36 protein-coding genes, 1 pseudogene and 1 riboswitch (1 of these 38 running past the window's edge) are annotated in these 48,331 nt (G+C 71.8%); of the genes and pseudogenes, 26 read left to right on the top strand and 11 right to left on the bottom strand.

Annotation, left to right across the window (positions count from 1 at the left end; all coding sequences use genetic code 11):
• Positions 1 to 235: pseudogene (locus NP777_RS36740) on the bottom strand (S1 family peptidase); the annotation flags it as partial.
• 19 nt (positions 236 to 254) lie between these two features.
• Here NP777_RS36740 and NP777_RS36735 point away from each other — a divergent pair.
• The 3 genes from NP777_RS36735 (at position 255) to NP777_RS36725 (ending at position 5,323) form a co-directional block, all read left to right on the top strand.
• Positions 255 to 2,300 carry an IucA/IucC family protein gene (locus tag NP777_RS36735; protein ID WP_256654519.1) on the top strand — a complete coding sequence of 682 codons (2,046 nt, stop codon included), beginning with the start codon at positions 255 to 257 and terminating at the stop codon, positions 2,298 to 2,300.
• Between the two features lie 78 nt (positions 2,301 to 2,378).
• Positions 2,379 to 3,077: a GNAT family N-acetyltransferase gene (locus NP777_RS36730; protein WP_256654518.1), complete on the top strand. Its 699-nt coding sequence runs from the start codon at positions 2,379 to 2,381 to the stop codon at positions 3,075 to 3,077.
• A gap of 245 nt (positions 3,078 to 3,322) precedes the next feature.
• Positions 3,323 to 5,323 carry an ATP-dependent DNA helicase gene (locus NP777_RS36725; protein WP_256654517.1) on the top strand — a complete coding sequence of 667 codons (2,001 nt, stop codon included), beginning with the start codon at positions 3,323 to 3,325 and terminating at the stop codon, positions 5,321 to 5,323.
• 129 nt (positions 5,324 to 5,452) lie between these two features.
• Here NP777_RS36725 and lexA read toward each other — a convergent pair whose 3' ends face one another.
• Complete coding sequence (gene lexA, locus NP777_RS36720; protein WP_256654516.1) at positions 5,453 to 6,256, bottom strand: transcriptional repressor LexA; 804 nt, start codon at positions 6,254 to 6,256, stop codon at positions 5,453 to 5,455.
• 452 nt (positions 6,257 to 6,708) lie between these two features.
• On the opposite strand from lexA, the gene nrdR reads away from it, so the two are divergent.
• The 3 genes from nrdR to NP777_RS36705 all read left to right on the top strand — a co-directional run bounded on the left by nrdR (position 6,709) and on the right by NP777_RS36705 (position 10,993).
• Entirely contained in the window at positions 6,709 to 7,230 is a 522-nt protein-coding gene (nrdR, locus tag NP777_RS36715; protein WP_020867993.1) for a transcriptional regulator NrdR, read from the top strand.
• A gap of 117 nt (positions 7,231 to 7,347) precedes the next feature.
• Complete coding sequence (locus tag NP777_RS36710; RefSeq protein ID WP_256654515.1) at positions 7,348 to 10,215, top strand: vitamin B12-dependent ribonucleotide reductase; 2,868 nt, start codon at positions 7,348 to 7,350, stop codon at positions 10,213 to 10,215.
• A 172-nt stretch (positions 10,216 to 10,387) separates the two neighbouring features.
• Positions 10,388 to 10,993: a YdbC family protein gene (locus NP777_RS36705; protein WP_044569357.1), complete on the top strand. Its 606-nt coding sequence runs from the start codon at positions 10,388 to 10,390 to the stop codon at positions 10,991 to 10,993.
• 35 nt (positions 10,994 to 11,028) lie between these two features.
• Here NP777_RS36705 and NP777_RS36700 read toward each other — a convergent pair whose 3' ends face one another.
• On the bottom strand, positions 11,029 to 11,655 hold the full coding sequence (locus NP777_RS36700) for a TetR/AcrR family transcriptional regulator (RefSeq protein WP_256654514.1): 627 nt from the start codon (positions 11,653 to 11,655) through the stop codon (positions 11,029 to 11,031).
• Between the two features lie 114 nt (positions 11,656 to 11,769).
• Between NP777_RS36700 and abc-f the strand changes: the two genes are divergently transcribed.
• From abc-f to NP777_RS36675, 5 genes are all read left to right on the top strand, one after another.
• Positions 11,770 to 13,416, top strand: coding sequence for a ribosomal protection-like ABC-F family protein (gene abc-f / locus NP777_RS36695; protein ID WP_256654513.1), 1,647 nt, complete (start codon positions 11,770 to 11,772; stop codon positions 13,414 to 13,416).
• A gap of 9 nt (positions 13,417 to 13,425) precedes the next feature.
• The gene (locus NP777_RS36690) at positions 13,426 to 14,085 is read left to right on the top strand and encodes a histidine phosphatase family protein (RefSeq protein ID WP_256654512.1); all 660 of its coding nucleotides are present in this window, start codon (positions 13,426 to 13,428) and stop codon (positions 14,083 to 14,085) included.
• An 11-nt stretch (positions 14,086 to 14,096) separates the two neighbouring features.
• Positions 14,097 to 14,990 (top strand): ADP-ribosylglycohydrolase family protein, encoded by an 894-nt coding sequence (locus NP777_RS36685; protein WP_256654511.1) that lies wholly within the window; start codon positions 14,097 to 14,099, stop codon positions 14,988 to 14,990.
• A 191-nt stretch (positions 14,991 to 15,181) separates the two neighbouring features.
• Positions 15,182 to 15,883, top strand: coding sequence for a ribonuclease HII (locus NP777_RS36680; RefSeq protein ID WP_256654510.1), 702 nt, complete (start codon positions 15,182 to 15,184; stop codon positions 15,881 to 15,883).
• A 68-nt stretch (positions 15,884 to 15,951) separates the two neighbouring features.
• Positions 15,952 to 16,611 (top strand): hypothetical protein, encoded by a 660-nt coding sequence (locus tag NP777_RS36675; protein ID WP_256654509.1) that lies wholly within the window; start codon positions 15,952 to 15,954, stop codon positions 16,609 to 16,611.
• Between the two features lie 100 nt (positions 16,612 to 16,711).
• On the opposite strand, the gene NP777_RS36670 is transcribed toward NP777_RS36675, so the two are convergent.
• On the bottom strand, positions 16,712 to 17,335 hold the full coding sequence (locus NP777_RS36670) for a hypothetical protein (RefSeq protein ID WP_256654508.1): 624 nt from the start codon (positions 17,333 to 17,335) through the stop codon (positions 16,712 to 16,714).
• Between the two features lie 229 nt (positions 17,336 to 17,564).
• A complete protein-coding gene (locus NP777_RS36665) occupies positions 17,565 to 19,730 on the bottom strand; it encodes a RecQ family ATP-dependent DNA helicase (RefSeq protein WP_256654507.1) in 2,166 nt (721 codons plus the stop codon).
• Between the two features lie 110 nt (positions 19,731 to 19,840).
• Between NP777_RS36665 and NP777_RS36660 the strand changes: the two genes are divergently transcribed.
• The 6 genes from NP777_RS36660 to NP777_RS36635 all read left to right on the top strand — a co-directional run bounded on the left by NP777_RS36660 (position 19,841) and on the right by NP777_RS36635 (position 29,313).
• Entirely contained in the window at positions 19,841 to 21,406 is a 1,566-nt protein-coding gene (locus NP777_RS36660; protein ID WP_256654506.1) for a DUF4192 domain-containing protein, read from the top strand.
• A 422-nt stretch (positions 21,407 to 21,828) separates the two neighbouring features.
• Positions 21,829 to 22,590, top strand: coding sequence for an NUDIX hydrolase (locus NP777_RS36655; RefSeq protein WP_256654505.1), 762 nt, complete (start codon positions 21,829 to 21,831; stop codon positions 22,588 to 22,590).
• Between the two features lie 130 nt (positions 22,591 to 22,720).
• Complete coding sequence (locus tag NP777_RS36650; protein WP_256654504.1) at positions 22,721 to 24,940, top strand: ATP-binding cassette domain-containing protein; 2,220 nt, start codon at positions 22,721 to 22,723, stop codon at positions 24,938 to 24,940.
• A 362-nt stretch (positions 24,941 to 25,302) separates the two neighbouring features.
• Positions 25,303 to 26,256 (top strand): FadR/GntR family transcriptional regulator, encoded by a 954-nt coding sequence (locus tag NP777_RS36645; protein ID WP_308405320.1) that lies wholly within the window; start codon positions 25,303 to 25,305, stop codon positions 26,254 to 26,256.
• Between the two features lie 469 nt (positions 26,257 to 26,725).
• On the top strand, positions 26,726 to 28,291 hold the full coding sequence (locus NP777_RS36640) for an RNA polymerase sigma factor (protein ID WP_256654502.1): 1,566 nt from the start codon (positions 26,726 to 26,728) through the stop codon (positions 28,289 to 28,291).
• A 191-nt stretch (positions 28,292 to 28,482) separates the two neighbouring features.
• Positions 28,483 to 29,313: a S1 family peptidase gene (locus tag NP777_RS36635; RefSeq protein ID WP_256654501.1), complete on the top strand. Its 831-nt coding sequence runs from the start codon at positions 28,483 to 28,485 to the stop codon at positions 29,311 to 29,313.
• A gap of 105 nt (positions 29,314 to 29,418) precedes the next feature.
• Here the strand turns inward: NP777_RS36635 and NP777_RS36630 are convergent, their stop codons facing one another.
• Positions 29,419 to 29,649 (bottom strand): DUF7455 domain-containing protein, encoded by a 231-nt coding sequence (locus NP777_RS36630; protein ID WP_037964812.1) that lies wholly within the window; start codon positions 29,647 to 29,649, stop codon positions 29,419 to 29,421.
• Between the two features lie 441 nt (positions 29,650 to 30,090).
• Here NP777_RS36630 and NP777_RS36625 point away from each other — a divergent pair, with 441 nt between their 5' ends.
• From NP777_RS36625 to NP777_RS36615, 3 genes are all read left to right on the top strand, one after another.
• Positions 30,091 to 32,214 carry a DNA gyrase/topoisomerase IV subunit B gene (locus tag NP777_RS36625; RefSeq protein WP_256654500.1) on the top strand — a complete coding sequence of 708 codons (2,124 nt, stop codon included), beginning with the start codon at positions 30,091 to 30,093 and terminating at the stop codon, positions 32,212 to 32,214.
• Positions 32,215 to 32,474: 260 nt separating this feature from the next.
• Complete coding sequence (locus NP777_RS36620; RefSeq protein ID WP_391858642.1) at positions 32,475 to 32,927, top strand: DUF485 domain-containing protein; 453 nt, start codon at positions 32,475 to 32,477, stop codon at positions 32,925 to 32,927.
• Positions 32,924 to 34,531: a solute symporter family protein gene (locus NP777_RS36615; RefSeq protein WP_256654499.1), complete on the top strand. Its 1,608-nt coding sequence runs from the start codon at positions 32,924 to 32,926 to the stop codon at positions 34,529 to 34,531. Before NP777_RS36620 ends, NP777_RS36615 begins: the two co-directional genes overlap by 4 nt.
• A 65-nt stretch (positions 34,532 to 34,596) precedes the next feature.
• Here NP777_RS36615 and NP777_RS36610 read toward each other — a convergent pair whose 3' ends face one another.
• The 3 genes from NP777_RS36610 to NP777_RS36600 all read right to left on the bottom strand — a co-directional run bounded on the left by NP777_RS36610 (position 34,597) and on the right by NP777_RS36600 (position 38,165).
• Complete coding sequence (locus tag NP777_RS36610) at positions 34,597 to 35,307, bottom strand: DUF7342 family protein (protein ID WP_256654498.1); 711 nt, start codon at positions 35,305 to 35,307, stop codon at positions 34,597 to 34,599.
• Entirely contained in the window at positions 35,304 to 36,974 is a 1,671-nt protein-coding gene (locus NP777_RS36605) for an ATP-binding protein (protein ID WP_256654497.1), read from the bottom strand. Before NP777_RS36605 ends, NP777_RS36610 begins: the two co-directional genes overlap by 4 nt.
• Positions 36,975 to 37,136: 162 nt before the next feature.
• On the bottom strand, positions 37,137 to 38,165 hold the full coding sequence (locus NP777_RS36600) for a sucrase ferredoxin (RefSeq protein WP_256654496.1): 1,029 nt from the start codon (positions 38,163 to 38,165) through the stop codon (positions 37,137 to 37,139).
• 300 nt (positions 38,166 to 38,465) lie between these two features.
• Here NP777_RS36600 and NP777_RS36595 point away from each other — a divergent pair, with 300 nt between their 5' ends.
• Complete coding sequence (locus tag NP777_RS36595) at positions 38,466 to 38,792, top strand: tetratricopeptide repeat protein (RefSeq protein ID WP_256654495.1); 327 nt, start codon at positions 38,466 to 38,468, stop codon at positions 38,790 to 38,792.
• 490 nt (positions 38,793 to 39,282) lie between these two features.
• On the opposite strand, the gene NP777_RS36590 is transcribed toward NP777_RS36595, so the two are convergent.
• Entirely contained in the window at positions 39,283 to 41,736 is a 2,454-nt protein-coding gene (locus NP777_RS36590; RefSeq protein WP_256654494.1) for a DNA gyrase/topoisomerase IV subunit A, read from the bottom strand.
• Between the two features lie 314 nt (positions 41,737 to 42,050).
• On the opposite strand from NP777_RS36590, the gene NP777_RS36585 reads away from it, so the two are divergent.
• The 4 genes from NP777_RS36585 (at position 42,051) to NP777_RS36570 (ending at position 47,111) form a co-directional block, all read left to right on the top strand.
• Positions 42,051 to 43,424, top strand: a complete 1,374-nt coding sequence (locus NP777_RS36585; RefSeq protein ID WP_256654493.1) for a M16 family metallopeptidase — start codon at positions 42,051 to 42,053, stop codon at positions 43,422 to 43,424.
• A gap of 20 nt (positions 43,425 to 43,444) precedes the next feature.
• Entirely contained in the window at positions 43,445 to 44,827 is a 1,383-nt protein-coding gene (locus NP777_RS36580; protein ID WP_256654520.1) for a M16 family metallopeptidase, read from the top strand.
• A gap of 285 nt (positions 44,828 to 45,112) precedes the next feature.
• Positions 45,113 to 45,277: riboswitch (cyclic di-AMP (ydaO/yuaA leader) on the top strand.
• A gap of 14 nt (positions 45,278 to 45,291) precedes the next feature.
• A complete protein-coding gene (locus tag NP777_RS36575) occupies positions 45,292 to 46,086 on the top strand; it encodes a M23 family metallopeptidase (RefSeq protein WP_256654492.1) in 795 nt (264 codons plus the stop codon).
• Positions 46,087 to 46,355: 269 nt separating this feature from the next.
• Positions 46,356 to 47,111 carry a GntR family transcriptional regulator gene (locus tag NP777_RS36570; RefSeq protein WP_256654491.1) on the top strand — a complete coding sequence of 252 codons (756 nt, stop codon included), beginning with the start codon at positions 46,356 to 46,358 and terminating at the stop codon, positions 47,109 to 47,111.
• A gap of 155 nt (positions 47,112 to 47,266) precedes the next feature.
• On the opposite strand, the gene NP777_RS36565 is transcribed toward NP777_RS36570, so the two are convergent.
• Complete coding sequence (locus NP777_RS36565; protein WP_030842668.1) at positions 47,267 to 47,548, bottom strand: HPr family phosphocarrier protein; 282 nt, start codon at positions 47,546 to 47,548, stop codon at positions 47,267 to 47,269.
• Between the two features lie 189 nt (positions 47,549 to 47,737).
• Between NP777_RS36565 and NP777_RS36560 the strand changes: the two genes are divergently transcribed.
• A protein-coding gene (locus NP777_RS36560) for a bifunctional acetate--CoA ligase family protein/GNAT family N-acetyltransferase (protein ID WP_256654490.1) crosses the window boundary here: on the top strand, positions 47,738 to 48,331 show its start. It continues 2,415 nt past the right edge of the window; the window shows 594 of its 3,009 coding nt (coding positions 1–594); the start codon lies at positions 47,738 to 47,740; its stop codon lies off the right edge, out of view.

Below are 48,331 nucleotides of genomic sequence, written 5' to 3'. Positions count from 1 at the left end.
TCCCACACCCGCCCCACACCGCGCCTCCCCCGGCCGAGGCAACAAGACCGCCCGCCCCACCCACGGCGGTCTCGACGGTCGGATCACCGTCCACCCCCACGACGGCCGCCGACGACCCGACGGCGCCCCCAGCACCGCCCTCGCCCCCAACAGCGGCGAAACCGTCCCCGGCACCGATGCCACTGCCCCCGGCGGCATGGCCCGCCACGGCGCCACCCGCCACGGCGCCGCTCATCAGTGCGGCGGGAGCGGGGATGGGAGTACCCCAGCCACCTGCTCCGGAGCCGCCACCGGCCCCAGAGCCCTCGGCGGACGAGCCGCCCGCGCCGCAACCGCCCGCCCAGGAGCCACCCCTCGCCACGACGGCCGTGCCCCGGCAGTACCGCGACTGCCATGAAGCATCGCCGGACAACCGCCCCCGCGAGGTGGGCGCCCGCGAGGCCGGCGCCCGGGAGGCCGGCGCCCGCGAGGCCGGCGCCCGCGAGGTCTGCGCGGATCCGCTCGACGACCCCGACCCGCAGATCGCGGCCGACGCCGCTGCCGTCGAGAACCTGTTGCGCTGCTGGGTGCGCGAGAGCGGCCTCGTGCGCCCCGACGGGGACACCCTGCGCATCCCCCTCGCCGCCAGCGGAACCGTCCTCCTCGTCCCGGTGCGCTATTGGTCGCCCACCGGCTGGCACCGCTTCGGTCCGCCGCTGCTGGAGCACGGCCCCCATGACGCGCCCGCTGTCGGCGCCGTCACCCTCGCGGCCCTGCTCACCCGCGAGGCGACGTACAGCGTGCGGGGGGACGATCCCGACGCGGACGCCACCGAACTCGTCGGCCGTGTCGCGGACTCCGTACGCCGCACCGCCCTCTTTCTCACCCTCCGCCGGGCCACACCCGCCGATCCGAGTACGAGCACCCCCTTCCTCAGCGCCGAGCAGTCCCTTCTCTTCGGTCACCCCCTGCATCCCACGCCGAAGAGCCGTGAGGGCCTCTCCGACTCCGAATCCATCCTCTGCTCACCGGAAGCGCGTGGCTCCTTCCCCCTTCACTGGATCGCGGTCGGCCGGTCCGCACTGGCCTGCGAGTCGGCTTGGACGGAGCGCGGCCGGACCGTGCCCGCCGAGCGGCTCGCCCTCTCTCTGGCGGGCAGTGGCCTCCAACTGCCCACCGGTACCGTGCCCTTGCCCCTGCATCCCTGGCAGGCTCGTGAGATCCGGCACCGTCCGGAGGTCGCCGCGCTCTTCGACGCCGGTCTGCTGCACGATCTCGGGCCGTCCGGTGGGTCCTGGCACCCCACCTCCTCGGTCCGCACCGTCTACCGGCCCGGCGCTCCGGCCATGCTGAAACTCTCCCTCGGTCTGCGGATCACCAACTCCCGTCGTGAAAACCTCCGTAAGGAACTCCGCCGCGGTGTCGAGGTGCACCGGCTGCTCCGCAGCGGACTGGCCGAGCAGTGGCGGGCGGCCTTCCCCGGATTCCCGGGCTTCGACATCGTCCGGGACCCGGCCTGGCTCGCCGTCGACGGACCGGATGGCGAGCCCCTGATCGGCCTCGACGTCGTCATCCGGCACAACCCGTTCGGCCCCGGCGACGACGCCGTCTGCGTCGCCGGGCTCCTCGCGCCGCGCCCCTGGCCCGGACAGCCGGTGATGCGCTCCCGGCTCGCCCACCTCGTCGCCCGGCTCGCCGCTCGAACCGGCCGTTCCAACGCGGCCGTCGGCACGGAGTGGTTCCTGCGCTATCTCCACACGGTCGTACGCCCCCTGCTGTGGCTGGACGGAGAGGCCGGCATCGCGCTCGAGGCGCACCAGCAGAACACCCTGGTGCTGCTGGACCCCGACGGCTGGCCGGTCGGCGGCCGTTACCGGGACAACCAGGGCTACTACTTCCGCGCGTCCCGGCACGCCGAACTCCAGCGTCGGCTGCCCGGTATCGGCGGCCGCAGTGACACCTTCGTCTCCGACGAGGTCACCGACGAGCGGTTCGCCTACTACCTGGGTGTCAACAACGTCCTCGGACTGATCGGCGCCTTCGGATCCCAGCGACTCGTCGACGAGCGTGTCCTGCTGGCCGCGTTCCGCCGCTTCCTCGCCGAGGCCGCGTCCGGCCCCGGCAGAACCGGCTCACCGCTTCCCGCCCGGCTCCTGGAGACACCCACCCTGCGCTGCAAGGCCAATCTGCTCACACGGCTCCGCGGCCTGGACGAGCTCATGGGACCGGTGGACACCCAGTCCGTCTATGTGACCATCCCCAACCCCCTTTCCAGGTCTGTCTCGCCTTCCGGCTCCACCGCTGTCACTCCCATGGCTTGACCCCGCGACCCGCGATCACGCCCCTCACCCCTCACGTCCCTCCCGACGTGCCCAGACCCCTGAGAGGAGAGCGTCGCCGTGCCGCACACCGACTCCAGTACGAGCTCCAGCACCGACGACACCATCGACATGCGGCTGCGCCAGGAAGAGGACATCGCACGATGCATCAACCTGGACTCCACCGGACCGGCAGTCGACGACCGGCCGGATCTGCTCGACCACATCGTCGATTGGGGGCCCACCGACACCCCGTTGGGCACCTTCCAGCTCGTCCCCGTCCGCATCGGGCGCGATCTGCGGCTCATCGCCCAATGGATGAACGACCCGTCCGTGGCCGCCTTCTGGGAGCTCGACGGCCCGGAGGAGGCCACCGCGAGCCACCTCGGGGACCAGCTCGACGGCGATGGGCGCAGTGTGCCCTGTCTGGGCGTCCTGGACGGCGTCCCGATGAGCTATTGGGAGGTGTACCGCACCGATCTGGACCCGCTCGCCCGGTACTACCCGGCCCGGCCGCACGACACGGGTATCCACCTGCTCATCGGCCGGGTCAGCGATCGCGGCCGTGGCCTGGGGACGACCCTGCTCCGCGCGGCCGCCGATCTCGTCCTCGAGCACCGTCCGTCCTGCACCCGGGTCGTGGCCGAACCGGATCTCCGCAACACCCCCTCCGTGGCCGCCTTCCTCGGCGCCGGCTTCCGCTTCTCCGCGGAAGTCGAACTTCCCGGCAAACGCGCCGCGCTGATGCTGCGCGACCGTGCCCTGCGACACGTCCTGTGAGCCTCCGCAACCATCCGTACCCCCGGTGATCCAGCTGCCTCGATGCGAGATTCCACTGTTGATACACCGCTCGCCCGGTCCCGGTTCCCGCCCGGCGCGGATCCGTCCGTGCCGGTCCCGCCCGGCGCGGATCCGCCCGTGCCACGAAGCGAAGATCCGCCCGGACCCCGTCCCGGCCGAAACCGTCCGTCACCGACCACACCGACAGGAGTGATGTCGGTGCCGCCCCTTAGGCTGGCAGCCCTATGACTGAATCGTCCTCGCCTCCACTCGAAGATCTGCTGCACGCCGCCGTAACCGCCGTCGGCGGCACCGAGCGCCCTGGCCAGACAGCCATGGCCCAAGCGGTGGCGGAGGCGATCGACGACAGCTCCCACCTGCTGGTCCAGGCCGGCACCGGCACCGGAAAGTCCCTGGGCTATCTGGTGCCCGCCCTCGCCCACGGCGAGCGCGTCGTCGTCGCCACGGCGACCCTCGCCCTGCAGCGGCAGCTCGTCGAGCGCGACCTTCCCCGCACCGTGGAGGCGCTGCACCCGCTGCTGCGCCGCCGTCCCGAGTTCGCCATGCTCAAGGGCCGCTCCAACTATCTGTGCCTGCACCGGCTCCACGAGGGCGTTCCGCAGGAGGACGCGGACGAGGCCGGGCTCTTCGACCCGTTCGAGGCCGCCACGCCCACCAGCAAGCTCGGCAAGGACCTGCTGCGGTTGCGCGACTGGTCGGACGACACCGAGACGGGCGACCGGGACGATCTGACCCCCGGTGTCTCGGACCGCGCCTGGTCCCAGGTGTCGGTCACCTCCCGGGAGTGCCTCGGCGCGTCCAAATGCGCCTATGGTGCGGAGTGCTTCGCGGAGGCCGCCCGTGAGCGGGCCAAGCTCGCCGATGTCGTCGTCACCAATCACGCGCTGCTCGCCATCGACGCGATCGAGGGCGCCCCCGTGTTGCCCAGCCATGAGGTGCTGATCGTCGACGAGGCCCATGAGCTGGTCTCCCGGGTCACCGGCGTCGCCAGCGGCGAGCTCACCCCGGGCCAGGTCAACCGCGCCGTGCGGCGTGCCGCGAAGCTGGTCAACGAACAGGCGGCGGACGCTCTCCAGACCGCGTCCGAGGGCTTCGAGCGGCTGATGGAGCTCGCCCTGCCCGGCCGCCTCGAGAAGATCCCCGAGGACCTCGGGTATGTGCTGATGGCGCTCCGCGACGCGGCCCGCACGGTGATCTCGGCGCTCGGCGCCACACGGGACGCCTCGGTCAAGGACGAGGACGCGGTCCGCAAGCAGGCGCTGGGCGCCGTGGAGAACATCCACCAGGTGGCCGAGCGGATCGTCGAAGCCTCCGAGTACGACGTGGTCTGGTACGAGCGGCACGACCGCTTCGGCGCCTCGCTGCGGGTCGCCCCGCTCTCGGTGTCGGGGCTGCTGCGCGAGAAGCTGTTCGAGGACCGTTCCGTCGTCCTCACCTCCGCCACGCTCAAGCTGGGCGGGGACTTCAACGGGGTGGCGGCCTCACTCGGTCTCGCCCCCGAGAGCCCGCAGGACCCGGAGGACGGCGAGGAGGCCGCGCCGCGCTGGCAGGGCCTCGACGTCGGCTCGCCCTTCGACTACTCCAAGCAGGGGATCCTCTACGTCGCCAAGCATCTCGCACAGCCCGGCCGCGAGGGCAGCCGCGCCGATATGCTCGATGAGCTCGCCGAGCTGATCGAGGCCGCGGGTGGGCGCACGCTCGGGCTGTTCTCGTCCATGCGCGCCGCCCAGGCGGCCGCGGAGGACCTGCGCGGGCGTCTGGACATGCCCATCCTCCTTCAGGGCGAGGAGACGCTGGGCGAGCTGATCCGCTCCTTCTCCGCCGACGCCAGTACCTGCCTGTTCGGCACGCTGTCCCTCTGGCAGGGCGTCGATGTGCCGGGTCCCAGTTGTCAGTTGGTGGTGATGGACCGGGTGCCTTTCCCTCGTCCGGACGACCCTCTGATGAGTGCCCGCCAGAAGGCGGTGGAGGAGGCCGGTGGCAATGGCTTCATGGCCGTCGCCGCGACACATGCCGCGCTGCTGATGGCGCAGGGCGCGGGCCGGCTGGTGCGGGCTTCGGGTGACCGGGGCATCGTCGCCGTCCTGGATCCGCGGGTCGAGCGGGCCCGCTATGGCTCGTTCCTCCGCAAGTCCATGCCGGAATTCTGGTACACCACCGACCGCAACCAGGTGCGCCGCTCGCTGGCCGCCATCGACGCGGCGGCCAAGGCGCAGGAGGGCTAGCGGGGGCGCGGTCGTCTCATAGGACAGGGCCTCGACGGTCGGCCAGACACAGCAGGGCCCCGGAACCGGCGCAGTGGTCCCGGGGCCCGGTCGTAGGGCACGCTAAGGGCGCACCTCGATCCGGCGCGCTCAGACGCGCCGCAGCACCGCGACCACCTTGCCCAGAATGGTGGCCTCGTCACCGGGGATCGGCTGGTAGGCGGCGTTGTGCGGGAGCAGCCACACATGGCCGTCCTCACGCTTGAAACGCTTCACCGTGGCCTCACCGTCGAGCATGGCGGCGACAATGTCGCCGTTCTCCGCGACGGGCTGGCGGCGCACCGTCACCCAGTCGCCGTCGCAGATGGCGGCCTCGATCATGGAGTCGCCGACCACCTTCAGCACGAAGAGCTCACCGTCGCCGACCAGCTGCCGGGGGAGCGGGAAGACATCCTCGACCGATTCCTCGGCGAGGATGGGGCCACCGGCCGCGATCCGGCCGACCAGCGGCACATAGGAGGCGGCGGGCTTGCCGGTGGTGTCCGGGGGCTGAGTGCTGGACTGGTCGGAGCCGCGGACCTCGTAGGCCCGGGGCCGATGGGGGTCGCGCCGCAGAAAGCCCTTCCGCTCCAGAGCCATCAGCTGATGGGCGACGGACGAGGTGCTGGAGAGGCCCACCGCCTGACCGATCTCCCGCATGGACGGCGGGTAGCCGCGTCGCTGCACAGAGTCGCGAATGACCTCGATGACGCGCCGCTGCCGGTCGGTCAGCCCTGAGCTGTCCGCCCGGATGCCTGGAGGTCGCCCTGGTAGCGAGCGCGCGGGCTTCTGCCCCTCCGGGGTCGTGGCGTCATCGTTCATCGGGTGGGTCTGGTTCATCGCGTGTGTCTGTTCGAGTCGGCTCTGGGAGCGCTCCTGGGCGGTAACGGTTGCGCTCTCTGCGGTGGTGGTCACGACGGCCCCTCTCGAGATGTTCTCCCTAGTTGGACAACGGTAGTTGCTTTCGAAAGGTTGCGCCAAACACACGTTCGAGTGAAATTTCGCAGATGGACTGACGTGATCACAGGGTTGGGTGTATGGGCCGTTTGGTCCGGTCGCCGTGGGGCGGCCCCAGTCTTGCATCCCGACCCCTGTGAATCCGGGACGCACGGGGTTCGCGTAGTCTCGTGCCTGCTCCCGGCCCGTGACACGCCATCCGGCTCGGTTGAGTGCCGGACACCAGATCTAGTGGTTTGATGGATGCAAGCCACCCACAGGTTGTGGTCCCTGGTGGATCCGCCGACAGAGTTTTGGCCTATGCTTGTGGCCGCCCCGGAGGGTCTTACGGCCCCGGACGGGGCTCATCAGGCATGTTCAGGCATGTTCAGTCATGCGCCGTTTTTGAGGGTGAGGGAGGGATCGGAGTCATGCACTGCCCCTTCTGCAGGCACCCCGACAGCCGCGTCGTCGACAGCCGTACCACGGATGACGGCTGCTCGATCCGCAGGCGCCGCCAGTGCCCCGACTGCTCGCGTCGCTTCACGACCGTGGAGACCGCGTCACTCATGGTGATCAAGCGGAGCGGGGTCACCGAGCCCTTCAGTCGCGACAAGGTCATCTCGGGGGTTCGCAAGGCATGCCAGGGCCGTCCGGTCACCGAGGACGCCCTCGCCAAGCTCGGTCAGCAGGTGGAGGAGGCGGTCCGGGCCACCGGCAGCGCCGAGCTGTCCACCCACGACGTGGGGCTCGCCATACTCGGCCCGCTGCAGAAGCTCGACCTCGTCGCCTACCTCCGTTTCGCCTCCGTCTACCGCGCCTTCGACTCCCTCGAGGACTTCGAGGCCGCCGTGGCGGAGCTGCGTGACCAGCAACGGCCTCCCGCGCACGACCGCGGGCCCGGCGCCGAAGGGGCCGCGGAGGCCCCCGCGCCGGCCATCGCCGCCGACTGACCGGCGGCCCACATACCCACCCGGGGCGCTCGCCGCGTCCGGGTGAAAGAACAGACACACCGTGCCCGGGGAAGAAATGGGCACATCAGGGCGTTTTCGCCCGTACAGGGAGGCGGAATGACAGAGACGACGAGCGGCCCGGCACGAGGCTCCCGCTCCAAGGGCAGCAAGGCGAACAAGGGTCTGCGTATCGAGCGCATTCACACCACCCCTGGCGTGCATCCGTACGACGAGGTGGTCTGGGAGCGCCGTGACGTCGTCATGACCAACTGGCGCGACGGTTCGGTCAATTTCGAGCAGCGCGGCGTGGAGTTCCCCGATTCCTGGTCGGTGAACGCGGTCAACATCGTCACAAGCAAGTACTTCCGTGGCGCGGTGGGCTCCCCGGACCGCGAGGCGAGCCTGAAGCAGCTCATCGACCGCGTGGTGCGCACCTACCGCAAGGCCGGTGAGGACAATGGCTACTTCGCCTCGCCCGCGGACGCCGAGATCTTCGACCACGAGCTCACCTACGCGCTGCTCCACCAGGTGTTCAGCTTCAACTCGCCTGTCTGGTTCAACGTCGGCACCAAGCAGCCGCAGCAGGTCAGCGCCTGCTTCATCCTCTCCGTGGACGACTCCATGGAGTCGATCCTGGACTGGTACAAGGAAGAGGGGATGATCTTCAAGGGCGGCTCCGGCGCCGGTCTGAACCTCTCCCGCATCCGTTCCTCCAAGGAGCTCCTCTCCTCGGGCGGCAACGCCTCCGGCCCCGTCTCCTTCATGCGTGGTGCCGACGCCTCCGCCGGAACGATCAAGTCGGGCGGCGCCACCCGCCGGGCCGCCAAGATGGTCGTGCTCGACGTCGATCACCCGGACGTCGAGGCGTTCATCGAGACCAAGGTCAAGGAGGAGGAGAAGATCCGCGCCCTGCGCGACGCGGGCTTCGACATGGACCTGGGCGGCGACGACATCACGTCCGTCCAGTACCAGAACGCCAACAACTCCGTCCGTGTGAACGACACGTTCATGAAGGCGGTGGAGTCCGGCTCCTCGTTCGGGCTGCGCAGCCGGCTGACCGGTGAGCCCATCGAGGAGGTCGACGCCAAGTCCCTCTTCCGTAAGATGGCCGAGGCCGCCTGGGCCTGCGCCGACCCGGGCATCCAGTACGACGACACGATCAACCACTGGCACACCTCGCCGGAGTCGGGCCGGATCACCGCCTCCAACCCGTGCAGCGAGTACATGCACCTGGACAACTCCTCGTGCAACCTCGCCTCGCTCAACCTGATGAAGTTCCTCCAGGACGACGACGCGGGCAACCAGCGCTTCGACGCCGAGCGCTTCGCCAAGGTCGTCGAGCTGGTCATCACCGCGATGGACATCTCCATCTGCTTCGCGGACTTCCCGACCGAGAAGATCGGCGAGACCACCCGCGCCTTCCGCCAGCTGGGCATCGGCTACGCCAACCTGGGCGCGCTGCTGATGGCCACCGGCCACGCCTACGACAGCGACGGCGGCCGGGCCCTGGCCGGGGCCATCACCTCCCTGATGACCGGCACCTCGTACAAGCGCTCCGCGGAGATCGCCGCCGTGGTCGGCCCGTACGACGGCTACGCCCGGAACGCGGACGCCCACAAGCGCGTCATGAAGCAGCACTCGGACGCCAACGCCGTCGCCAAGCGCATGGACGACCTGGACACCCCGGTCTGGGCCGCGGCCACCGAGGCCTGGCAGGACGTGCTGCGCCTCGGCGAGAAGAGCGGCTTCCGCAATGCCCAGGCGTCGGTGCTCGCGCCGACCGGCACCATCGGCCTGATGATGGACTGCGACACCACGGGCGTCGAGCCGGACCTGGCCCTGGTCAAGTTCAAGAAGCTGGTCGGCGGCGGCTCCATGCAGATCGTGAACAACACGGTCCCCAAGGCGCTCAAGCGGCTCGGCTACCAGGAGGAGCAGGTCGAGGCGATCGTCGCCCACATCGCCGAGCACGGCAATGTGATCGACGCGCCGGGGCTGAAGCCCGAGCACTATGAGGTCTTCGACTGCGCGATGGGCGAGCGCTCCATCTCGCCGATGGGTCATGTGCGGATGATGGCGGCCGCCCAGCCGTTCCTGTCCGGCGCGATCTCCAAGACGGTCAACATGCCGGAGTCGGCCACCGTCGAGGAGATCGAGGAGATCTACTTCGAGGGCTGGAAGCTCGGCATCAAGGCGCTCGCGATCTACCGCGACAACTGCAAGGTCGGCCAGCCGCTCTCCGCCAAGAAGAAGGAGGAGAAGGAGCAGGCCGAGCCCGAGGTCGAGAAGGTCGTCGAGTACCGCCCGGTCCGCAGGCGCCTCCCCAAGGGCCGTCCCGGCATCACCACCTCCTTCACGGTGGGCGGCGCCGAGGGCTACATGACCGCCAACTCCTACCCGGACGACGGTCTCGGTGAGGTCTTCCTGAAGATGTCCAAGCAGGGTTCGACCCTGGCGGGCATGATGGACGCCTTCTCGATCGCCGTGTCGGTCGGTCTGCAGTACGGCGTGCCGCTGGAGACCTACGTCTCGAAGTTCACCAACATGCGCTTCGAGCCGGCCGGTATGACGGACGACCCGGACGTGCGGATGGCGCAGTCGATCGTCGACTACATCTTCCGCAGGCTGGCGCTGGATTTCCTGCCCTTCGAGACCCGATCGGCGCTCGGCATCCACTCCGCCGAGGAGCGCCAGCGCCACCTGGAGACCGGGTCCTACGAGGCCGCCGACGACGAGGTGGACGTCGAGGCCTTGGCCCAGTCGGCCCCGCGCCATGTGGCTGCCCCGAAGAGCGACGGGTCGTCGTCGCAGTCGCGGAACAGGTCCGAGTCGGCGAAGGAGGCCCACAACTCCACCGAACTGGTCGAGATCCAGCTGGGGTTGAACGCGGACGCGCCGCTCTGCTTCTCCTGCGGCACCAAGATGCGCCGTGCGGGCAGCTGCTACCTGTGCGAGGGCTGCGGTTCGACGAGCGGCTGCAGCTGATCGTGAGCCCTTACGGATGGCATCCGGGGGGATGACATCCCAGGCGGGGCGCGGGCCTTCGGGTCCGCGCCCCGCCGTCGTTGTTCCCCCGGCGGCGTACGGCGCGATGGCGAACCGGGGGCGGACTCTCCGGTATGTGATGGGGGCCACCGTACGGCCGTAGGATGGCGCGGTGCTGGTCAAGTGGATTCGCTGCACCGTGGTGGACCGCCCGGGTTTCGAGCGGGGGCAGCGGAAGTGGGCGGGGTTGCCCGGCGAACCGGGATTCCGGGGGCAGGGCGGTGGCTGGAGCCGGGGGCGGCCGAATGTGGCGCACGTCTTCTCGTTCTGGGAGAGCCGGGCGTTCTACGACTCCTTCATGGCGCGCTCGCACGATCGGCTGGCGGCCTCGCAGTCGGGCACGTACCGGGATATGCAAGTCCGGCTGTTCGAGCACCGATTCGATGTGAAGGTCGGCTTCGAGCCACGGTTCTCCGACGCGGACGTGGTGCGTGTCGCGCACTGCCGGGTGCGTCCCGACCGGGTGGATCACTTCACGCTGGTGCAGGAGAAGGTGTGGAATCCGGCCATGGCCGGGTCGCCCGGGATGCTGCGCGGGGTGTTCGGGGAGGCGCCGGGGAACGAGTTCCTGGTGTTGTCGATGTGGGACTCGGCGGCCGAGCACGGGAAGTACCGCGTGGAGCGGGTCGAGCGGCTCGGCCTGCGAGCGCAGACGGAGGCGGATGTGGCCGCGATCGCCGGCGATGTCGTACGGGTCGAGTCCGCCTGGACGGTGTGAGGCGGAGGCTTCTGCGGGGCAAACGGTGGCCCTGATCAGCGGCGGGTGGGGAGATACGCTCCGGCCCGGACCGCGGCGGCGACGGCGGCCGCCGTCTGGTCGGCGAGCGGGGTGTCGATGGGCTCGCGGGTGATGAGCGCCCGGAAGAACAAGGGCGCGGAGACGGCGCGTACGACCGCCGCGGCGTCGGTGCCGGAGGGGGCCTCACCTCGGTCGACGGCCCGCCGCACCACGGATTCGCAGCGCGCGAAGCGCTCGGTGTAGAAGTCGCGCAGGGCCTGCGCCGCGCGCTCGGACTGGAACGCGGCCGCGATGAAGGCGGTCGGCGCGGCGGCGGCCGACGCGCTGCCGAAGGTCTCGGTCACCTCGCGGGCGAGGGCGCGCAGATCACTCTCCAGGGTTCCGGTGTCAGGCGGCGTCCAGGCGTCCTCTCCCGCCAGGTCCAGCGCGTCCGCCACGAGCCCCTCGACGCTGCCCCAGCGCCGGTAGACGGTCGTCTTGTGGATGCCGGAGCGCTCGGCGACGTACTCCACGGTCAGACCGGGATAGCCGTGCTCGGCGAGGCCGGTGAGCACGGCGTCGCGCACCGCCGAGCGGGTGCGCGCGGTGCGCCCGCCGGGGCGGACGGTGCCCGGGGTCGGGGCGGCGCTCTCTGTGGACAAGTGCAACTCCAGTTGTGTTAGCGGGTTCGCTGTGTCATGCTGAGGGTAACGCAACTTCAGTTGTGTTTGGAATGTGCGGTCCGGATGGCCGCTCACGTGCTCGGAGGTGCGCCCTTGCCCACTCAGATCTCGCTGCGAGGCGTCACGCTGTCCCGGGGCGACCGGCTGCTGCTCGACGACGTGTCCTTCGCGGTGCGGCCCGGGGAGCGGATCGGCGTCGTGGGGGAGAACGGGGCCGGTAAGTCCACCCTGCTGCGGCTGCTGGCCGGGCGCGAGTCACCGGACGACGGTGCCGTGGTGACGGTGGCCGACGGTGGCGTCGGCCACCTCGGCCAGACGCCCGAGCTGCCGCCGGACCACACCGTGCGCGACGCGGTGGACGCCGCCCTCGCCGAGGTGCGCGCCATGGAGCGCGGGCTGCGCGAGCTGGAGGCGGATCTCGGCGGTGGCGCCCCCGATGTGCTCGCCGCGTACGGCGACCTGCTCACCGCGTTCGAGGCCCGCGGCGGCTATGAGGCGGATGCCCGGGTGGAGAAGGCCCTGCACGGCCTGGGGCTCGGCGGCATCGGGTACGAGCGGCGGCTCGGCAGTCTGTCGGGCGGTGAGCAGGCCCGGCTCGGGCTCGCCTGCCTGATCGCGGCCGCCCCCGAGGTGATGCTGCTGGACGAGCCGACGAACCACCTCGACGGCGCGGCGCTCGGCTGGCTGGAGGAGGCGCTCCGGGCGCATCCGGGCACCGTCCTCGCGGTCTCCCACGACCGGGTCTTCCTGGAGCGGGTGGCCACCGCGATCGTCGAGGTGGACGCCGACCGGCGCACCCTGGTGCGGTACGGCGGGGGGTACGGCGGATTCGTCGCCGAGCAGACCGCCGCGCGCCGTCGCTGGGAGCAGGCGTACGAGGAGTGGTGCGCGGAGACGGCCGCGCTCGCGGAGGCCGCCACCACCGTCGCCCGGCGGGTCGCTCCGGGCCGCGGTATGAAGGACGGCAACAAGATGGCCTACGACCGGGACCGGGGACGTGTGCAGTCCTCGGTGTCCAGCAGGGTGCGGAACGCGCGGGAGAGGCTGCGCAGACTCCAGGAGGACCCGGTGCCACGCCCACCGGAGCCGCTGCGGTTCTCGGCGCTCCCCGCCGCGGGCACGGCGGACGGTCTGCTCATCGACCTTCAGGAGGTCCGCGTGGGGGCCCGGCTGGCGGTCGACCGGCTCACGGTGGCGGCCGGAGAGAGACTGCTCGTCCACGGTGCCAACGGCGCGGGCAAGTCCACGCTGCTGCGGGTCATGGCCGGGGTGGAGAAACCGGAGGCGGGCCGGGTGGTCCGCCGGGGCAGGATCGGCTACCTCGCCCAGGAGATACCGGTAGTCCGGCCCCGGGAGCGGCTGCTGTCGGCCTTCGGCCGGGGGCTGCCGGGGACACCGGAGGAGCAGGCCGACCTGCTGCTGTCGTACGGGCTGTTCCGCCCGGATGCCCTCCACGTCCCGGTGGGGTCGCTCTCCGCGGGCCAGCGCCGCCGGCTGGCGCTCGCCCGGCTGCTGGCCCGCCCCGCCGATCTGCTGCTGCTCGACGAGCCGACCAACCATCTCGCCCTCGGCCTGGTGGAGGAGCTGGAGGAGGCGCTGGCCCAGTGGACCGGGGCGCTGGTGGTGGTCTCGCACGACCGGCTGCTGCGCAGCCGCTTCACCGGGCGGCGCCGCGAGATACGAGGAGGCAGGCCCCTGGCCGAGGAGGGGGGTGAGGCACTGGCCACGGCCTCGATCTAGGGTGGCGCCATGGCACGACCCCGGCGCATCGTCCTCCTACGGCACGGAGAATCGGAGGGGAATGTCGATGACTCGGTGTACGAAAGGGTGCCCGACCATGCTTTGAGGCTGACCGAGACCGGGCGACGGCAGGCGGAGGAGGCGGGCGAGCGGCTGCGCGCCACCTTCGGCGAGGAGCGCGTGTCGATCTATGTGTCGCCGTACCGCCGCACCCACCAGACCCTGAAGCTGCTCGATCTCGACCCCTCCCGTACCCGGGTCAGGGAAGAGCCCCGGCTGCGGGAGCAGGACTGGGGGAACTGGCAGGACCGCGAGGACGTGCGGAAACAGATGGCGTACCGCGACGCATACGGGCACTTCTTCTACCGGTTCGCACAGGGTGAGTCGGGCGCCGATGTCTATGACCGGGTGGACGCCTTCCTGGAGAGCCTGTGGCGCAGCTTCGAGGACCCGGCCCATCCGCCGAACGTCCTGCTGGTGACCCATGGGCTGACCATGCGGCTGTTCTGCATGCGGTGGCTGCACTGGAACGTCGCCGAATTCGAGTCGTTGTCGAACCCCGGCAATGGCGAGATGCGGAGCCTGCTGCTCGGCTCCGACGGGCGCTACCACCTCGACCGGCCCTTTGAACGCTGGTGCACCCCCAAGCCCTACGGCCACACCGGTTAGAGTGCGCAGCGATGACCGCTGACCGTTTCCACCGGGCTCTGCGGAGCCTGCGCGGGCTGGCCGTGGGCGACGCCCTCGGCTCCCAGTTCTTCGTCCCCGCCAACTATCCCTACCTCAAGCGCCGCGAGCTGCCGCCCGCCCCCTGGCAGTGGACCGACGACACCGAGATGGCCTGTTCGATCCTGGCCGTCCTGGTGACCCACGGCCGGATCGACCAGGACGATCTCGCCCGCTCCTTCGCCGACCGCCATGACTTCGACCGGGGCTACGGCCCCGCCGTGAACCGGATGCTCCGCCTGGTCAGGGAGGGCGGGGACTGGCGCGACCTGGCCGCCGGGCTGTTCCAGGGGCAGGGCTCCTGGGGCAATGGCGCCGCCATGCGGATCGCCCCCCTGGGCGCCTGGTACGCGGGCGATGTGGAGCAGGCCACGCATCAGGCGGAGATCTCGGCGTACACCACGCATCAGCACCGCGAGGCGGTGGCGGGAGCCATGGCGGTGGCCGCGGCCGCGGCGCTGGTGGCCGATCCGGCGGGCCACGGCGGGCCCGGGGAGCTGCTGGACCGGGTGGTCGAGGTGGTGCCGCGCAGCGCCGTCCAGGCGGGGCTGCGCCGCGCCCGCGACATGCTCGACTACGCGGACGCCGGGACCGTCGCCGCGGTGCTCGGCTGCGGCCGCCGCACCAGCGCCCATGACACCGTGCCGTTCGCCCTGTGGGCGGCCGCCCGTCACCTGGGTTCCTTCGAGGAGGCGTTCTGGAGTACGGCCTCGGCCGGCGGGGATGTGGACACCACCTGCGCCATCGTCGGGGGAGTGGTCGCGTCCGAGGCCGCCGGTGCGCCGCCCGCCGACTGGCTGGACCGCACCGAGGCGCTGCCGGAGTGGGTCCCGGCGGGCGCCGACTGACCCCTCGCCTGGGCGTGATGCGGTGCGCCGTCCGTTTTGCCCCACCCGTCGAACCCGCCGTGCGCCGCGTCGTGTTGAGCGGAAACGGCCACCGGCTCCACGAGGACGGCAACCACCCGGAGCGGTCGGTGATCACCGCCGGGGATCCGGGTTCCGAACGCAGGTAAGAGCGGCGTAAGGTTGTCCTCGCCATGGCCTATGAACCGCCCACCCACAGTGTCGAGCGCTCGCTCCGAGCCACGACGGGAGCCAAGATCGTCGTTGGTGTCGACGAGGTCGGGCGCGGGGCATGGGCCGGTCCGGTGACGGTCTGCGCGGCGGTCACCGGTCTGCGCCGTCCGCCGACCGGGCTCACCGACTCCAAGCTGCTGAGTCCCAAGAAGCGCACGGCATTGGCCCAGGAGTTGGACTCGTGGGTCACCGCACACGCCCTGGGTCACTCCTCTCCCGAGGAGATCGACAACCTGGGGATGACGGCCGCCCTCCGGCTCGCCGCCACGCGTGCGCTGGAAGCGCTGCCGGTCCGGCCGGACGCGGTGATCCTGGACGGGAAGCACGACTACCTCGGCGGTCCCTGGACGGTTCGTACGGTCATCAAGGGCGATCAGTCCTGTGTGTCCGTCGCCGCCGCCTCGGTGATCGCCAAGGTCCGCCGGGATGCGATGATGGCCGAACTGGGAGCCGAACACACGGACTTCTGCTTCGGGGACAACGCCGGATATCCGTCCCCCACGCACCGCGCCGCCCTGCGGGAACTGGGGCCCACGCCCCACCACCGGCTGTCCTGGGCCTATATGGACGGGCTGCCCCGCTGGCGGCACCTGAAGCGGTTCCGCAGCACATCCGAACCGGTCGGGCTGGAGGACGAAGGCCAACTCGGTTTCGACTTCTGATCAGACCAAGCGGTCAAAACCGCCACCCGCCGATGCGACTCGCACCGACGTTTGATAGACATCAGCCCATGCCTCTCATCCCCGAGGAGCCTCAGATTCACGAGAGTGTCCCGGGTCCCCGCGCGACACCGGCCGCAGGCCGTACCGCGCCGACCCCTCGTCCTGTCCCTGGTCCCGGCCCCCGGCCCGCACCGCGGCGGCCTGGAAGCCCCGGTCCCAACCGTGGCTCCGCCGGAACCTCGTCGGCCCAGTCGCAGCGCACCACGAGCGATGCGACGAAGCCCGTGCCGACCGCCCCGGCGGCTTCGGCTGCCAAGGCCGCACCCACCGCCACGAAGGCCACGCCCCAGATCCAGCTGATCCCCGCCACGGTGGACGGCGCCCTGGACGCGGCGGACGAGGCGGTCGACCTGCTGCTGGATTCCGGCCGGGCACCTGGTGACATCCTGGTGCTGACCACCGGGGAGCAGCATCCGTGGGCGGCACATGAGTTGTCCTTCGGTGAGGCGTCCTACTGGGCGCAGCACGACGCCGGAGACGATGTCTTCTACGCCGGCGCGGACGCCGACCGCCTCAAGGGCCGTCCGGTCGTGGTCGTCGCCGTCAACGGCGGTGCCAACGACGCCGTGGCCCGCGCGCTGCCCGAGGCGATGGGCCGTGCCGGGACGCTGCTGATCGTCTGCGGCGATCCGAAGCGCATCAACACCCTCATCGGTCCGGGCGTCTGAGGCCGCACGTCCCCGAACGCCCGGTGTCCGGCAGTCTCTGTCCCCCGTGGCGGAGCTGTCCGGCGTCCGGACGGCCGGTGGCCGCGCGGCCCGGGACCGGTCAGACGGCGGCGGAGTGGCTCAGCGCCTTGCGCCGCCCTCCGAGGCGGGGTCGCGGCAGCGCCGTGGCGTCGCCGTCGCCCTCGACGGCCACGCCCAGCTCGGTCGGCAGCGAAGCGGAGTGCGGCCGACGGCCGCCCCGCCCCTCGCCGAGGACCCGCCATCCGTCGTGGGTCAGCGTGATGTACGCACCGCAGCGCAGGCCGTGCAGGGTGCAGGCGTCGCGCAGCCCCCACATCCAGGCGCCGTCCTCCTCCGTCCACCGGCTCTCGCCCTCGCGGCAGTAGAGCAGCACGGCGGTGCGGATCGGTGTGCGGCGCCGCAGATCGTGCGGGATCACCCGGCGCAACTGCGCCAGCAGCGCGTTCCGGAAGTCCCAGCCGTCTATGGCGGCGGTGCCGCGGCGGACGAACGAGGCGCTCGCCGTGAGGCGTTCCTCCGGATCGAGGACCGCGACGACGGCGGTCGAGGGCGTCGGCAGATGGCGGATGTGCAGTCCGGTGACCACCTCGCGCGGATTGCGCAGCAACGGGATTCCCGCGGCCGCCCACTCGGCGGGCTGGAGCATCCGGCCGGCTCGGGAAGCGGAATCGGCGGACGGTGGCGGAACGAAGCCGAAGGTCACGGTCCTCCCTTCGTCTGCGCCCACGGTCCGTGCGAAGGGTCGGGCACGGGCGCGGGCCACGACACAGCCCCGTCGGTACCACGGCCGGACCGGGGGCGGGGGAGCTGCTGACAATTCTCGCGGTAGCGCCCGCGTGCGGCAATGCGCAGTCGGCACCACTGACCGTTTTACCTGGATGTGCGTTCTATATTCCTGGCCGGTTCGCGCCCCGCAGCGGCCTCGGCCCTCCCTACCCCTGCACGGCCAGGACCAGCGGAAACACTCCCGCCGCCCCGGACCGGCGGAGCAGCCGGGAGGCGACGGCCAAGGTCCAGCCGGTGTCCGCCAGGTCGTCCACCAGCAGCACCGGTCCACCCGCTTCGGCAAGGGCCGCCGCCAGCGGCGGCGGCACGGTCAGCGCGCCGTGCAGCGCCCGCAGCCGCTGGGCGCTGTTGGTGCGCGGCACCCGGGTGTCGATCTCGCCGTCGTGGTACGCGACGCTTCCGAGCAGGGGCAACCGGCCGACGGTGGCGATCCGTTCGCCGAGTGACTGGATCAGCCGCGGGCGGGTGCGGGAGGCGATCGTGACCACGCCCACCGGGCGGTCCGGGGCGTCCGGTGCGCCCGAGGCCCAGCCGCCGGGGCCCTTGGCCCAGTCGGCGAGCACCGTCACCACCGCACCGGCCACATCGTCGGGCACCGGGCCGTCCTGGCTCTGCGGGGCCAGCAGCGGCCGCAGCCGGTTTCCCCAGCCGATGTCGGACAGGCGGCCCAGAGCTCGGCCCGGAGCGGCCTGCTCACCCGCCGGAATGCGGCCCTTGAGGTCGACGCCCACCGCGGGCAGCCCGGTCGGCCACATACGGCGCGGCTCCACCTCGACACCGGGCCGGCCCAGCTCACCGCGGGCCGCGTCCAGCGAGGCGGCGGACACCTCGGTGGTGAACCGCGCCCCCGCACAGTTGTCACAGCGGCCGCAGGGCGCCGCCTTCTCGTCGTCCAGCTGCCGCCGCAGGAACTCCATCCGGCAGTCGGCCGTCGTGGCGTACTCCCGCATGGCCTGCTGCTCGGTCTCCCGCTGGCGCGCCACCCACGCATACCGCTCCGCGTCATACGCCCAGGGCTGCCCGGTGGCGGTCCAGCCGCCGCGCACCCGCCGCACCGCGCCGTCCACGTCGAGCACCTTGAGCATGATCTCCAGACGCGACCGCCGCAGCTCGACCCGGGGCTCGAGCGCGGGCAGCGATACCGGCCGATCCGACGCCGCGAGCACGTCGAGCGTCCGGCGCACCTGCTCCTCGGGCGGGAAGGCCAGCGAGGCGAAATAGCGCCAGATCGCCTCGTCCTCGCGGCCGGGCAGGAGCAGCACCTCGGCGTGCTCCACACCGCGGCCGGCGCGCCCGACCTGCTGGTAGTAGGCGATGGGGGAGGACGGCGAACCGAGGTGCACGACGAAGCCGAGGTCCGGCTTGTCGAAGCCCATGCCCAGCGCTGAGGTGGCGACCAGCGCCTTGACCCGGTTGGCCAGCAGGTCCTCCTCGGCCTGCTGGCGATCCGCGTTCTCCGTCTTGCCGGTGTAGGAGGCGACGGTGTGGCCGCGCTGCCGCAGGAACGCGGTCACCTCCTCGGCCGCGGCCACGGTGAGGGTGTAGATGATCCCGGAGCCCGGCAGCTCGACGAGGTGGTCGGCGAGCCAGGCGAGGCGATGCGCGGCGTCCGGCAGCGGCAGCACGCCCAGCCGCAGGCTCTCCCGGTCCAGCGGGCCGCGCAGCACCAGCGCACGCCCGGTTCCTTCGCCCGTGCCCAGCTGCTCGGCCACATCGGCGGTGACCCGCGCGTTCGCGGTCGCGGTGGTGGCGAGCACGGGCACGCCCTGGGGCAGATCGGCGAGCATGGTGCGCAGCCTGCGGTAGTCGGGCCGGAAGTCATGGCCCCAGTCGGAGATGCAGTGTGCCTCGTCGACGACCAGCAGGCCGGTGGCGGCGGCGAGCTGGGGCAGCACCTGGTCGCGGAAGTCGGGGTTGTTGAGTCGCTCCGGGCTCACCAGCAGCACATCCACCTCGCCCGCGGCCACCTCCGCCTGGATGGTGTCCCACTCCTCGGTGTTCGCGGAATTGATCGTGCGCGCCTGGATACCGGCGCGTGCGGCGGCCTCGACCTGGTTGCGCATCAGCGCGAGCAGCGGAGAGACGATCACGGTGGGACCGCTGCCGCGCTCGCGCAGCAGCGCGGTGGCGACGAAATACACCGCCGACTTGCCCCAGCCGGTGCGCTGCACGACCAGCGCCCGGCGGCGCTCGGCGACGAGCGCCTCGATCGCCCGCCATTGATCCTCCCGGAGCCGGGCGGAGCCGGTGGTGTCCCCGACGAGGCGGGCCAGGACGCGGTCGGCCGAGAGGCGCAGGTCTTCGTCGCTCATGCCCCCATGCAACCCGATCCCGCCGACATCGCGCCAACGCTCCCGGCAGCCTGTGGATAACGTTATCCACAGGGGTGGCGGGGTCGGCGGGGCTGAGGGACCGTCGGGCCATGACTCGACACAACGAAGCGGCCGGTCTGCCCGGCGAAGATCAGGTCACCCTCCGCAGCCCGGCCGAGCTCGCCGATGCCCTGCCCTATGTCCTGGGCTTTCAGCCGGACGACAGCATCGTGATGATCGCGCTGCACGGCGCCCGCGGCCGGTTCGGCGGCAGGCTCAGGCTGGGCATTCCCCGGGTTCCGGAGGGGTGGCCCGAGGTCTGCGATCAGCTCGCCGAATGCCTGATCAGCGGCAGCGAGCGGCGTGGCGTGCGGCCGGACGGGGTCGTGCTGTTCCTGTGCCAGGAGCCGGCCGGGGGTGAGTCCGCGCAGGAGGCGATGGAGCGGCTGCGGCCCCTCGCCCAGCGGCTGCGCATCGCGTGCGGCGGGCTGGAGGTGCCGGTGTTCGAGGCGCTGTGCATCTCCGGCGGCCGGTTCTGGTCGTATGTCTGTCCCGACCGGCGCTGCTGCCCACCGGAGGGCGTTCCGCTCGCCTTGCCGGGCACCTCGGTCATGGCCGCTGCGGCGACCTTCGCGGGGGTCCAGGTGCGCGGCTCGCTGCGCGAGATGGAGGCAAGGCTCGCCCCGCTGGACGCGCCTCGGGCGGATGGGCAGGAGCGGGCGCTGGACACGGCCGGGGCCGATCTCGTGCCGAGGATTCTGGACGGCGCCGGCTCCGCGACGGTGCGTGCGCAAACCCTCGGTCTGGTGGGCCGGATGCTGGACACGTTCCAGGCCGCGCCGCCGGTCGCCGAGGCCTGCGCGGCCGACCTCCGCGACGACGGTCTGCTCGACGACCAGGAGGCGGCCGCGATGATCATCGGGCTGCAGGACCGGCGGACCCGGGACCGGGTGGCCGGATGGATGGAGGAAGCGGACGCCGACGCGGCGCTGCGGCTGTGGCGAGCGCTGGCCCGTCGCTGTGTCGGCTCCTACGGAGAGCATGCGGCGGCACCGCTCACCCTGGCGGGGTGGGTCGCCTGGTCGGCGGGTGATGAGCTCATGGCACGGGTGGCGCTCGGCCGTGCCCTGCGGGTCGATCCGGACTATCTCTTCGCGAGGTTGTTGCACCAGGCGTGCAATGAGGGGGTCCATCCGAAACTGCTGCGTCAATGCCTGCGCCGGGAGGACTCCGAGCGCTCCGACCCGGCCGACCGCGCCGACCGCGCCGACCGCGCCGACCGCGCTGTGCACGCCGCGGTGCACGCGGAACTGGAGCGGCTCGGCGACTTGGCCGCCGCCGATCCGCTGGGCGCGGCTGGAGCCCCGGCCGAAACGGCTTTGGAAACGGCCGGACCTGTCGAGTCGGCCGAGCCCGCCGAGTCGGCCGCCCGCGCGGAAGCAGAGGAATTGGAGGGAGCAGAGGAATCGGAGGAAGCGGAGGAAGCGGAGGAGCTGGGGGAAGCGGAGGACCCTCTGGAGCGGCAGTCGGCGCGGGAGCGGCCGAGCGGGGCGGCGGGCCGGGGCGGCAGGAGCGGCTCGGCAGGGTCGAGCACCCCGGGTGGCAAGCGCCGCCCGGAAGGGCGGCCGCGCACCCGACGCCGGACCAGTGGCCGGGGCACGCGCAGCCGCCGCTGACCCGGTCGGGCCGCGGGAGCCCTGGGGCGGGGGCCAGGGGCGGTCTGTGGACTGCCTTCGGGATCCCGATCCGCCGGCTGGCTCGCGCCTAAGACGGGCGGCCCGGGCCCGGGGCAGCCGACGGGCGGCAGCGGGGTGGGCCGAGGCCCGACGGCCGGGGGTGAACAGCGGGCGGCGAGGCAGGTCGGCCGAGGTGTGACGGTCGCGGGCGGGCGGTGGATGGCGAGGGAGGTTTGCCGAGGCGCGGCGGCTCGGGTGGCCGGTGGGATGGGGTGGCGAGGTTCGCCCGCGTGGGCGGCTCGGGGGATTCGGAAAGGGGTGCGGGAATCGTGCAGGCGAGCGCTTGAGAGAGCGATTTCACGAACATCGGTGATCATGCTCAAGAGCCTGATTATCGTCAGGCAGACGACTATGATCGCGTCATGCCCTACGACCCGTCGGCCTTCCCGGCGTTCGCCGTCACCGTTGATCTGGTCGTGCTCACCGTGCGGCGGCATTCGTTGTGTGCGCTGGCCGTTCGCCGCGGGGAGCCGCCCTTCAAGGGGCGGTGGGCGCTGCCCGGCGGTTTTGTGCGGGCCGATGAGGATCTCGCCGCCGCCGCTGCCAGGGAGTTGGCTGAGGAGACCGGGCTGCTCGCGCAAGACCCCACGCTTCCGGTTCCGCCGAACGCGGCCCATCTCGAGCAGCTCGCCACGTACGGCGATCCGAAGCGGGACCCCCGGATGCGCGTGGTCAGCGTGGCGCATCTCGCGCTGGCGCCCGATCTGCCCGCGCCCCGGGCCGGGGGTGACGCGCACAGCGTGCGCTGGGCGCCGGTCGAGTCGCTGCTCGACCAGGATGGGGCCTTCGGACGGGACAGCGATCTGGCCGCCCCGCTCGCCTTCGACCATGCCCGGATCCTCGCGGACGGGGTCGAGCGCGCCCGCTCCAAGATCGAGTACTCGTCGCTGGCCACCGCCTTCTGCCCGCAGGAGTTCACGGTCGGTGAGTTGCGCCGGGTGTACGAGGCGGTGTGGGGCGTGGCACTGGACCCGCGGAACTTCCACCGAAAGGTCACCGGCACCCCGGGATTCCTGGTGCCCACCGGCGGTACGACGACCCGTCAGGGCGGCCGTCCCGCTCAGCTGTTCCGGGCCGGAGGGGCGACGCTGCTCAATCCGCCCATGCTTCGTCCCGAGGTGTGACGGGGCGTGACACGACGACTCCCCGGGGGTGCTATGTCCTGAAGAAATAGGACATAGCGGGTTACCGTTCTCCGGTACGCCACCAGTCCCCACGTGCCATCGAGCGGTTCCATGCCCCGCGGGAGAAGCCATGATCCAGGCCACCGGACTGACCAGCACCCCCCGCCGCAACCAACCGCCCGTTGTCGACGACCTCACCTTCGAGGCCCCGGCGGGCCGGGTCACCGCCCTGCTGGGCGGCCCCGGCGCGGGCAAGACCACCGCGCTGCGGCTGCTGCTGCAGCTCGACCGGGGCCATGGCTCCGCCTTCTTCCGGGGCCGCCCCCTGCACCGCATCCGGCGCCCGGCTCATGAGATCGGCGTTCTCCTCGAGGACGTCCCCGGTCACCCGGGCCGCACCGTGCGGGGGCATCTGAGGATGCTCGGTGCCGCGGCCGGGGTGGCCGCTGTCCGCGCCGATGTCGTGCTCGACGTGGTCGGTCTCACCGATCTGGCGGACGAGCGTCTCGGTGATCTGTCGACCGGGGCGGAGCGTCGTCTCGGGATCGCCACCGCGCTCCTCGGGGACCCGCACACCCTGGTCCTCGACGAGCCCGCACGGGGCCTGTCGGCCCGGGAGACCGCTTGGCTGTACGGGCTGCTGCGCCAATTCGCCGCTCAGGGCGGCGCCGTCCTCGTCGCCACCGAGGACGCCGAGGGCGTGATCCGTCTCGCGGATCAGGTGCTCACCCTGGAATCGGGGCGGCTGGTGGCCGATCAGCCGGTGGACGAGTTCGCCCGCACCCGGCTGCGCCCCCGTGTCGTGGTCCACTCGCCGCTCGTCAGCCGCCTCGCCGCCGTCCTGGAGGAGGAGGTCGAGGCCGCCCGGCAGTTGGCCGAGGCCCAGGCGGCGGAGGAGGCCCGGGCGGCGGCCGAACTCGCGGCCAATACCGAGGCCGCCCAGGCCGCCGATGTCGTCCAGCCCGACGTGGCCGACGGGGGCGACGTCGTCAAGGCCGAGAGCGCCGGGCCCAAGGCCAGGAAGAGGGCGATCTGGCGCAAGGTCAGGATGACCCGGTTCGCCTCCCGGGGCTCCGCCGCGGTCGAGGCGAAGAAGGCCACCGCGGAAGCCACGGCCGGCGACAAGACAGCCGACGACATGGCGGTCAGCGATAAGGCGGACACGGCGGACACGGCGAACCCGGCGAACTCGGCGAACTCGGCGGACAAGGCTGTCCCCGCCCCCGCCCCCGCCTCCATCCCCGCCCCCGTTGCCGACACCGAAGCGGCAGGCGCCGAAGCGGCCCGCGCGCGGAACGGGGCCGGCGTCGGCGGCGGGATCGCAGCCGGGACCGAGGCCGAGGAGGAGCCGGTCGCCGCGCACGCCGACCCGTTCTCCGTGGTGCGGGACGACGAGACCCATATCTCCGTCTACGGCCTGTCCCCCGCCTCCGTCGGGGAGACCGCCTACCGCCACGGCATCGTGGTCCACCGGCTGGTCGAGGAGACCGCCGATCTGGGCCCGGGGACCCCCGCGGCCGCTCGCGCCCGCGATCCCGAGGCGCCCCCGCTGCGGCTGCTCCCCAAGCTCCGCTTCCCCGGCCCCGCCTGGCCGATGCGCTACGAGATGCGCCGCGCCACCGGTGTGCGGACCGGCTGGCTGATCGGCGTCGCCTCCATCGTGGCCTCCCTCCTCGCCTCCGTGCTGCTCGCCCGCGCCGGTGATACCGGGGAGCTGCACCGGCTCACGGGCTGGCCCGCCGACCTCCCGCTGCCGCCCGTCGCCATCGCGGCCGGTCTCCTGGGCGCCCTCGCCTTCGGCGACGAGTTCCGTTTTCCGGCACTGGCCGCGACCCGGGACGCCGTGCCCCGCCGACTCGGGCTGCTGGCCGCCAAATTCGCGGTCTGCGCGGCCGGTGCCGTCCTGCTGTCGCTCGGCGTCATCGTGCTCGACAGCGCGGCGCTCCTGCTGCTCGTGGGCGGCAACGCGGTGCCGTTGCCCGGTGACTGGCCCGCGCTGGTGGTCGGCGTCTTCGGCCTGACCATCGGCTCGTCGTGGGCCGGGCTGCTCGCCGCCGGAGTCTTCCGTTCCACCGCGCTCGGGCTGGCCACCCTGCTCGCCGTGCCGATCCTCGCGGTGCCCGTCATCCAGCGCGCGGGGCAGGACCCGTCGCTGCGTTCGCTGGTCATGCTGCCGCACCGGCTGCGCGCGGCGATGCTGGACCGGTCGCCGTCCATGATCGACCGAGCGCTGGCGGTCGCGCTGCGGCTCGCGTCCCAACCGGTCGGGCAGGCGCTGATGTTGTCGGTGGCCGTCCTGCTGTGCGCCTACGCCCTCACCGGTCTGCGCGGCAAGAGCACCCGCCAGTAGCGCAGCTCCGCACCAGGCGTCCCGCACCAGGCGTCCCGCACCAGGCGTCCCGCACCAGGCGCTCCGCCCGCCCCGTCGACCACCCGCCCGCCTGCTCCGACACGCTCCGACACGCGCCCGCTCCGACGCACGCACGCCCACCCCGTCGCCCGCTCTCGGCCCGGAAGCGGCCCCGGCCCCCCAACCGCCCGGCCCCCCAACCGCCCGGCTCGCGCGCGGCCAGCCGCCCGTCCCCAGCCAGTGGATCAGGCCAGAAGCCGATTCGTACAGCCAACGCGCGAACTGCTCGCAACTCCCCGAAGGATGCTTCTTTCTGTCCGATTGAGCGTCAATTATGAGGTAATGGGCGATCACCCTTTCGTGTGCTTTTCACCAAAGACCTCAAGGGCTTCCGAGGCGTCGCCGACAAAGGATGCGTGAGTACCCTTGCGCACACCACGATGACCGCGGCTCGCCCCGCCGACTCCGGCCTGGCCGGTTCGGGCGAGCTTGACCGCTACTCCTACGCCGAAGCCCCCGGCGCCGACCGCGGCAGCGCCCCCTCCTCCTGGGACGGTGCCGAGGCGGAGATCGGCCGGGTGGGCCGACGCGCGGCCGGCAACCGGGGCCGCGGGCTGCACGGCCAACTCGTTCAGCAGCTGGGCCAGATGATCGTCTCCGGTGACCTGGGCGCGGACCGTCCGCTCGTCCCCGAGGAGATCGGTCAGCGCTTCGAGGTCTCCCGCACCGTCGTACGGGAATCGCTGCGCGTCCTCGAGGCCAAGGGCCTGGTCAGCGCCCGCCCCAACGTGGGCACCCGGGTCCGCCCGGTCAGCGACTGGAACCTGCTCGATCCGGACATCATCGAGTGGCGCGCCTTCGGTCCGCAGCGCGACGACCAGCGCCGTGAGCTGTGCGAGCTGCGCTGGACCATCGAGCCGCTGGCCGCCCGTCTCGCCGCCGGGCACGGCCGCGAGGAGCTGCAGCAGCGGCTCGGCGACATGGTCGAGATCATGGGCCACGCGCTGGCGCAGGGCGACGCCCTCACCTTCTCCCGCGCCGACGCCGAGTTCCACGCGCTGCTGCTCCAGGCCGGGGGCAATCGGATGCTGGAGCACCTGGCGGGCATCGTCGCCGCCGCGCTGCATGTCTCCGGGGCCCCGGTCTCCGGCTGCGACCGCCTCACCGAGGCGGGGGTCGCCCACCACCGCCGGATCGTCGAGGCGATCGGCGAGGGCGACGCCGCGGGGGCCGAGGCGGCGATGCGCCAGCTGCTGACCGTCCACCCGGATCTCGATCATGCCGAGGTCGGGGTGCCCGCGCCGCGCGAGCACTGATCCGCGGCGCGTCCGGTTGCCTGGAGTGCCGGGTATCCGGAGCGTGCGGTGTACGAGGTACGGCGAGGCGGTGCCAGTAGGCGGCGAGTTCCGGCCCGATGGATGCCGTACGGCGTACGAGAGGGCGTCGCCGGATCCCGCGCCGCGGGTTCGGCGGCGCGGCGCGATCTGATCGATCGGCGCCGTGTGACTCCCTTCGGTGTGCGACTGGGAGTTTTCTGTCCCGTTGGATGGGCATTAAGACCGTTATGGGGTGTGACTCGGGCCACGAGTATTGGGCGTAACGCTCTTTGGGGCAGCGCGATGATTAAAGAGGTGGCAGCCGCGGAGGGAATACGGATGTCGCTCAAAACGCTGTACTCCTCCGCACTCCGCCCGCGCCGTCGGTTCATCCCTGCCGGCGGTCGTCGGCTCCAGTCCCCCACCGGACTGAGCCGGAAGCCGTTTCCAACGTTCCGAGAGGTTGTTCGTGTCGGCCAGCACATCCCGTACGCTCCCGCCGGAGATCGCCGAGTCGGAGTCTGTCATGGCGCTCATCGAGCGGGGAAAGGCTGAGGGGCAGATCGCCGGCGACGATGTGCGCCGGGCCTTCGAGGCTGACCAGATTCCGCCAACCCAGTGGAAGAACGTACTGCGCAGCCTCAACCAGATCCTCGACGAGGAGGGTGTGACGCTGATGGTCAGTGCCGCAGAGGCGCCCAAGCGCACCCGTAAGAGCGTCGCAGCGAAGAGCCCGGCAAAGCGCACCGCCACCAAGACTGTCGCGGCCAAGACGGTCACCGCCAAGAAGGCCCCCGCCGCTCCGGCCGCCCCCACCTCGGACCCGGGCGCCGCCCTGGCCGGTGAAGCCGCGGCCGCTCCCGCGAAGAAGGCCGCCGCCAAGAAGGCCGTGGCAAAGAAGGCGGTCGCCAAGAAGGCCACCGCCGCCGCCAAGAAGACGGTCGCGAAGAAGACCACCGCCAAGAAGGACGTCACCGACGAGATCCTCGAGGGCGAGGACGTCATCGAGGAGGTGCCGGGCAAGCCCGGCCCCGAGGGCGCCGAGGCCGAGCCGGAGAACGCGGGCTTCGTGCTCTCCGACGAGGACGAGGACGACGCCCCCGCGCAGCAGGTGGCCGCGGCCGGTGCCACCGCCGACCCGGTCAAGGACTACCTCAAGCAGATCGGCAAGGTCCCGCTGCTCAACGCCGAGCAGGAGGTCGAGCTCGCCAAGCGCATCGAGGCCGGTCTGTTCGCCGAGGACAAGCTCGCCAACTCCGACAAGCTGGCCCCCAAGCTCAAGCGCGAGCTGGAGATCATCGCCGAGGACGGCCGCCGCGCCAAGAACCACCTCCTGGAGGCCAACCTCCGTCTGGTGGTCTCGCTGGCCAAGCGCTACACGGGCCGCGGCATGCTCTTCCTGGACCTCATCCAGGAGGGCAACCTCGGTCTGATCCGCGCGGTCGAGAAGTTCGACTACACCAAGGGCTACAAGTTCTCCACGTACGCCACCTGGTGGATCCGTCAGGCGATCACCCGCGCCATGGCCGACCAGGCCCGCACCATCCGTATCCCGGTGCACATGGTCGAGGTCATCAACAAGCTGGCGCGCGTCCAGCGCCAGATGCTCCAGGACCTGGGCCGCGAGCCCACCCCGGAGGAGCTGGCCAAGGAACTCGACATGACCCCCGAGAAGGTCATCGAGGTCCAGAAGTACGGCCGTGAGCCGATCTCGCTGCACACCCCGCTGGGCGAGGACGGCGACAGCGAGTTCGGTGACCTCATCGAGGACTCCGAGGCGGTCGTCCCGGCCGACGCGGTCAGCTTCACCCTGCTGCAGGAGCAGCTGCACTCCGTGCTCGACACGCTCAGCGAGCGCGAGGCGGGCGTGGTCTCGATGCGCTTCGGCCTCACCGACGGTCAGCCGAAGACCCTCGACGAGATCGGCAAGGTCTACGGCGTGACGCGTGAGCGCATCCGTCAGATCGAGTCCAAGACGATGTCGAAGCTGCGCCACCCGTCCCGCTCCCAGGTTCTCCGCGACTACCTGGACTGATGCGGACCGCCGCCCCATAGCGAAGCGGTACGGCGAGAAGGCCGGGCTCCCTCCGAGGGAGCCCGGCCTTCTCGTCGCGCGGCGCCAAGTCCTCCGGCGTCATGTTCCCCGCTTGGCCCACTCGGGATGCGCTTCGCGACAGAGGGGGTAACGCTGAGTATGCGTCTTGCTCCGTATGGTCAGGAGGCCGCATGCCTAGGTCCCCCCGCTCGCTCCTCGTCGCCCTGGCGGTGCCGCTGGCCGCCGCGCTCGCGATAGTGCTCACCGCGCCCGCCCCGGCGACGGCCGACCGGGTGGTGATCGGTGGGCATCCGGCCCGTACGGTCGAGGCGCCCTGGGCGGTGGCCGTGGCCAGCCGTGAGATCTTCGGGGACAAGAGGGCGGGCCAGTTCTGTGGCGGGGCGGTGGTGGGCGCCACAACGGTCGTCACGGCGGCCCACTGCCTGAGCCGTGGGGTGCTCGGCAAGGACTGGCGGGACGTACGGGACCTGAAGGTGATCATCGGCCGTAACGACCTGCGGAAGAAGGACGGGGTGGAGTACCCGCTGGCGCGGGTGTGGGCCAATCCGGCGTACGAGGGCGACAACCGGGCCGGGGACATCGCGGTGCTCACCTTGGGGGTCGCGGTGCCCGCGGCCTACACCATCCGCATGGCGGGCGCCGGGGACCAGGCGTACCGGCCGGGTGAACGGGCCGCGGTGTACGGCTGGGGCGATACGGAGGGCGATGGCACCTATGCCTCGTCGCTGCGTACCGCGACGGTCCAGGTGCTGGCCGACAGCGTCTGTGAGAGGGCCTATCCGGGCAACGCGGAGGGGGACTACGACCCGCGCTCCATGGTCTGTGCCGGGCTGCCGGACGGGGGCCGGGACGCCTGTCAGGGGGACAGCGGAGGGCCTCTGGTGGCCCGTGGACGGCTGGTGGGCCTGGTGTCCTGGGGGAGTGGATGCGCCGTGGCGGGGCGGCCGGGCGTCTACACGAGGATCTCCTCGGTGGCCGATCTGGTGGCCGCCCATGACTGAGGCGGAGCCCGACGATACGAGCATGGGCGGCCGCCCCGCTCAGGGGGCAGACCGCCCGGATTCCGGCCCTGGGCCGGCGTCGCTCGTCGTCGTGGGTATGAGGCGTCAGCGTTCGTCTTCGGACGCGGACGCCGGAACGGCCGTGAGTCGCTCGGTCTCGTCCTGTATTTCCGCGGCGATCTTCTTGAGTTCCGGCTCGAACTTGCGCCCGTGGTGGGCACAGAAGAGCAGTTCACCACCGCTGATCAGCACGACGCGCAGGTACGCCTGGGCGCCGCAGCGATCGCAGCGGTCAGCGGCCGTCAACGGGCTCGCGGGGGTCAGAACAGTAGTCACGTCGCCTCTTCTCTAGCTCGACGAGCTGTCGTACCAGGGTCAACATCCAACCAGCCTGAAATCGTTCCCGCTCGTGGCTTTTTCCCAAAAGTTGCTTCTGAGTAGGCCGGATGGTGACGTTTGGCGGCGAATGAGCCGTATTGCCTAGCTTTGATGCTTCGCGTCGATTGTCTGGTTTGTCCTCCCGGCCGGGTTGCCGGTTGTGAATGAGGACGTGCCCGGAGCCTAAATGGTTCATGCCTGAAAGGGAACGTGATGTGTGCGGCACCGCCGCGAGGTATCGAACGTACGAGCGAAACGGTTGCCGGTGCGACTAGCATGGACGTTTCAACGGGTGGCGGCACAAAGGCTCTATCAAGCCTCGGTACGCTCTGACGGGCGACCATGCCACCATCGTGCCCACAGCCGGGCCAACCAGAAATTCAGCGAGGAGCGAACCGCGTGACCGCCGACACGTCCGTGCCGTCCACTGCGCTGCTGACCGGAGCAGACCGGGGCGGCGGTAACTACACCGCGCGGCACCTTCTCGTCCTCGAGGGGCTCGAGGCGGTGCGCAAGCGCCCCGGCATGTACATCGGCTCCACCGACAGCCGTGGTCTCATGCACTGCCTCTGGGAGATCATCGACAACTCGGTGGACGAGGCCCTGGGGGGCTTCTGTGATCACATCGAGGTGATCCTCCACGACGACGGATCCGTGGAGGTGCGGGACAACGGCCGGGGTATCCCGGTGGACGTCGAGCCCAAGACGGGGCTGTCCGGCGTCGAGGTCGTGATGACGAAGCTGCACGCCGGCGGAAAGTTCGGCGGCGGCGCGTACGCGGCCTCCGGCGGTCTGCACGGCGTCGGCGCCTCCGTGGTGAACGCGCTGTCCGCCCGTCTCGACGTGGAGGTGGACCTCGGCGGCAAGACCCATTCGATCAGCTTCCGCCGCGGCGTCCCCGGGATCTTCACCGAATCCGGGCCGGACGCCCCGTTCGACCCGGCCAGCGGCATCCTCAAGGGCAAGAGGGTCCCCAAGACCCGCACCGGCACCCGCATCCGCTACTGGGCGGACCGCCAGATCTTCCTCAAGGACGCCAAGCTCTCCGTGGAGACGCTGTACGCCCGCGCCCGGCAGACCGCGTTCCTGGTGCCGGGGCTCACCCTGGTGGTCCGGGACGAGCGGGGCCTGGAGGGGCAGGAGGGGCCGGTCGAGGAGACCTTCCGCTACGACGGGGGGATCAGCGAGTTCTGTGAGTACCTCGCCCAGGACAAGGCCGTCTGCGATGTGCTGCGGCTGTCCGGGCAGGGCACCTTCAAGGAGACCGTGCCGGTCCTCGACGACCGCGGCCACATGACCCCGACGGAGGTCACCCGTGAGCTGGGCGTCGACATCGCGCTGCGCTGGGGCACCGGCTATGACGCGACGGTGAAGTCCTTCGTCAACATCATCGCCACCCCCAAGGGCGGCACCCATGTCTCCGGCTTCGAGCGCTCGATCACCAGGACCGTGAACGAGGTGCTGCGCGCCACCAAGCTGCTGCGGGTCGCCGAGGACGACGTCGTCAAGGACGACGCCATGGAGGGCCTCACGGCGGTGGTGACCGTAAGGCTGGCGGAACCGCAGTTCGAGGGCCAGACCAAGGAGGTGCTCGGCACCTCGGCGGCCTCCCGCATCGTGGCCAATGTGGTCGCCAAGGAGCTCAAGGCGTTCCTGACCTCCGCCAAGCGGGACGCCAAGCAGCAGGCTCGCGCCGTCCTGGAGAAGGTCGTGGCCGCGGCCCGTACGCGCATCGCGGCCCGCCAGCACAAGGAGGCGCAGCGCCGTAAGACCGCGCTGGAGTCCTCCTCACTCCCCGCGAAGCTGGCCGACTGCCGCAGCGACGACGTGGGCCGCAGCGAGCTGTTCATCGTCGAGGGGGACTCGGCGCTGGGTACGGCCAAGCTGGCCCGGAACTCCGAATTCCAGGCGCTGCTGCCGATCCGGGGCAAGATCCTCAACGTGCAGAAGTCGTCGATCTCCGACATGCTCAAGAACGCCGAGTGCGGCGCGATCATTCAGGTGATAGGGGCCGGATCGGGCCGGACCTTCGACATCGACCAGGCGCGTTACGGCAAGGTGATCTTCCTCGCCGACGCCGATGTCGACGGCGCCCACATCCGCTGTCTGCTGCTGACCCTCTTCCAGCGCTATATGCGGCCGATGGTCGAGCAGGGGCGGGTCTTCTCGGCGGTGCCGCCGCTGCACCGGGTGGAGCTGGTGAACCCCAAGCGGGGGCAGAGCAAGTACCTCTACACCTACTCCGACCAGGAGCTCCAGGAGACCCTGCTGGACCTCCAGCGCCGGGAGATCCGCTACAAGGACGGCATCCAGCGCTACAAGGGTCTCGGTGAGATGGACGCCGACCAGCTCGCGGAGACCACGATGGACCCGCGCTACCGCACCCTGCGGCGCATCAACATCAGCGACCTGGAGGCCGCCGAGCGCGCCTTCGACCTGCTCATGGGCAATGAGGTCGCGCCCCGTAAGGAGTTCATCACCAATTCGGCGGCGACCCTGGACCGGTCGCGTATCGACGTCTGACGCCCGGCACCTCGGCATGGTCGGTTCGGCAGGTCCGGTTCGGCAGGTCCGGTTCAGCGGGCCGGTTCAGCGGGGTCTCCCACCCGGGGGACCCCGTTCGGCGTTTGCCGTCCGCCCGTTCCTGTGGTGCCGTTTCCGGGCTGTTCATCACCTGAGTCACCTGATGGGGTGAAGGTCCGGTATTGAAGGGTCCTGGATCTTTCTGATCTGCCAATCCTTGGTCACGCGGCGAATGCGGCAGTGAACAAGGAGTGTTCGGGGTGGACATGCACAACGCGGGCGACACGGGAGCGACGCGGCTGGAGGACCCGTGGTACGACGCGCTCGCGTCCGGCTGGGGTGAGGCGGACGACACGGGGGGCGAACCCGGGCGGTCGCGTCCGCCCGCCGCCCAGGCGGTCTACACGGAGGTGCACGGCAGCGCCGCCTTCCAGGAGGTGCGCCGCCGTTACCGCCGGTTCGTGTTCCCCGCGACCGCCGCGTTCCTCATCTGGTACCTCGCGTATGTCGTCGCGGCCACCACCGCACCTCATCTGATGGCCCGCCCGGTCGTGGGCACGCTCAATGTGGCGATGGTCGCGGGGCTCGCCCAGTTCGCCACCACCTTCCTGCTGACCTGGGCGTACGCCCGGCACGCACGGCTGCACCGGGACCGGGTCGCGCTCGAACTCCGCTGGGTGACGCAGGAGATGATGCGGGGGCACGGGCGGTGACCGGCGATCAGCGGAACCTGGCGCTGCTGCTGTTCGGCGTCTTCGTGGCGGCCACCCTGGCCATCACCACCTGGGCGGGGCGCCGGCGGCACGGCTCGCCGGAGGAGTTCTACGCGGGCGGGCGGCTGTTCTCCCCGATGGAGAACGGCTTCGCCATCGCCGGTGACTACATGTCCGCCGCGTCCTTCCTCGGGATCTCCGGCCTGATCGCGCTCTTCGGCTATGACGGGGTGCTGTACTGCGTGGGGTTCTTCGTGGCCTGGCTGGTGGTCCTGCTGCTGGTGGCCGAACTGGTCCGCAACTGCGGCCGGTTCACCCTGGCCGATGTGCTGGCCGCCCGGATGCGGGAGCGCCGGGTCCGGATCGCCGCGGGCATCTCCTCGGTCACGGTCTGTGTGCTCTATCTCGTGGCCCAGATGGTCGGCGCGGGCAGTCTGGTCGCCCTCCTGCTCGGTGAGACGGGCGGCCGCGCCCGCGCCTGGACGGTGATCGGCGTGGGCACCCTGATGGTGGTCTTCGTGGCGCTCGGCGGAATGCGCGCCACGACCTGGATCCAGATCGTGAAGGCCGTACTGCTGATGGGCGGGGCGATCGCGCTGACCGCCCTGGTCCTCGTCCGCTTCCGCGGCGATCTCGACGCCCTGCTCAGCACCGCCGCGCGCAACAGCGGCCATGGCGTGGACTTCCTCGCCCCCGGGCTCAAGTACGGCGGCGGCTGGACCGCCCGGCTGGACTTCGTGAGCCTCGGCCTCGCCCTGGTGCTGGGCACCGCCGGGCTGCCGCACATCCTCTCGCGCTTCTACACCGTGCCCACCGCACGGGCCGCCCGCCGCTCGGTGATCTGGTCCATCGGGCTGATCGGCGGCTTCTACCTGATGACGATCGTGCTCGGCTTCGGCGCGGCCGCCGTGCTGGGCGCCGATGCCGTACGGACTTCCAACGCGGCCGGGAACACGGCCGTTCCGCTGCTCGCGCTCGACCTCGGCGGCGGTGCCGGATCGACCGGGGGCACGGTGCTGTTCGCGGTCGTCGCCGCGATCGCCTTCGCCACCATCCTGGCCGTCGTCGCCGGAATCACCCTCGCCTCCTCGGCCTCCGTCGCCCATGACCTCTACACCTCGCTGATCAGGCGGGCGGGTCGCACCGCGCGCGGCGAGGTGGTGGTCGCGCGGATCGCGGCGGTGGGGATCGGGGCGGCCGCGATCGGGCTGGGGCTGCTCGCGGAGGACCTCAATGTGGCGTTCCTGGTGGGGCTCGCGTTCGCCGTCGCCGCGTCGGCGAACCTTCCGGTGCTGCTGTACTCGCTGTTCTGGCGGCGGTTCACCGCGCGCGGCGCGGTCTGGTCGGTCTATGGCGGGCTGCTTCCGGCGGTGGTGCTGGTGGTGCTGTCCCCGGTGGTCTCCGGCGGTCCGGACGCGATCTTCTCCGGGATGGACTTCCACCTCTTCCCGCTCCAGAACCCGGGGCTGGTCTCGGTGCCCCTCGGGTTCCTCGCGGGCTGGTTCGGGACGGTCACCTCACCCGCCCCCGCGGACGTGCCCGGCCATGCCGCCGAGCACGCCGAGACGGAGGTGCGGGCGCTCACCGGGGCGGGCGCGGCCTAGGGCCTGCCTGGGGTTGTGATCCAGATCACAGCCCCAGGCAGGCCCTAAAAGGCGCCAGACGAGGCTCAGACCCAGTCGTAGCGGTGCTCGGGGCGGCCGGTCTCGCCGTATTTGAGGCTGAGCCGCACCCGGCCCGTGCGCTCCAGCAGCTTCAGATAGCGCTGTGCGGTCTGTCTGCTGAGCGAGGCGCGCTCGGCCACCTCCTGGGCCGACAGCGGGCCCTCAGCGCCCCGCAGCACCTCCCGTACGAGATCGGCGGTGAGCGCCGAGTGGCCCTTGGGCAGCTCGGCGGGGCCGGCCGAGGCGCCGCCCAGGGCGCCGAAGATCCGGTCCACCTGGTCCTGCCCGGCCTCGCCGTCGCCCTCCAGGGCGCGGCGCAGCGCCGCGTACCCCTCCAACTTGGCGCGCAGCCCCGCGAAGGTGAACGGCTTGACCAGGTACTGGAGCGCGCCATGGCGCATGGCCGCCTGGACGGTGGCGATGTCGCGGGCCGCGGTCACCATGATGATGTCGGTGTGGTGGCCGAGCTGCCGCAGCCGCCGCACCAGCGACAGCCCCGTCTCGTCCGGCAGATAGTGGTCGAGCAGCACCAGGTCGACGTGGGCGCCCTGGGCGCCCTCCAGGAAGGCCAGCGCCTCGGCGGCGGTGTGCGCCTGCCCGGCGACGCGGAATCCGGCCACCTTGCCGACGTACGCGGCGTTGACCCGGGCGACCCGGACGTCGTCGTCCACGACCAGCACCTCCAGGGGCCCGCCCGGTCCGGTTCCAAGGGTCATCGTGGCTCTCCTGTCGCGGTCAGCGGCGCCCCGGCCGGCTGTTCGGCCAGCGCCTCGGGGAGGACGACGGTGAACTCCGCGCCCCCGCCCTCGCGGTCGGACACGCGGACGCTGCCGCCCTGGCGTTCGGCGAGGCGGCGGACCAGCGCGAGCCCTATGCCGCGCTTGCCGTGCGCGGGCGGCGCCTTGGTCGACCAGCCCTCGGTGAAGACCACGTCGCGCCGGTCGGCGGGGATCCCGGGGCCGGTGTCGGAGACCCGCAGCAGCACCGTACGGTCGTCGGCGCACAGCTCCACCTCGACCCGCGGCTCCGCCGAACCGACCGCCGCGTCCAGGGCGTTGTCGATGAGGTTGCCGACGATCGTCACCAGCCCCGGCGGGTCCACCAGCCGGTTGGGCAGCAGGCTGTCCTCGGCGACGAACAGCGAGACGCCGCGTTCGGTGGCCACCGTGGCCTTGCCGACCAGCAGGGAGGCCAGCAGCGGATCGTGCACCCGCTCGGTGACCTGCTCGGCGGTGGCCCGGTGCACCCCGATGGCCTCGGTGATGAACTCCATCGCCTCGTCGTGCAGTTCGAGTGCGAGCAGGCCGAGAAGGGTGTGCATCCGGTTGGCGTGCTCATGGTCCTGGGCCCGCAGGGCGTCGATCAGACCCCGGGTGCCGTCCAGCTCGCGGCCCAGCCGCTCCAGCTCGGTGCGGTCACGCAGGGTGACCACCGCGCCGCCGTCGTCCGTGGGCATCCGGTTGGCGACCAGCACCCGGCCGCCGCTGACGGTCAGCAGATCGGCGCCGGTGACCTGCCCGGACAGCACATCGGTCGTACGGCCCGGGGCCAGCACCGCATCCAGGTGCTGCCCGGTGTCCTCGGGGCGCAGATCCAGCAGCCGCTGGGCCTCGTCGTTGATCAGGCGGATGCGGCCGTGGGCGTCGAGGGCGACGACGCCCTCCCGGATGCCGTGCAGCATCGCCTCGCGCTCGGCCAGTAGCGCCGAGATATCGGAGAAGGCCAGGTCATGGGTGCGTCGCTGGAGCCGACGGGAGACCACGTACGCGGCCAGCGCGCCGACCGCGAGCGCGCCGCCCGCGTAGGCGAGCATCTCCGGGCCCGCGGCGACGAGCCGGGCGCGCACGCTCTCGTAGGAGATGCCCACGGAGACGGCGCCCACGATGCGGCCGTCCTCGGCGCGCAGGGGCACCTTGCCGCGGGCCGACCGGCCGAGGGTGCCGTCGTCGATCTCCATGACCTCCCGGCCCTCGAGGGCCTCGGTGGGGTCGGTGGAGACATGCTTCCCGATCTCGCCCGGGGAGGTGTGGGACCAGCGCACCCCGCGCCGGTCCATGATCACGACATATTCGGCGCCGGTCGCCCGGCGGATGCGCTCCGTCTCGGTCTGCACCGGACCGCCGGGGGTCGGCCGGGTGTGCTGGAGCGCGTCGGCCATCCGGGGTTCGGCGGCCGTGGTCTGGGCGATGGCGAGGGCGCGGCGCATGGCCTGGTCGTCGAGGTGGTCGCTGAGCGGCGCGAGGAAGAGGCCGGTCGCGAGCACGGTGACACCCGTGGCGATGGCCAGCTGCATCAGCAGAACCTGGGAGAAGACGCGTCGGGGCCAGCCGATGCGCCACCTTGTGGCCGTGGCTGCCGGCCCCGGCGGTGTCGCGGCGCTCATGGCAACGAAGGGTAACCAAGGGCGGGCTGGGGGAGGTGGCCGGGAGCGGCGGTCCGGGGGGTCGGAGGCCAGCGGCCCCGCGTCGGCCGGCTTTCCGCAGGGCGGCCGGAGTAACGGGGCTACGGGGGTGGGCGCGGGCTTACGGGAGCGGGGCCCGGGGCGTCAGAGGCGCCCGGCGGCCATCGCCCGTACGGCTTGTGCGGGCCGCCGGGCGGTCCGGATCCCGACGACCTCCATCCGGGCCGGGGAGCCCAGGGGGAAGCCGCAGCTCTCCGGCCGCGGCGGCGCCCCGGCGAGCTGCCCGACGCTCACCAGCCAGGCCCGGCCGTCGCGGTGCGCCACGGTCACCGCCCAGACCGGGGCCTCGCCCTCGGTCCGTACGACGGTCAGCGCGTCGGCCCCGTCCTCGCCGGTCAGCTCGCGGACGGCCAGCTCCGCCGCCTGGCCGGGGCGCTCCCAGGCGGAGCGGCCGCGGCAGCCGTCGGTGACCACCCGGCCGTGGCGCAGCGCCTCGATGACGTCCTTGACGCCCTGCGCGGTGGCACGGCCGTAGGTGTAGCCGTGCGGCAGCACGACGAGGGTGGGGGAGAAGCGATGGCCGCCGATATGGGTGATCTCCCAGGTGCTGTGGACCCCGGAGGCGGCCAGCTCACCGGCCAGCGGGCGGCCGAGGAGGGCGCAGCAGCGGTCGCGCTTGCCGTTGGTGCACACCAGTACCAGCGGGTCGCCGGTGTACTCCTCCCAGGCGGCGGGGTCACGGGGCTCGTGGGGCTCGTGGGGCGTGTGTGGCGAGTGGGGTACGTGGGGTACGTGAGGCCGCAGGGTGAGCCCGCCGGGGGCGCCCGCGCCCAGCGCGGTGAAGTCCAGGCCGAGCAGCCGTGACGGGTCGTCCAGGGCGGTGGTGCGGATCCAGGAGCTGCCGGGCCGGGTGTGGGCCACGAACACCCGGTGCCGGGCGCCGGTGTGCAGATCGGCGTGGCGGCCGGGGCGGCGGATCAGCGCGACCCGTACGCCGGTGCCCTCGGCGGCGCGCTGCAGGGCGCGCCCTACGGCCGGGTCGAGGCGGCTGGCGGTGAGGGCCTCGGTGCCCCAGGGCCCGGGCTGTTCCACCAGCAGCCAGGTGGAGGCGGTGGCCGCCGTCCCGGCGAGCGGCTCGGACAGGTCGCGGGAGGCGGTCGCGCACGTGCTCACGAAGGTAAGCCTAACCTCTCTTGATCGAGAGTGCGCGCCGGGCCGTGCGTACGCGTCGGAGACGTGTGGAGGGACGAACCACCGGAGCCGAACGACATCTCACGGACCCCGGGCGGTGGAGCGTGGCAGTCCGTATTCCGCCGCGTACTCGCCGTTCCATGGAGTGGGAACAGGCGGGAAACTGGCACCCAGGGGGCGGAGGGGGCGGATATGGGTGGCTTATGGGCTCGGTGGCGCAGCCGCCGGGGGAGACGCCGGGGGAGGCGCGGGGCGCGCTCGCTGGACCCCGGGCTGAGGGCCATGGTGAGGGCGGCCTACGACGAAGGGCGGCCGATTCCCGAATCGCTCGCCCGTAAGGCGGCCGAGTCCGGTGATCCGCGGGGGATGACCGTCTACGGCATCGGGCTGGGGCAGCGGGGGGCGCACGCCGAGGCCGTCCACTGGCTCGGTAAGGCGGCCGCGACGGGTGACCTCTCGGCCATGGTGGTGCTCGGCACGGTCCACCTGGACCGTGGCGAGCTGGGCGAGGCGGAGCGGCACTTCCGGCGGGCGGCGGACCGCGGCCACGACGGTGCGCGCCTCGCCCTCCGTCAGATGCGTGCCCGGCGCAACGGCAGCGGCCACTGAATCCTTTGGCGTGGCCTTCCGCGGCCCCCGGCGGCTGGCTTCACCGGGGGGTGTCCGGCCGCGAGCAGGAGGCATCTCCCGGCGGCGGCCCGGCGGCGGCCCGGCGGCGGCCCGGTGGCGGCCCGGTGGCGGCCGGGGGAAGCGTGGCGCGGTCGTCGCGTCCGGCGGAGGATCGCCCCGTCGTGGCCGGGGCGTACTCGGGCCACTCCGACAACGCGGCGAGGAGCGGTGGCGGGCGCCGGGGGCGGGGCGGCCCGTGTGCGGACGGACCGGAAGGGCGTGAGCGGGGCCTGTGCCCGTGAGCGGCGCGGTGCCCGCGAACGCCGCAGGGCGCGGCGCCTCGCGGTGCCGCGCCCCTGCGCGCTCGTCCTGCTCGTACGGGCCGGACGGGCCGGACCTACTCGTCGTCCGAGCCGGAACCGGCTCACCCGGCCAGACCGGCTCACCCGGCCAGACCGGCTCACTCGGTCCGACGACCGGCCCGTCCCGGCTACACCGGCCCCGCCACCACTGTCACCGGCTTGGCGAGCGGTTCGCCCGAGCCATCGCGGCGCGGGTCGATCTCCGGCAGCGCCGCCGGGGTGCCGTTCGCCCCCGCCGCGCGGGCCGGGACCGTGCCCGCCCAGGCCATGACCAGGCAGTCCTCGCCCTTCAGGAACCGCTGGCAGCGCACCCCGCCGGTGGCCCGGCCCTTGCGCGGGTACTGGTCGAAGGGGGTGAGCTTGGCCGACTGCTGCACCGAGTCGTCGAGGGTGCCGCTCGCGCCCGCGACCGTGAAGACCACCGCGTCGCTCGCCGGGTCGACGGCCGTGAACGAGATCACCTTGGCGCCGGAGCCGAGCTTGATGCCCGCCATACCGCCCGCGGCACGGCCCTGTGGCCGCACCTGGCTCGCCGCGTAGCGCAGCAGCTGGGCGTCGTCGGTGATGAAGACCAGGTCCTCCTCGCCGGTGGACAGCTCCACCGCGCCCACGACCCGGTCGCCGTCCTTGAGGCCGATGACCTCCAACTCGTCCTTGTTGGCGGGGTAGTCCGGGACCACGCGCTTGACGACGCCCTGCTCCGTGCCGATCGCGAGTCCCGGTGAGGACTCGTCCAGGGTGGTCAGGCAGATCAGCTCCTCGTCGTCCTCCAGCGAGAGGAACTCGGCGATGGGCGCCCCGCCCGACAGATTCGGGGGCGAGGCCGACTCCGGGAGCATCGGGAGGTCGATCACCGAGAGCCGCAGCAGCCGCCCGGTGGAGGTCACCGCCCCCACCGAGCCACGGGCCGTGGCCGGGACCGCGGAGACGATCACATCGTGCTTGGCGCGCTTGGCCTTCCCCTCGACCGGGAACGGCTCGCCGTTGGCGGTACGGGCCAGCAGCCCGGTGGAGGACAGCAGCACCCGGCAGGGGTCGTCCGCGACCTCCAGCGGCACCGCGGTCACCGGCGCGTTCGACGACTCCAGCAGCACCGTGCGGCGCGGGGTGCCGAACTTCTTGGCCACCGAGGCCAGTTCGGAGGAGACCAGCTTGCGCAACTCGGCGTCGGAGTCGAGGATCCGGGTCAGCTCCTCGATCTCGGCGTTGAGCCGGTCGCGCTCCGACTCCAGCTCCAGCCGGTCGAACTTGGTCAGCCGGCGCAGCGGGGTGTCCAGGATGTACTGCGTCTGGACGTCGGAGAGGCCGAAGCGCTCGATGAGGGACCGCTTGGCCTCCGCCGCGTTCTCGCTCTGCCGGATGAGGCGGATGACCTCGTCGATGTCGAGCAGGGCCACCAGCAGACCCTCGACCAGGTGCAGCCGGTTCCGCCGCTTGGTGCGCCGGAACTCGCTGCGCCGCCGGACCACGTCGAAGCGGTGGTCGAGGTAGACCTCCAGCAGCTCCTTGAGGCCCAGCGTGAGCGGCTGGCCGTCCACCAGTGCCACGTTGTTGATGCCGAAGGACTCCTCCATCGGCGTGAGCTTGTAGAGCTGCTCCAGCACGGCCTCGGGGTTGAAGCCGTTCTTGATCTCGATCACCAGCCGCAGCCCGTGCTCGCGGTCGGTGAGGTCCTTGACGTCCGCGATGCCCTGGAGCTTCTTCGCGCCGACCAGGTCCTTGATCTTGGAGATGACCTTCTCGGGCCCCACGGCGAAGGGCAGCTCGGTGACGACGAGGCCCTTACGGCGGGCCGTCACGTCCTCCACGGCCACCGTGGCGCGGATCTTGAAGGTGCCGCGGCCGGTCTCGTACGCGTCCCGGATGCCGCTCATGCCGACGATCCGGCCGCCGGTGGGCAGATCGGGCCCCGGCACATGCCGCATCAGCGTGTCGAGGTCCGCGTTCGGGTGCCTGATCAGATGGCGGGCGGCGGCGATGACCTCGCCCAGGTTGTGCGGCGGCATATTGGTGGCCATGCCGACCGCGATTCCGGACGTGCCGTTGACCAGCAGGTTCGGATAGGCGGCGGGGAGGGTGACCGGCTCCTGCTCACTGCCGTCGTAGTTCGGGGAGAAGTCGACCGTGTCCTCGTCGATCGACTCGGTCATCAGCGAGGTCGCCGACGCCATCCGGCACTCGGTGTACCGCATCGCGGCCGGCGGGTCGTCGTTGCCCAGCGAGCCGAAGTTCCCGTGGCCGTCGACCATCGGCAGGCGCATGGAGAAGGGCTGCGCCATGCGCACCAGCGCGTCGTAGATCGACGCGTCGCCGTGCGGGTGGAGCTTTCCCATCACCTCGCCGACGACGCGGGCGCACTTCACATAGGAGCGCTCGGGGCGCAGGCCCATGTCGTTCATCTGGTAGAGGATGCGGCGGTGCACGGGCTTGAGCCCGTCACGGGCGTCGGGCAGCGCACGCGAGTAGATGACCGAGTAGGCGTACTCGAGGTAGGAGCCCTGCATCTCGTCGACGACGTCGATGTCGAGGATGCGCTCCTCGAAGTCGTCCGGCGGCGGGGTCTTCGTGCGGCGGCGGGCCATCGCGCTTGGGGCTCCTTCAACTGCCGATGCGGGATCTGACGCGGACCATTGTGGCCCGGCCCACCGACAAGTGTGGAACGGCCCGGGGCGAGAGCGGCCCGGGCGGGCCCCGGAACCCCGCCCGGCGGCACCGTGCGAAGCCCCCTCGAAGGGGCCGGATCCGGCGCCGGAAGGCTTGCGGAAACGGTTCGGGACAGCTCGGCGGGACGGGAGTGGACCGGAACTTCGCCAGATGTCCGTCCCCTTGCATACAGTGACAGAAGCGCTGCGCAAGCGGCTGGCGCACGCTCCATCACGCGATCGAAGGGACGTACATGCCCATGGGTCACACGGCCACGCAGCAGGCCGGCTCCGGCGGCTTGAAAGCGACTGAGCACCGCCTGGCCAATGGCCTGCGCGTGGTGCTCTCCGAGGACCATCTGACCCCGGTCGCCGCGGTCTGTCTGTGGTACGACGTCGGCTCGCGCCATGAGGTCAAGGGGCGCACCGGCCTGGCGCACCTCTTCGAGCACCTGATGTTCCAGGGCTCGGCGCAGGTCACCGGAAACGGCCACTTCGAGCTGGTGCAGGGGGCCGGCGGCTCGCTCAACGGCACGACCAGCTTCGAGCGCACCAACTACTTCGAGACCATGCCCGCCCACCAGGTCGAGCTCGCCCTGTGGCTGGAGGCCGACCGGATGGGGTCTCTCCTGACCGCGCTGGACGAGGAGAGCCTGGAGAACCAGCGCGACGTCGTCAAGAACGAGCGCCGCCAGCGGTACGACAACGTCCCGTACGGCACCGCCTTCGAGAAGCTCGTCGCCATGGCGTACCCCGAGGGCCACCCGTACCACCACACCCCGATCGGCTCCATGGCCGACCTGGACGCGGCATCCCTGGAGGACGCGCGGGAGTTCTTCCGCACCTACTACGCCCCCAACAACGCCGTGCTGTCGATCGTCGGTGACATCGACCCCGAGCAGACGCTCGCCTGGATCGAGAGGTACTTCGGCTCCATCCCCTCCCACGAGGGCAAGCGGCCGCCCCGCGACGGCACGCTCCCGGAGGTGATCGGCGGTCAGCTGCGCGAGGTCGTGGAGGAGGAGGTCCCGGCCCGCGCCCTGATGGCCGCCTACCGGCTGCCGCACGACGGCACCCGTGAGGCCGACGCCGCCGACCTGGCGCTGACCGTTCTCGGCGGCGGCGAGTCCTCCCGGCTCCACAACCGCCTGGTGCGCCGCGACCGCACCGCCGTGGCCGCCGGGTTCGGCCTGCTGCGGCTGTCGGGCGCCCCCTCGCTCGGCTGGCTGGACGTGAAGACCTCCGGCGGTGTCGAGGTGCCCGCCATCGAGGCCGCCGTCGACGAGGAGCTGGCCCGCTTCGCCGAGGAGGGGCCGACCCCGCAGGAGATGGAGCGTGCCCAGGCGCAGATCGAGCGCGAGTGGCTGGACCGGCTGGCCACGGTCGGCGGCCGGGCCGACGAGCTCTGCCGTTACGCGGTGCTGTTCGGCGACCCGCAGCTGGCGCTGACCGCCGTGGAGCGGGTGCTCGACATCAGCCCCGAGGAGGTGCGGGCCGTGGCCGCGGCGCGGCTGCGTCCCGACAACCGCGCCGTGCTGGTCTACGAGCCCGTCCAGGGCGCCGAGGACGCAGCCGACACCGCCGACGAAGCCGCCGAGACCGACGCAGAAGGGGAGGCGGCCCAGTGAGCGACGCCGTCACCGCGACCATGACCTTCCACCCGCAGCCCAAGGGTGGCGCCCCCAAGCCGTGGGCGTTCCCGGCCCCCGAGCGCGGTGAGCTGCCCAACGGCCTCACCGTGCTGCGCTGCCACCGCCCCGGCCAGCAGGTCGTCGCCGTCGAGATCAACCTGGAGGCGCCGCTGGACGCCGAGCCGGCCGGGCTCGAAGGCGTCGCCACGATCATGGCGCGTGCCCTGTCGGAGGGCACCGACAAGCACGACGCCGAGGAGTTCGCCGCCGAGCTCGAGCGCTGCGGCGCCACGCTGGACGCCCACGCCGACCACGCCGGTGTTCGCGTCTCCCTGGAGGTCCCGGCCTCCCGGCTGCCCAAGGCGCTCGGTCTGCTGGCCGACGCGCTGCGCGCCCCCGCCTTCCCGGACGGCGAGGTCGAGCGGCTGGTGCGCAACCGGCTTGACGAGATCCCCCATGAGCTGGCCAACCCGGCCCGCCGCGCCTCCATGGCCCTCTCCGCGGAGCTCTTCCCGGCCGAGTCGCGGATGTCCCGGCCGCGCCAGGGCACCCAGGAGACCATCGAGGGCATCGACGCCGCGGCCGTGCGGGCCTTCTACGAGGCGCATCTCCGCCCCTCCACCGCCACCGCCGTCGTCGTGGGCGACCTCGTCGGCGTCGACCTGGACCGGGCGCTCGCCGACACCCTCGGCGCCTGGACGGGCGGGGCGGGCGCGCCGCGCACGGCTCCGCCGATCGTCGCGGACGACACCGGCCGTGTGGTGATCGTCGACCGGCCGGGCGCGGTGCAGACCCAGTTGCTCATCGGGCGCGTGGGCGCCGACCGCCACGACCGGGTCTGGCCCGCGCAGGTGCTCGGCACGTACTGCCTGGGCGGCACCCTCACCTCCCGCCTGGACCGCGTGCTGCGCGAGGAGAAGGGCTACACCTACGGGGTGCGCGCCTTCGGCCAGGTGCTGCGCTCCGGGCCCCCGTCGCCCGCGGGCGGCTCCTCGGGCGCCTCGATGCTGGCGATCAGCGGCTCGGTGGCCACCGAGGTCACCGGCCCCGCGCTGGACGACCTCTGGAAGGTGCTGCGCACGCTGAAGGAGGAGGGGCTGACCGACGACGAGCGCGATGTCGCGGTGCAGAACCTGGTGGGCGTCGCCCCGCTGAAGTACGAGACGGCGGCGGCCGTCGCGAACACTCTGGCCGACCAGGTCGAGCAGCACCTTCCGGACGACTTCCAGGCGCAGTTGTACGCCCGTCTGGCGGAGACCGGCACGGTGGAGGCCACCGCCGCGGTGGTGAGCGCCTTCCCGGCGGACCGGCTGGTCACGGTGTTGGTCGGGGACGCCTCGGCGATCGAGGAGCCGGTCCGGGCGCTGGGCATCGGCGAGGTGCGGGTCATCTCCGGCTGAGCCGGGGAGAGTTGGCCGGATCCGTGCGCGGCACCGCCGGTCCGGCCGGCTCACTGACATCCGGCGGGCGGTCCGGCGGGCGGTCCGGTCAACGAGTCGGCAGTGGAAGGACCCCGGCCCCCGTAAGGGCGCCGGGGTCCTTCCGACATGCCCGATTTATGGGATTGGCTGCTTGTTTGGTTTGTGGGGAGAGCAACAAAAAACCGGAACCGTTTGGTGATCGAAAGCGGGCGCGTTTAGCGTCAGTCCGGCTGTTCGCCAGCAACCCGCCGCACCCGCGGCACCGGACAGTCATCGCCGAGTCCCCGTACGGCGCGAGCCAGGGGAGCCGGGGACCCAACACGTCCCCAGGGGTGAATCGGGCGCCTTCCCCGGCCGGGGGAGGGGCTCGTAGGAGACCTTCCTGCTCCGAACCCGTCAGCTAACCCGGTAGGCGAGAAGGAAGGAAAGGAGTGCGCCTCAGTATGGCGTCCACCCGCACTGCCACCGGGAAGCACCGCCGCACCACCAAGGTCAACGTCCGTACGGGCGCGAACGTCGTGGGCATCACGACCGTCGCCTCGGGCGTGGTCGCCGGGATCACCGGACAGGCGTTCGCGGCCGACGGGGGCCCCAACGCCCAGCAGACCGGTCTGACCCAGGCGATCGTGATCGGCGATGGGATCGCGGACCACATCGAGGCCCAGGCGCAGTCCCAGGAGACCGCCGCCGAGCAGGCCGCCGCCAAGGCCAAGGCAGAGGCGATCGCCCGCCAGGAGGCCGCCAGGAAGGCGGAGGCCGCGGCGAAGAAGGCCAAGGCCGAGCGCGAGGCCAAGGAGCGCGCGGCGCGCGAGGCCGAGCGCAAGCGCCTCAACACCTTCGTGTCGCCGATCAGCGGCTCCTACGTCTCCACCGGCTACCAGGCGTCCAGCGGGCTGTGGTCCTCCGGCAGCCACACCGGCATCGACTTCCACGCCTCCACCGGCACCACCGTGCACTCCGTGGGCATGGGCGAGATCGTCGAGGCGGGCTGGGGCGGCTCCTACGGCAACAATGTCGTCATCAAGATGAACGACGGCACCTACACCCAGTACGGCCACCTGTCGTCGATCAGCGTCTCGGTCGGCCAGAAGGTCACCCCCGGCCAGCAGATCGGACTGTCGGGCGCCACCGGCAACGTCACCGGACCGCATCTGCACTTCGAGGCCCGCACCAGCGCGGACTACGGCTCGGACATCGACCCGTCGGCGTACCTGCGTACGCACGGCGTCAACATCTGACCCGTCGCGCGTCCGACGCGAACGCCGCGCGGTCTCGCGATCCCGGGGTCCTGGGGTCCCGCGATCCGGCGATCCCGCGAGACTTCCGAGAAGGCCCCGTCCGCCGGACGGGGCCTTCGGCGTGCCGCCGTCCGCCTGACCAAAAAATATCCATGAAATGCTTCCCGCCATCGGAAAAGGCGTCCGCGTGGAATAGAGTCGTTCAACGCGCGTTCCATGACCGCGTTTCGCGGGCGTTAAGGCGGAGGTTCGACAATGCGGGACCGTAAGTGAGCGGGGATACGAACGCGGTCCAGGGCGGTCGCCGGATTTCGGCACACGCGGTCTGCGGTGCGATTCGCGACGACATCGTCTCCGGTATATATCGGCCCGGCAGCCGCCTCACCGAGGAACTCCTCGCGCGGCGCTACGGCGTCTCCCGGGTGCCGGTCCGCGAGGCCCTGCGCACCCTGGAGTCCGAGGGCTTCGTGACGACCCGGCGGCACGCGGGGGCCTGCGTCGCCCAGCCCTCCGAGCGCGAGGCGGCCGATCTGCTGGACATCCGCGCGCTGCTGGAGCCACTGGGCGCCGCGCGGGCCGCACAGCGCCGCACCGAGGCCCATCTGAAGGTGCTGCGCGGACTGGTCCGGCTCGGCCGGGAGCGGGCCCAGCGCGGTCAGCTCGGGGAGCTGCGGCCGCTGGGCGACTGGTTCCACGAGACGCTCGCCCAGGCGTCCGGCAGCCCGAGCCTGGCCGCGCTGCTCGTCCAGCTGCGCCGTAAGACCGTGTGGGTGTACGCGGCCGCTCCCGGGTCGCGGCCCGCGCCGCCCGAGGGCGCCGTGCGCCCCGACCCGGCCGCGCGGGCCATGGAGTCCTGGGCGGAGCATGGCGCGCTGGTGGACGCGGTGGCGCGCGGCGACGCCGACCGTGCGCGGGCGCTCGCCACCACGCACACCGAGCGTGCGCTGTCGGAATACCGGCTGCGCCCGCCGATTCCGGTGAGGACTTCGAAACATTCCGTCAACATGGCGAGCGGCCGGAATTAACAGAACTCCCGTATACAACTCCCTGGGAATTCTGTGCACGGGAACTGAAAAACGGCGGGGCCGCGGTGACCAATACGGCCACCGCGGCCCCGCCGCGCCGAATCCCTGAAATCACCCGGGGATCGCCCGGGAATTCCGGACCGGACTCGCCCGGATCAGACGGTCTCGGGAAGCTCCTCGAGCCCCTCCGCCACCAGCTTCGCCAGACGGTCGAGCGCGACCTCGGCGTCGTCCGCGTCGGAAGCGAGGACGACCTCCTCGCCGCCCTGGGCGCCCAGGCCGAGCACGGCCAGCATGGAGGCGGCGTTGACCGGGGTGCCGTCGGCCTTGGCGATCGTGATGGGGACGCCGGCGGCGGTGGCCGCCCGGACGAAGATCGACGCAGGGCGGGCGTGCAGGCCCTCGGCCCAGCCGATGGTGACGCGGCGCTCAGCCATGGTGTTGCCCTTCAGGTGTGACGGTGCTGTTGTCTAGACCAAAATCATACGGTGTCCGGATTCACCCGTACGATGTCCGGGTGAGCCCGACCATGCCCGGACTGGCCCGATACGGACCTTCCCCCGACACTCGGCCCCGACGCAAGGGCGTCCACCATCCGGACCGGCCGGGCCCGTACCCTGGCTCCCATGCGGAGCCCGTCGGACCATCACGCCTACCCGACCCACTGGGAAGCCGATGTGGTGCTCCGGGACGGCGGTACGGCCCAGATCCGTCCCATCACCCCTGATGACGCCCAGCGGCTGGTCAGCTTCTACGAGCGGGTCTCGGACGAGTCGAAGTACTACCGCTTCTTCGCGCCCTACCCCCGTCTCTCGGACCGCGATGTCCACCGCTTCACCCACCACGACTACGTCGACCGGGTGGGCCTGGCGGCCATCGTGGGGGATGAGTTCATCGCCACCGTGCGGTACGACCGCATCGACGGCCGGGGGATGCCGGCCCGCCCGTCTCCCACCACCACCCTCAACGGGCGCTTCGCGGCCCCTTCTGATCCTGCCCCCGCCGACGAGGCCGAGGTCGCCTTCCTCGTCCAGGACGCCCACCAGGGCCGGGGGGTGGCCTCCGCGCTCCTCGAACACATCGGCGCCGTGGCGCGCGAGCGGGGCATCCGGCGGTTCGCCGCCGAGGTGCTGCCCGCCAACAACAAGATGATCAAGGTGTTCACGGACGCGGGCTACACCCAGAAGCGCAGCTTCGAGGACGGGGTCGTCCGCCTGGAG

The sequence above is a fragment of the Streptomyces rugosispiralis genome, from assembly GCF_024505145.1.
GTDB lineage: Bacteria > Actinomycetota > Actinomycetes > Streptomycetales > Streptomycetaceae > Streptomyces > Streptomyces rugosispiralis.
This window is presented reverse-complemented; position numbering and strand designations above follow the sequence as displayed.

What these genes read in the sequence shown, in the direction of transcription:
- NP777_RS36575 (WP_256654492.1), top strand. Translation starts at nt 45,292, where the DNA reads ATGGCGTCCACCCGCACTGCCACCGGGAAGCACCGCCGCACCACCAAG.
- nrdR (WP_020867993.1), top strand. Translation starts at nt 6,709, where the DNA reads ATGCACTGCCCCTTCTGCAGGCACCCCGACAGCCGCGTCGTCGACAGC.
- NP777_RS36605 (WP_256654497.1), bottom strand. Translation starts at nt 36,974, where the DNA reads ATGAGCGCCGCGACACCGCCGGGGCCGGCAGCCACGGCCACAAGGTGG.
- NP777_RS36685 (WP_256654511.1), top strand. Translation starts at nt 14,097, where the DNA reads ATGACCGCTGACCGTTTCCACCGGGCTCTGCGGAGCCTGCGCGGGCTG.
- NP777_RS36660 (WP_256654506.1), top strand. Translation starts at nt 19,841, where the DNA reads ATGACTCGACACAACGAAGCGGCCGGTCTGCCCGGCGAAGATCAGGTC.
- NP777_RS36690 (WP_256654512.1), top strand. Translation starts at nt 13,426, where the DNA reads ATGGCACGACCCCGGCGCATCGTCCTCCTACGGCACGGAGAATCGGAG.
- NP777_RS36655 (WP_256654505.1), top strand. Translation starts at nt 21,829, where the DNA reads ATGCCCTACGACCCGTCGGCCTTCCCGGCGTTCGCCGTCACCGTTGAT.
- NP777_RS36665 (WP_256654507.1), bottom strand. Translation starts at nt 19,730, where the DNA reads ATGAGCGACGAAGACCTGCGCCTCTCGGCCGACCGCGTCCTGGCCCGC.
- NP777_RS36710 (WP_256654515.1), top strand. Translation starts at nt 7,348, where the DNA reads ATGACAGAGACGACGAGCGGCCCGGCACGAGGCTCCCGCTCCAAGGGC.
- NP777_RS36650 (WP_256654504.1), top strand. Translation starts at nt 22,721, where the DNA reads ATGATCCAGGCCACCGGACTGACCAGCACCCCCCGCCGCAACCAACCG.
- NP777_RS36735 (WP_256654519.1), top strand. Translation starts at nt 255, where the DNA reads ATGGGAGTACCCCAGCCACCTGCTCCGGAGCCGCCACCGGCCCCAGAG.
- NP777_RS36595 (WP_256654495.1), top strand. Translation starts at nt 38,466, where the DNA reads ATGGTGAGGGCGGCCTACGACGAAGGGCGGCCGATTCCCGAATCGCTC.
- NP777_RS36585 (WP_256654493.1), top strand. Translation starts at nt 42,051, where the DNA reads ATGCCCATGGGTCACACGGCCACGCAGCAGGCCGGCTCCGGCGGCTTG.
- NP777_RS36725 (WP_256654517.1), top strand. Translation starts at nt 3,323, where the DNA reads ATGACTGAATCGTCCTCGCCTCCACTCGAAGATCTGCTGCACGCCGCC.
- NP777_RS36635 (WP_256654501.1), top strand. Translation starts at nt 28,483, where the DNA reads ATGCCTAGGTCCCCCCGCTCGCTCCTCGTCGCCCTGGCGGTGCCGCTG.
- NP777_RS36610 (WP_256654498.1), bottom strand. Translation starts at nt 35,307, where the DNA reads ATGACCCTTGGAACCGGACCGGGCGGGCCCCTGGAGGTGCTGGTCGTG.
- NP777_RS36590 (WP_256654494.1), bottom strand. Translation starts at nt 41,736, where the DNA reads ATGGCCCGCCGCCGCACGAAGACCCCGCCGCCGGACGACTTCGAGGAG.
- NP777_RS36580 (WP_256654520.1), top strand. Translation starts at nt 43,445, where the DNA reads ATGACCTTCCACCCGCAGCCCAAGGGTGGCGCCCCCAAGCCGTGGGCG.
- NP777_RS36680 (WP_256654510.1), top strand. Translation starts at nt 15,182, where the DNA reads ATGGCCTATGAACCGCCCACCCACAGTGTCGAGCGCTCGCTCCGAGCC.
- NP777_RS36565 (WP_030842668.1), bottom strand. Translation starts at nt 47,548, where the DNA reads ATGGCTGAGCGCCGCGTCACCATCGGCTGGGCCGAGGGCCTGCACGCC.
- NP777_RS36675 (WP_256654509.1), top strand. Translation starts at nt 15,952, where the DNA reads ATGCCTCTCATCCCCGAGGAGCCTCAGATTCACGAGAGTGTCCCGGGT.